Here is a 56814-nt window from a genome sequence, read left to right on the forward strand (position 1 = left end):
CCAACCCGCCGCCCCGGGGAAAGTATCCCCGCCGCTCCACCGTCAACCTCGCCCGGACTCCGAACGAGGCGAAGGCGGGGAGAGCGACCCTGGAGAGGTGGTCGATGGTAGGAGACCACCTGACGTCGGTCCCCCCCCGGACGGTCAGGGTCGCGGGCCCGTCGGCCCTGGCCAGGGCTGGGAGGAGGCAGTGGATGAGAAGGGAGACGCTTCCGGCGGTGCCGATCTCAAAGTCGTAGACCCCACCCCGGACCCTGCCGGGCGAGAAGAGAACCTCCCGGGAGCCGGGCCTCACCCCCTCCGTCCTGGCGTCCGAGATCTTGGCCAGGGCGGATATCGCCGTCGAGTGCTGGGGGGAGAGCCCCGGATTGGGCCTCATCTCCCGGATCCTCGTGATCCGGACCGGTTCGCCGGTGACCGCCGAGAGGGCCACCGCCGTTCTGACGATCTGGCCCCCCCCCTCCCCGGAGGAGCCGTTGATATCGATCATCCGACCGCGGATCTGAACTCCTCTTCGAACTCCTCAACCATCCCGGCGATCCTGGAGGCGACCTCGTTCAGGAGGAGGACGGGGTCGACGTCCCTGGTCCTAAGCCGGAAGATGGGGTTTGTCATCATCGGAAACTTGGCGTCGTAGGTGGCGATGAGGACGCGGTCGTCCTCCAGAAGCTCCGTCCTGAGGAGGTTCAGGAGGGTGTGGCTCTCCCCAAAGAACTCCAGATGGAGCTCGTCATCGGTCTTCTTCAGGACCTTTACGTTCATCTGATCACCCCCGTCCCGAAATCGGTGCTGAGCTTCCTCGACTCCACCTGCTCGCATTCGGGGCAGACGAGCCGCTTCCCGTCGAGCTTCAGGGGGGAGGCGCACCTTCCGCAGTACGCCTTGACGACCCCCAGGTCCTCGTCGACGATGGAGAGGCCGATGGTGGGGGTGGCGTCGATGATCTTCGCCTTGACGATGTCCCGGAGGCCCAGGACCTGGCGGATCTCCTTGACGTAAGAGCTCTTGACCCTGGATATGTGGAGGAGGGCCTCGGTGTTGAATATCGGCCTCGCCTCGCACCCCCGCTTGAAGGCGAGGCGGAGGATCGCTAGGCTGTCTTTGAGGTCGGTGATCTGGCCCACCACCACGTCCCCGTTCTTCAGCTTCACCGGGGCGTTGGCCAGGGGATGGACCTTCGCGGACCTCCTCCCGGCGTCGACCTCCAGAACCCCCGTGCTCGAGGAGAGGAGGTGCCCCCCTCGGAGGTAGGTCCCTTCGCCGGGAGAAAACTCCTCTGAAGCCCCGACGACGTCGCCGGGGATGACGATATTCGATGGCATCTTTCTGTTCACCTGCAAGATATCCGATACAGCTCTACTTCAATGACCTTGACCCCTCGGGTGTGGAATTTATAGGTCCTTCTCAGGGGAAAGGGGATCTTCTGGACCTCTTCGACCTTACAGGGTTCTACGAACCGTCTAATGAACCCTTCGCTCCCAGCATTGTGGATCGAGTATACGACCTCGGCCGTCTCCACCGCCTTGCGGAGGAAGGCCCGGTCCCCCAGGCTCCCCCTCTGGGCCCCGAAGGGGGGGTTCATGACGACGGTGGAGACGCCCTTGAGGGCGACCGTCGCCACGTCCCCCCTGACGAACTGGACGTCGGCCCCCAGGCGGAGGGCGTTCTCCCTCGCGATCCTGAGGGGCGAGGGGTCCAGCTCGACCCCGACGGCTCTCCCGCCGAGGAGGGCGGCGCCTATCGCCAGGACCCCGGTTCCGCACCCCAGGTCGCAGACGGTCCCCTCCAGGTCCCCCCGGAGGAGGGCGGAGTAGAGGAGTTCCGAGGCGACGGTTGAGGGGGTCTGGTACTGCTCCAGGCTGGTTTCAGGGGAGCTGAACCCCTCCAGCCCCTCCAGGATCATCTCCAGCTTTCTTTTCTTCATGGTCTCTCGGGAGGTCAGGCGGAAGAGAGCCAAAACCCCAAAAAGGGCGGGCCTTCGTCTCCCCTCTCTCGGCTCCGGCCCTATATCAAGTAGTGGGTCAGGTCCAGGAGGATGAAGAGGAAGAGGGCGGCGGCGAGGAGCCTGAGCCCTCTCAGAGCCAGGCCCCTGAGGAGGGGCCTGTAAGACCACCTCTGGAGCCTCGGCGTCTTCACCTCTCCCCGGCGGAAGGCGAGGTCTCCGAGGTCTCGGCCGACTCCGATGGCGAATCTGGCGAGGAACCTTAGGGGATCTCTGCCATGGGCCCCAAAGGCGGGAAGGTCATTGCAGCCCCCTTTAGTCAGCGACTCCTCGGCTGATGGGTGAGCAACGGGGATCGGCGGGGCGGCACCCTGCCCCTCCCCTCCATCTCTGGATCCCACATCCGATTCTCCGGGCGAAGGGGGGCGGTTTCTCGCAACTTCTGTCAGCCCCAGGGGTTCAGCTCCCCTCTCCTTCGAAGGCCCCCCCTTAAAGGAGAGGACCTCCTCGATGGGGCGGATCAGGGGAGGGGGTCGGGGACCGGACCCCTCTGGAGGCCGGATGGGATAGGATGGCTCGTCGCCGGCGGCCATCTTCCCATCGGCCTGAAGGAGGGTCCTCGGCTTCTGCCTGCCGAGGGGGGTCTCCTCGATCAGGTTCATCGACTCGTTCCAGGTCCTCACCGTATCGAGGAGGGACGCCTCCGTCAGAGCCGCCCGGGTGAGGACCCGGCCCATGAGGAGGAGGGTTCGCTGATAATCCTCCAGGAGGAGGCCCTGTCCGTCCCTTCCGCTCCCTGCGGCCTCCTCAAGCCTCGATGCCATCATCCGGGCCTCCCGGATCTGGAAGGGGCTTATCATCCCGAGGTCGGGGGCGGCGAGCTCAAAGGCGCTCTCCGCCCGCTTGAGGTACGCCATCGTCTCCGAGAGGTCCGCCGGAGGCTCGCCCTTGAGGATAGAGGCGATGAACCTCCCCAGGGTCTTGAAGGCGGGGAGGAGCTGCCCGCAAGCCTCCTTGCAGCCCCGCCCCGCCGAGCCGAGCTGAAGGATCGCCTGGGTGAAGTGCTCGGTGGAGTCGGAGGCGACGTCGGAGAGCTTCCAGGGCTCCTCTTTTATCAGGGTCAGCCGCCAAGTCTCCTTCATCCCCATCATGCTCCGCCGCAGAGCCTCGACGGCGGGCCTCTCGGAGGAGTCCTCTGCCCGGGAGAGGGCGGAGTTGAGGGCCGCCACCCCCTCCTCCGCGAGCTTCACCCCCATCTCCGGCTCCGTCTCCATCTCCAGGATGACGAAGGTGGAGGCTAGCCTCGCGATCCCCGCGTCCACCCCCAGGTCGGGGAGGGCCACCCCCGGGGTCCCGGCGAGCTCATCGAGGCACTCCGCCGCCCCGGCGTAGTATGATGACGCCTCGATGAAGAGCTCGGCCGCTTCCGGGCCATCCTCGTCGCCGCCGATGGTGTGGAGGGCCTGCTGGTGGAGGTCCCGACCACGGATCGCCCGGACGGCAGAGAGCCATGATACGGCGTTCGCCCGGACGGGCTGCATGTTCTTTCGGATGAGGTCCAGGCTCGTCTCCAGGTGGTCGGCGGCGAGGTCGAGGTCTCCCCGGTCGAGGTGGAGCCTCCCGAGGTTTGCGAGGACGACCCCGGCGTTGTGGCGCTGGCCGATCTCCTCGAAGATCTCCATGCTCCTGTTGTAGTAGCCGATGGCGACGTCTCTCTTCTCGATCTCGGCGTTGACCCGCCCCATCCGGTTGAGGATCCAGGCGACCTGCCTCTGATCCCCGAGCTGCTCGAAGTCGGCGAGGCTCTTCTCGTACTCCTGGAGGGCGAGGTCATACTCTCCCATCTCGGCGTGGATCCTGCCGATGCTCCCCGTCATCTGGGCGACGCCGGACTCGTCCTCGAGCTCCCTGAAGATCTCCAGGCTCTTGCGGCAGCTATCGAGGGCCTCGTCGTAGCTCTCGCTGCTCCGGTAGGCGGACCCCATGTTTCCGAGGACCTGGGCGAGGCTGCCGGAGTCCCCCTGGGACGAGAACCCCTCCGCCGCCTTCTCGTAGTAGTGGAGGGCGCGGCCGAGGTAGCCCTGGCGGGCGTGGACCTGGCCCAGGTTGTTGTAGAGGACGCTCCTGACGTGCTGATCCGTCGTCTGGGATAGGGCCTTGTTGTAGCACCGGGCGGCGATCCCCAGGTGGCCCGCCAGCCTGCAGATGTCTCCGAGCCTCTTTATGTCGTAGATGTCCGAGAGGCAGGTCAACAGCCTCGTGCAGATATTCTCGTCGATCTGCCCCTCCTCGAAGCTCTCCAGGAGGGCGGCCACCAGATCAGCACAATCTCCACTTATCGATTTTGGATCAATAGGGCGGGAGAACCCCCCCCTCATGTAGGACTCGAATATCTCCTGGAGGACGACGAGCTGATCCATCGGCTATCCATCGACTTTTATCTTTAAGTAGTTTCTGCGGGAATATTATACTCAGGATATATTGAGCCGCAACCCTCGGAGCGGATCGAAGCGATGGGGGTCCCGTTGAAACGAGGATCACTCTCGGGATCGGTTATCCTAGTCTCGGGGATATCCCCGGCGAAAAGGAGGGTTATGAAGATCGATCTGATACGCCGAGGCCTGGGGCGGCCCTCCCTCCCCCGAGGCGGAGGACCGGCCGTCGGAGAGCCGCCTTCCGCCTTGCCTTCGGGGAAGGGCGGATGGGGGATGGGCGGCAAAGGAAGGTGGCTGATATGAAAGGGGGAATAGGCGTGATAGAGCTCGATGAGATCAGGGAGGCTGCGCGGCTGCTGGAGGGGAGGGTGATCCGGACCCCTCTCGTCCGGTCGGATACCTTCTCGAGGATGGCGGGAGCAGAGGTGCACCTGAAGCTGGAGAGCCTCCAGGCCGGCGGCTCCTTCAAGGTGAGGGGGGCCGCCTACAAGCTCCTCAAGAGGCGGGAGGAGATCGGCCCCCTGGGGGTCGTAGCCGCCTCTGCCGGAAACCACGCCCAGGGGGTCGCTTTGGCGGCCAGGGCCGCAGCCATCCCGGCGACGATAGTGATGCCGGTCTGGGCCTCGATGGGAAAGCAGGAGGCGACGAAGAGCTACGGGGCGGAGGTGATCCTAGCCGGCGATAGCCTAGCCGAGAGCATATCGATAGCAAGAGAGATGGCAGAGGAGGGCCGGCCCTTCATCCACCCCTACGACGACCCGGATATAATCGCCGGCCAGGGGACCATTGGCCTCGAGATTCTGGAGGACCTCCCGGACCCGGATCTGATCGTCGTCCCCGTCGGCGGAGGGGGGCTCATCGGCGGCATCGCCTCGGCGATAAAGGCAGTAAGGCCCGAGACGGAGATCGTGGGGGTTCAGGCCGCCGCCTGTCCCTCGGCCCTCGAAGCCCTCCGGTCCGGCGAGAGGGTCACCGTCGAGGCGAAGAGGTCGATAGCCGACGGGATCTCGGTGAGGCAGGTCGGCGAGGCGAACTTCCCCCTGATCCGGGAGCTGCTCTCCGGAGTGGTCCTGGTGGAGGAGGGGGAGATCGCCTCGGCGGTCCTGGCCCTCCTGGAAAGGAAGAAGGTCCTGGCGGAGGGGGCGGGGGCTGCTCCCCTGGCCGCCCTCCTCGCCTCGAAGCTCGCCTTCCCGATGGGGTGTAAGGTCGTCCTGGTGATCAGCGGCGGAAACCTGGACCCTCCCCTCATGGAGAGGGTGGTCAGGCAGGGGCTCTTGAAGGAGGGGAGGATCATGAGGTTCTCGGCCTGCATCGAGGACGTTCCCGGCAGCCTCGCCCGCCTCCTCAGCCTGGTGGCGGAGAAGGGCGGAAACGTCCTGCACATCCATCACGCCAGGGGTGGAGAAGAGATCTCCTCATTCAAGACGAGGGTCGACCTGGAGGTGGAGACCCGGGGGCGCGGCATGATCGAGGAGATCAAGGTGGCGCTGGGAGAGGCAGGCTATGAGGTATTAGTCAGGGAGTGAATGGTTTCCTTCATATTGGGCCTCCGGGCGCCATCACTCCGATCCGATAGCTTCGACGGGGTCGAGGCCGGAGGCCCTGATCGCCGGGTAGAGCCCCGCGAGGAAGTTGAGGGCCAGGGCGAAGAGGATGGAGTAGAGGACCAGATCCGGCCCCAGGTCGAAGGAGAGGGGGACGCCGCCGAAGCCGGAGGGGCCGAAGGTGGCGATCAGATCTCCGGCCAAAAGGCCGAAGAGGGCCCCGAGGACGCCGCCGGGGAGGGCGAGGAGGAGGTTCTCCAGGAGGAATATCTTCAGGATCGAGGCCCTATCGGCGCCCATCGCCATCAGGATCCCGACCTCCCGGGTCCTACGGCTTATGATCATGATGGTGGTGTTGGCGATGACGAAGGCGGAGATGGCGAGGATCATGGAGTAGAAGATCAGGTTTATCCTCGACTGGGTCCCGACGAACCTCGCGATCTCCCGGCTGTACTCCTGCCAGGAGCTCGTCCTCCGGTGGAGGCTCCGCTCCAGGGCGGCGGCGGCGGCCGGCGCCTCCTCGAACTCCGATAGCCGGACCCCGATCTCGGAGACTACGTCCCCCTCCCCCACCAGGTCCTGGGCTGTCTTGAGGTGGAGGTAGACGAGGCTCTCGTCCTTCACCGTCCCCTTCTCCACCAGCCCCGCCACCTTCAGCCTCACCGTCCGGTCCTGGAGGACGAGGTCGAAGCTCTCCCCCGGCCGGATCTCCAGCTTCTCGGCGAGCTTCACCCCCAGGAAGGCCGACCTCCGCTTGAAGTTCAGCTCGGAGAAGTTCCCGGAGAGGGCTGAGGCCTGGACCCCCATCAGGAGGTCCTCGGGGCCGGGATCTACGCCGACGAACTCGACCCCCTCGACGTTATCCCTGTGGCGGGCAGCCCCCTGGCCGACGAGCCTCGCGGAGACGGCGACGACCCCAGGGTGCTCCCAGACCCGCTCCGAGAGGGTCCTGTAGAGGCGGAGGTGGTCCTCTCCCCTTCCCGGCTGGACGTAAAGGTGAGGGTTCTTCTCGATGGTGTTCGCCACGATCTGGGTCCTCACCCCCTCGGTGAGGCCGATGGACATGATGATCACCCCTACGGCGACCCCCACCGACAGGAGGGTGAAGGCCGTCCCCCTCCGGTTGGAGAGGATGTGGCGGACCGCCACGGCGGCCTCAAACCTGAGGGCCAGGCAGCGGCAAGCGAACGCCTCCTCGACGAAGGTCGGCCTCCAGAGCCCCCGCCCCTTCATCCCCGATTCGGAGCCCTTGAGGGCCTCGACGGGGTCGAGGCTCGCGGCCCGGAGGGCGGGGTAGGCCCCGGCGAGGAGGCTGAGGCCTAGGGCGAAAAGGACGTAGGTGGGAAAGTCCTTCGGGTCGATCACCAGGGGGATGGAGCTGAGCTCTCTCCCTCCCGCCGTCACCTCGAACCTGAAGCTTCCGAGGGCGAGGATCCCCAGGAGCCCCAGGCCGGAGCCGATGATGCCGCCGAGGAGGCCGAGGATCCCGCTCTCGTAGATGAAGATCCTGAGGATCCTCCCCCGGTCCGCCCCCAGGGCCAGGAGCATCCCCATCTCCCGGACCTTCTCCAGGACGAGCATGTTCATGATGGCGGCGATCCCGAAGGCGGCGATGATCATGACGAAGAAGATGGAGAGGGACCTCCAGAAGCCGCCGACGTTGATCGACCGGAGGATCTCGGGGTTGTTCTCCTGCCAGCTGGCGGCGTTGTAGCCGAGGAGGTCGATGGCGGCCGCCACCTCCTCAGCTTCGCGGATATCGTCGAGGCGGAGCTCGACCGAGGTGACGACGTCCCCCTCCCCGAGGAACTCCCGGGCGGTCCTGAGGGAGACGTAGGCGATCCTCTCGTCCAGGGGGGTTCCGGTATCGAAGATCCCGACCAGCTCCAGGTCCGTCGTCCTGGCCCGGGGGAAGCTCACCACCATCCGGTCCCCGACCTTCAGCCCCAGCTCGTCAGCGAGCTTGAAGCCCATCACCACCTTCTTCCCGTCCAGGATCTCGGAGAACTCCCCCGCGACGATCGAGGAGCTGATCTTGTAGATGGCGTCTTCTTCGGCGGGATCGATCCCCCGGAGGAGGGCGTTTCTCCTCTTCTCCTTGAAGGAGACCGTTGCCTGGGTCGAGAGGGCCGCCGAGGCGGAGCTCACCCCCTCGATGGCGGAGGCCCTCGCCAGGAGCCCCCGGTAGAGGTGGATGTACTTCTCCCCCTCCGCCGGAGAGATCCGGACGTGGGGGAGCTTCTCCTCGACGATCCCGGTGAGGAGCTCCTGGGAGCCGTTCCCCAGGGAGGTGAAGAGGAGGGAGATCGAGACGGCCAGGGCGACAGCCGTCACCGATAGAATCGTCTGGCGCCGGCGGGATACGACGTGCCTCACGGCGACGAATAGCTCAAAGCTGGGGGAGAGAGGTGACAAGCAAGAGACCATATCTGCTCTGCGGGTTTAAAGCCGTTCTCGCCCCTGGGGAGGGGGTAGAATGCTGGACGAGGGCCTGGGGGCCGACGGAGGGGGCAGGCGAATGAGGTAAGATGCCTTCTTGCGGTGGAGAAGACGAAGAGGACGCGAACGAAGAAGACGGCCAGGAGGTCGAGGACGGAGAGAGGAACATTTGAACTGCGGAATATTTAACTCCTGCGACGACACCCCGGCAACAGCACCACAATTATCACCGATGGCGTAGATATCAGCAGGCGGGATCTTGAGATGCATCACGAGAAACTGACATATAAGGGCGGGGAGGCGGACGGCTACGTCGTTCCCCTCGGCCCCGCAAACCTCGTCTTTGTGGTGGGGGCGAGGGGGATGATCGGCTGCGGCGCCTTCGACGTCGCCGCCCTGGAGAGGTTTCGCTACCCTGCGGCGAAGGTGAAGCCGACCCGGGGCCCCTCCATCGCCGACCTCGAGGACCTCCTGGCCGGGGAGGTGAAGGACGCGAACGCCGCCGCCGCCAGCCTAGGGGTCGCCGTCGGGATGAGCGGGAAGGAGGCCCTAGACCTCCTCTGACCCCCTCCTCGATAAGGCCAGGGGCTGGATCTCCTAGGGCCGTCTCCGCGTCCATGGCCGCCGGAGCTGGCAATGGCAATGGCAATGGCTTCGATAACGTCCTTAAGCTGCTCCTTTTTGTCTCTCACAGCGGCACAGCCTCCCAAAGGACGCGCTCTTTGATACGCGGCTTGATGCCGCGTTCGCTTACCACATCTACCTTGCACCCAAGCAGCTCCTGCAAATCCAGCCAGAGCCCGGCTTGGTCCAGAAGGCTGCGCCCAGCCTATACCTCCACCAGAAGGTCGATGTCGCTCATCTCATCATCCTCCCCTCTGGCAACAGAGCCGAAGACGCGCACGTTGCGTGCACCGTCTTTTGCGGCGATGCGCAAGATCTCCTCCAGATCGGCCAGGACCGACGTCAACCAGAAGATCGATGTCGCTCTCCTCCCCTGCCTCACCACGGCTCCCGGAGCCGAAGATCCTGACATTGGTTGCTCCGTGCCTGGCTGCAATCTCGAGAAGCTCATCCCTCTTGGATTTTAACAGGCGCTCGATCTCCCCGATCTTCTTGTCGACCTTTGCGCCGCGAGCTTCGTCCGTTTTGTAGACCCCGGCACAATATGAGAAGTCGAAGGCATATATATCCCTCTGAAGTTACGGCCAGAAAACCACCATTTCGTCGTTTTCCCTCCCACGGCCTAACTTCACTTTGGAGCGATCGCCCGGGCGGCGCGGCCCTGGGGCGCTGCCAACCCCCCACGGGCGGCGCCGATGCGAGCCCGGCCGGAGGGCGCGCCTCGATCTCCTCACCTGATCAGCTTGCGGGCGAGGACGACGACGAAGAGGGCGAGGAAGAGATATCCGAGGACGCTCTCCATCATCACGGCGTATTTCCAGACGCCGACGGGCGAGAGGCCCACGGGTGTGCCTCCCGCAAAAGAGAGGGAGCTGAAGTACAGGCACTCCCAGAAAGAGGGCGCGGTCTCGGCATACGCCGAGGAGAAGAGCATGGTGCTGTTATTCAGGGATATCATGGTGATTTCATGAGGGGATGATTTCGTGATTCCGTCGAAGATGTGGTAGAGGAATGTTAGGCCGAAGATTGAACCGAAGATCCAGGCGAGCGGGAATCTCAGACGCACGCCGTATCCGCAAGATGCATAGGACACAAAATCATATAATTTAGACCAATTAGACCGCTTCTCCGTTGAAACATCGTTACTATTTCGTCTCCACTCTCTATAGTCATAATAACAATCATCGGCATTGTCAAATTGCTCCAGATTCTTGAAACTTCTAACCAATAATAGATATGTAGCCCCATCACAATCAATTTTGTCTTTTATCTGTCTCCATTCAACATTGAATCTTGAGAATATCGCCTCCTTTAAATAAACAGGTTTATTAAAAGTAGTTTTTGTATAATTTGCATCCCCTCCGAAATTTACGCCAACAAAATAAACACTTTTACAAAATATTGCATAATTAAATGTAGCATCTCGCTTAAAATAGGCACCATTAAAGGAAGGCTCGCTTTTAAACTCGGCTAAATCGAAACTAGCATTTTTCTCAAAATTTACAGCTTCAAAGCTTGGTCCTCTATAAAATACTGTACCACCGAAATTTGCGTTTCCAATAAAATGAGATTCTAGAAAGTTCGAATCTCTACAGAAAACGGAATTCACAAAGCTACCCACTTAATTAAAAGTGGTCCCTCTGAAATTTATTATTTTATTAAATATGGAATTATTGAAAATTACAAACCCTTGGATCTCTGAATATTTAATTTCTATTGAAGATTTAACTACTACTTTTTCTCTTTTTGCAATTTGGTTTAACCTATTATCGCAATCTATAGATTCTCCTCGCCCAATCTTTGGCAAGTTAATTTTAGTTAAATCAATATCTCCCTTAATCACCCTGTTCTCGATCTCGACGTCCTCGCCCTTCTCGATCATCCGCAGGATCTCTTTGGCCTGGACCACCCACCGTCCCTCTGAGTCCCTCTCCTCTATCGTTCCTACCACCCCAAGCTACCTTAAGTTCGCGCGCCAGTTATATCTCCATTTCTCCGGCCGCAGCCCTCGGGAGGAGCCCCGCCCGCCTTGCGCCGGCCGGGAGGGGCTAAAGGTGATATATATCTTGAATGAACCCCTAGCATAGTAAAAATCCCCCTGAAGGAGGGAGTCCGTTGAAGGATTATCTCACGCTAGACGATTTCCCCATCAAGAACCAGCGGATCCTGGTGAGGGTCGACCTGAACGCCCCCATGGACCCGAACGGAAAGATCCTCGACGACAAGAGGTTTCGAAGCCACATCCCGACCTTGCGCGACCTGGAGGAGGCCCGGGTCGTCCTGATGGCCCACCAGAGCCGGGCGGGAAAGAAGGACTTCACCACCCTGGAGGCCCACGCCAAAAGGCTCAGCCAGCTCCTCCGCCGCGAGGTCGGCTACGTCGACGACATCTTCGGCTCCCACGCCCGGGAGGCGATCAAGGCGATGAGGGCCGGGGACGTCCTCCTCCTGGAGAACACCCGCTTCTACTCCGAGGAGAACATCAGCCGATCTCCGGAGGAGCACTCGAAGAGCCACATGGTCCGGAAGCTGTCGCCGTTATTCGACCTCTTCGTAAACGACGCCTTCGCCGTCTCCCATCGGTCTCATCTATCCGTCGTCGGGTTCACAGAGTTTCTCCCCAGCGCCGCCGGGAGGCTGATGGAGAAGGAGATCGACTCCCTCGACAAGGGGGTCCGCGGGAACGAGCACCCCTCAATCTTCGTCCTCGGCGGCACCAAGGCCGACGACTCCATCAAGGTGATCCAGAACGTCTTCCAGAGGGGGGGGGTCGATCAGGTCCTGGTCAGCGGGGTCGTCGCCACCGTCTTCCAGATGGCGGCGGGGGTCAACGTCGGCAATAAAAACCGCGAGTTCGTGGCGGGGCTCGACTACGCCGACCAGGTCGCCATCGCCAAAGATCTCCTGGAGAAGAACCCCGGCAAGATCGTCGTACCCACTGACGTCGCCCTGGAGAGGGACGGCGAGAGGCTGGACGTCGCCATGGATAAGGTTCCGGAGGACCTTCTGATCGCCGACATTGGCCTGGAGACGATCGTCGACTTCTCCAAGAGGATCCGAGAGGCTAAGATCGTTGTCCTCAACGGCACCGCCGGGATCTTCGAGAACGAGAAGTTCGCCCTGGGGACGACGGAGATCCTGAAGGCCGCCACGGAGTCGGCCTTCTCCATCGCCGGGGGCGGGCACACCAGCGCCGCCATCGAGGAGCTGGGGCTCGAGTCCAAGTTCTCCCACGTCAGCACCGGCGGCGGAGCCTCCATAAGCTACCTCTCCGGCGACCTCCTCCCCGGGATCGAGGCGCTGAAGAGGGCAGCCCAGCGGTGGAGGAAGTGATCCGGGGCCCTGCCATATAGGGACGAAAACGGGGCGGAAGATGGCCGCCTCTGAAGAACCGGCTCCAAGAACAGCTCAAGGGGATGGATCGCCACCCCGGGGGGGGCGCCTCCCCTCCAGGGCCTCCAGGACTCTCCTCCTTCCCTCGGCGAGGATCTCCTTCGGCTTCCCCCCAGGCGCCTCCAGGGCGGCGGCCCCCCGATGGCCTCCCCCGCCACCCCCGGAGGCCTCCCCCAGATCCCCGAGGATCGCCGAGAGGTCGAGGCCGGCGAGGACGGCGCTCCTCCTTGCCCGGCCGCTGATCCTGCAGAGGTCGCCGTGGACCCCGCCGACGAGGGCGACGTCCGCCCCGATCTCGACGAGGGTCATCGCACTGGACCCCTCGAAGGCCCCCACCTCCGAGGAGACGACGATCCAGTCCTCCGTCCACTCGATCTCCGCCCGGGAGGCTGCCCGCAAGGCGGCGATCCTCCTGGAGGTGTCCGTGGGGACCCGGGAGAGGACCTCCAGGGCCTCGGAGTAATCGAGTTCTGCCCTCTCCAGGATCTCGGCCACCGTCCGGAAGGAGGAGGCTTGGGCGTGCTTGAACCTCCCCGTATCGGTGATGATCCCCACCAGGAGGGCCAGGGCCGCCTCCCGGCTCGGCACGATTCCGCTCCTCGCCAGAATCTCCCAGACGATCTCGGCGGTGGAGTCGGCGGGCCTCTGGAGGTGGAAGGCTGCCCCCTCCAGGAGGTCTCCCTCCCGGTGATGGTCTATGACGGCGTAATCCTTGAGGCGGATGCCGCCTACCTGAAGCCCTACAGCGGTGTCGACGACCACCACCAGGTCGTACTCCTCCACCGGCGGGTCGATCAGGATCTCGGCGCCTATAGCCTCCAGGAGGCTCGCCCCGGTCCTGCTCACCCCCTCCACCGCCCCCAGGTCCCCCCCGAAGGCCTCCTGGAGGGCGAAGGCTGCCCCCAAAGCATCGGGGTCGGCGTTCTTGTGGCAGAGGTAGAGGACCCTCAACCCCCCCCCTGATCCTCCTCCCGAACTCTTCCTCTTGAATCTCCATCCAGGGAGGCTCTCGGCACGATGGTAGAAAAAGCTGTTTCCGGCATCGTCGAGAGGGGGGACTGATGGGCGCCGTCAAAGCCCCCGCCTTCCGGGCCCGCGCCATCCCCACTCGAAAGCCTTTTCCCGTCGGGAAGATCTTATCGGATCTCATGACCGCTCCCGGCGCGAGGCGAGGGACTGGAGGGATTCGATGCAGATCTTCATCACCGGAGCTGGCGATGTCGGGTACCACCTGGCCCGCGAGCTATCTCAGGATTACGACGTCACAGTGATAGATCAGAAGAGCAGAGCCTGCGAGCGGCTGGAGGAGATCGACGTCCGAGTCCTCCAGGGGAACGCCGCCAACGCCCAGCTCCTGGTGGAGGCGGGGATCGAGGATGCGGACATCGTCGTCGCCGTCACCGGCAACGACGAGGTGAACATGATCACCTGCATTTCGGCAAGCCACCTGGGGGTCGAGAGGACGATAGCCAGGGTCAGCAACTCCGATTACATCGACCAGCCGATGAAGGACCGAAAGAATATCGGAATCGGCCTCATGATCTGTCCTGAGCTGGTGATGGCGGAGCGGATCGTAAAAGAGCTCTACTTTCCTTCCATGGTCGAGCGTCGGAGGCTCGCCGGGGGTAAGGCGGAGCTGATCGAGCTTGCCGTCGGCGAGGAAGTGCCCCTGGCAGGACCGATCTCAAAGATCGATCTCCCCGAGAACTGCAGGATCGCCGCCATCAAGAGAGGCGAGGAGATCCTCATCGCTCGGAAGGAGGAGTCGATCAGGGCGGGGGACCGGCTGATCCTCACCTGCGAGGCGAAGTCGGTGCCTAAGCTGAGGAAGATCATCCACGAGGATACCGCTTCTCACAAGGTGATGATCGTCGGTGGCGGCGTCGTCGGATTCTACCTCGCCAAGTGGCTGGAGAAGATGGACTTCGACCTGAAGCTGGTGGAGATCGACAACGATCGGTGCCAGGAGCTGGCGGAGGAGCTCCCCGACACCCTGATCCTCAACGGCGACGGGACCGACATATCCCTCATCAAGGCCGAGAACGTCGGGTCCATGGACGCCGTCTTCTCCGTCACAGGCTTCGACGAGAAGAACCTCCTCTGCTCCCTCTTGGCCAAACAGCTCGGCGCAGATAAGATCGTCGCGAGGGTGGACAGGTCCGACTACATCGACCTCTTCGAGATGGTGGGGGTGGACCACGCCATCAGCCCCGGGAGGGTGACCGTCGACGCCGTCCTGAAGCTGATCCGGGGTGGGGATGAGGCCATCTCTTCAGGCAAGGAGGAGGCAGAGATCTTGGAGCTCCGGGCCGAGAAGGAGGCGAAGATCCTGGGGAAGAACGCCGCGGAGAAGATGCCGAAAGGGGCGATCCTCGGAACGATCATGCGGGGGAGCCAGCCGATCATCCCCACCCTGGATACGGAGGTGAAGGAGGGGGACAGGATCTTCGTCCTGGCCCTCCCCAAGGCATCCCCGAAGGTGAAGGCCCTCTTCTCCGGCGAGCGGCGCGGATCTTGAGGAGGGAGATCCCCTAAGGCGCTCCTCCCTCTGCCATCCCTCTTCCTCTCCGAAGGTCGGCGATGAAGGCCTCCCGGAGGTTTCCATTTCTGAGGACGGCGGCGGGATGGAAGGTGACGAGGAACCGGCCCCTGATGACCCGGCCCCGGAGCTCTCCGATCCCCTCCACGTCTAGGACGGCCCTCGCCGCCGCATTCCCCATCAGGATGACGGTCCTGGGCTGGAGCAGTTCGATCTGGGCGTCGAGGTAGATCCGGCAGGCCTCCACCTCCTTCCTCTTCGGCCTCCTGTTCTCGGGGGGCCGGCACTTGACGACGTTGGTTATGAAGACCCGGGACCTTTCGATCCCCGCCTCCTCCAGGCAGCGGTCGAGGACCGACCCCGCCCTCCCGACGAAGGGTCTCCCTGTCCTGTCCTCCTCCCTCCCCGGCCCCTCCCCAACGAGGAGGATCTCGGCCCTCGCCGGCCCCTCCCCCGGGACGGCCTTCGTCCTTCCTTCGGCGAGGGGGCAGCGGCGGCACGATCCGATCTCCTCGGCGAGGGATCGGAGGGGATCTTCGACCGCCGGGGATCCGCCTGACCCAGTTCTCTCTTCGATGGTCATGCTGAACGAAACGTTCTTATTCATTTAAGCCAGAAACGCCTCTCCAAGGTGGTTAGAATGGTAGAATGGACCGGAAGCCTCAGAAAGTTCGACGACTTGTATTACACCATCGAGAGGATCGTCTACGGCAGGGGTCAGCTCTCCGGGTTCACCTCGGAAGATATCTACGAGAACCTCCGGGACAAGTCCTTCTTCAAGAGCCCCCAGGATCTCCACAAGTTCCTGATCGAGAACGACAAAAAGTACAAGGTCAGAGCCCTGGAGACCGGCGGCTGGGAGCGGTACTGGTAAGGGTCACTTCTCGCCGAAGTATATATTTTCGTCGTCGGTGCCCAGCTGAGAGAACTTCCCCGTAGCCAGGATCTTGTAGGTGTACTTGAGGGGGGCCACCCTCGTCCCCGGCCCCACCACCGACTCCTGGGGTAGGATCACGTTCTCTCCCACCACCGGGATCTTCCCGGTCCTGTTAAAGGGCTGGTCGGCGTCGAGGACGCATTTGGTCCCGATGGTGGAGTGCCTCCCGACGATCGCCCTGTTCAGGTACGATCCCCTCTTTATCGAGGAGAAGCTCATCACCATGCTCCCTTTTATCACCGACCCCCTCTCGATGAGGCTCGTATGCCCGATGTGGGAGTCCTCGATGACCACCCCCTTCTCGATGCTGCAGTTCCTACCAATGAAGACCTTCCCCCGGAGCTCGATATCCCCGGAGTCGAGGTATCTTCCTATCCTCTTCAGGGTCTTGGGGTTGATCCACTGGCCGGGGCGGTACTCGTTCCTGAAGGCGTAGTGCTCTACCTTTCCGCCGAGAAAGTCCATAGCTGCCGAAAGGAGCCGTTCTGGGGTGCCGATGTCGATCCAGTATCCCTTCACCGGATAGCCGAAGACCGGATATCCGTGCTCTGTCAGGTAGGGTATGAGGTCACCACCGATGTCCCGGGCCGAGTCCCCCATATCGGCGAGGACCTTCCGGATCTCTGGGGAGAAGATGTAAAAGGCGGTGTTGATCATCCTGCTCGGTTCTTTTCCGGGGGCGGGCTTCTCGACGAAGCCCCTGATCCTCAGGTCGTCGTCGATCCTGGCGACGCCGTACTGGGATACCTCCTCTCCTCCATCCAGCTCCTTCAGGGCGACGGTGAGGATCGCCCCCTTTTCCCGGTGAAAATCGATGAAGTCCTTGAGGTTGATGTCGATGACGTTGTCGCCGGAGACCACCAGCATGTCCTCATCGATATCGAAGTAGTTCGCGCAGTATCTCAGGGAGTCGGCGCTGCCCTTATCTGCGTACTGGGGCTGGTAGGCGAACTCCTCGATATCGCTGATCCCCAGCCTCTTGAAGAACCCCTCCCCCGCCTTGAAGTAGTTGTTCAGGGGGAGGGTGTTCTCGGCTCCCTTGCTCCCCAAAACGAACCTCCTGCATCCCTGGATCGCCAGGACCCTGAAGAGGGTGGCGATGATGGCGGTGTCGCAGAGGTCCACCAGGGGCTTCGGCTGGTCGAGGGTGAGGGGATAGAGCCTGGTGCCCCCTCCCCCGACGGTGGCGATTACCGGTGGGAACATCTCGTTCTCATCTCCGGTCAGTAACCGCGCCTGATCTTGATTATTATCCGGGTTATCGCGAAGACTATCAGGAATATTATGACGTAGAATATTATCTCCTGGGTTTCCATGTCCATGCCTGGGATCTTGAAGTTTATATTTTTGATGGGAGGGGGTCCCGTTGAAAGAGGAGTGGGTTAGTTATAGAAAAAGGGGGTAAAGGAGGACCCTAGTTTCAGATGAGGGATGGATTTGATGACCGAAAGGAGAGAGGCTATTGAGAGGGCGAAGGCCCACTTCGAGGAGCTCCTCGTCGAGCAGATGGACCGGGTGGAGCGGATGAAGGCCGCCGAGGACTGGATCGACTACTCTATGATCAGACCCATCGTCATCGGCGTTGTGGGGGGAGACGGGATCGGACCCTACATCTGCGCCGAGGCGAAGAGGGTCCTGGAGCACATGCTCCAGGCCGAGGTCTCGGCCGGGAAGGTGGAGATCAGGGACGTCTCCGGCCTCACCATCGAGGAGAGGGCGAGGGCGATGAAGGCGATCCCCGCCGGGGTCCTCGACGAGCTGAAGAGGTGCCACGCCATCCTCAAGGGGCCCCTGACGACCCCCAAGAAGGGGGACCCCTGGCCAAACCTGGAGAGCGCAAACGTCGCGATGCGCCGGGAGCTGGACCTCTTCGCCAACGTCCGGCCCGTCAAGGTCCCTAGCCAGGGGATCGACTGGATCTTCTTCAGGGAGAACACCGAGGGGGCGTACATCCTCGGAAGCAAGGGCTTAAACGTCACCGACGAGATCGCCTTCGACTTCACGGTGACGACCACCCAGGGGGCGGAGAGGATAGTCCATCTCGCCTTCGATCACGCGAAGAAGAACGGGGTCAATCGGGTCACCGCCGTCACCAAGGCTAACGTCATCAAGACCAGCGACGGCAAGTTCCTGGAGGTGGCGAGGAAGGTGGCAAAGGACTACCCAGAAATCGACCTCGACGAGTGGTTCATCGATATCATGGCGGCAAAGCTCGTCGACCCGAAGCGGAGGACCCAGTTCCGGGTCGTCGTCCTTCCTAATCTGTACGGCGACATCATCACCGACGAGGCGGCGGAGTTCCAGGGCGGCGTCGGAACCGCCGGCTCCGCCAACATCGGGAAGAGGTACTCCATGTTCGAGGCGATCCACGGCTCTGCCCCGCGGATGGTGGAGGAGGGGAGGGCCCAGTACGCCGACCCCTCCAGCATGATGAGGGCTGCGGCGATGCTCCTCGGCCACATCGGCTTCGTCGAGAAGGCGAGGCGGCTGGAGATGGCCCTCGACCTCTGCGGCCAGTACGAGAGGAAGGTCGTCCTGACGGGCCGGGCCGACGGCGCCACTGGGGCCAAGTTCGCCGACTACGTCATGGAGACCCTCCAAGATCCTGAGCTGGAGGCGAGGTGGAGGAGCCATCAGTAGGAAAAGCTCTGCGCAAAAGATCGGGAGAGCCGCTGTCCCGGGCCCGGGGAGTCGGCCTCCCCTCCCTTTTCATCCGATGCCGGGCAGATCTTCTGCCTCTTCCTCTGATCTATCGAGATGGAGGAAACCAATTTCTATTATAAACGACATATAGCCCTCCGTGGAGAACCTGGCAGATGCTTTCCTGAGACTGGACCGGAAGGAGATCGCCCTCCTGAAGGCGGTTGAGCGGGGGATGCGCACCTCGGAGTGGGCGTCGATGGAGGATGTGGTGGCGAGAGCCCGCCTCTCCCCCAAGGCCGCCGCCTCGGGGCTCGCGAGGCTGGTGGGAAAGAAGCTCGTATCGAGGACCACCGAGCCCTATGAGGGGTATCAGATCGGCTTTGTCGCCTACGACCTCGTCGCCCTCTCCGACCTCGTCGCCCGGGACGTCGTCCTCTCCTTGGGCGACCTCCTCGGGGTCGGGAAGGAGTCGGTCGTCTTCGAGGCCCTCGGCCGGATCCCCCCCGGGGCGGATGAGCAGGCAGCCCCTCCGGAGGGGGAGGAGACGGAGCTCGTCCCCCTGGCGGTCAAGTTCCACCGCCAGGGGAGGACGAGCTTCAAGCACGTCCGCAGGGCGAGGGAGCACCTCGCCGACCATCCCCGGTGCGCCTGGATCCACGCCGCGAGGCTCGGGGCGGCGAGGGAGTGGAGGACCCTCAAGGCCCTCCATCCGGAGGTGAGGGTCCCCAGGCCCGTCGCCCTCAGCCACCACGCCCTGGTGATGGAGCACGCGGGGGGGACGGAGCTTTACAGGGTGGTGCTGGAGGAGCCGGAGCCCTTTTTAGAGCTGATCCTGGAGGAGGTGGCCTCTGCCTGGAGGAGGGGTTTCGTCCACGCCGATCTCAGCGCCTACAACGTGCTCGTCGGGGAGGAGGGAGAGGTCGTCATCATCGACTGGCCCCAGGCCGTCTCCAGGAGGGACCCTCGGGCCCGGGAGCTCCTCGAGAGGGACGTCAAGAACCTCCTCGACCACTTCGCCCGGAAGTACCGCCTCGACCTCTCCCTCGAAGCTGCCCTCTCCTCCGCGGCCGCCGATCTCGGGCCTGGGGAGGAGGGGGGAAAGGAGGCGGGAGATGAAGAGGTCGACGTCTCCACCACCAATGGAGCGGCGGAGGGGTGATGCCATCCCGGGATCGATCTTCGGCGTCGACATAGCCAGCGGCTCGCCCGTGAGCAAGCAGCCTCCCAGCTACGCCCTCTTCATCCTCTCGGCAGAGGGAGAGGAGCGCCACCCCATGATCAGCAGGCAGAAGCTGATCAGGATGATCCGGCAGAGGTCCCCGGAGATGGTCGCCGTCGACAACGTCCACGAGCTCGCCGCCGACAGGGCCGACCTAGTCCGGCTCCTGACGCAGATGCCCTCGGGGACGAGGCTCGTCCAGGTGACGGGGGGGGAGAGGGCCGAGCCCCTCGCCCGCCTCGCCCGAAGGCACGGGATCGCCTTCGATCGGCTCGACCCCATGGACGAGGCCGAGGCCTGCGCCCGCCTCGCCTCCCGGGGCGTCGGGAGCGTCGTCTCCGCCTTCGAGGAGCAGACCTGGATCAAGGTCAGCCGCCGGAGGTCTCCCGGCCGGGGCGGCTGGTCCCAGAAGAGGTACACCCGGAAGATCCATGGCTCCGTCAAGGCCCTCTCCCGGGAGGTGGAGGAGAGGCTCCGGGAGGAGGGGCATCAGTTCACCGCCCGGTCGGTGGAGGGGATCGGCGGCTACATCAGGAGCGAGTTCGTCGTCGAGGCGGACAGGAGCCTCGTCCACCTCCACTCCGGCTATCGGGGCGACGCCCAGATCAGGGTGGAGGGGGTGGAGCGGCCGAGGCTCAAGTTCGAGCCGCTCCGAAAGAGGCGGGGGTACATCATCGCCGGGATCGATCCCGGCACCACCACCGCCATCGCCGCCCTCGATCTTGAGGGGGAGCTGGTGGACCTCACCAGCTCTAGGACGATGGCCACCCCGGAGGTGATCGAGTGGCTCTCTATCCGCGGAAAGACCCTGGTAGTGGCGACGGACGTCTCCCCGACGCCGGGGGCTGTCGAGAAGGTGAAGAGGGCCTTCTCCGCCGTCCTCTTTTCTCCCGGAGGCGATATCAGCGCCGAGGAGAAGATCGCCCTCGCCCGGGAGTACGGCTACAGAAACGACCACGAGCGCGACGCCCTGGCGGCGGCGGCCAGCGCCTTCAAGAGGTACAGAAATAAGTTCCAGCAGGTGGAGAGGAAGTGCCCCCCGGATCTCGACCCCGAGGAGGTGAAGGCTCTGGTGGTGCGGGGCCTCTCGATAGATCAGGCGATCTCCAGGATGGCGTTGTCGCCGGCGGAGGAGAGGCCCGCGCCTCCCCAGGCCCCGCAGGAGGCTCCATCCTCAGAAGATGCCGATCTCTCCATGCAGGTGGCGGAGAACCGACGTCAGCAAGAGCAGATCCGGAGGCTGAAGGAGTTTGTCGAGGAGCTGAAGGGCGAGCTCGCGGAGGAGAGGGCGGCCCGCCGCCGTCTCGAGGCTAAGATCGAGAGGCTGATGGATAGGTCCCGCCGGGAGATCAAAAGGGACCAGGAGATCAGGATCCGGGAGAAGGAGATCGAGAGGCTCCGGGGCCTCCTCCGGCAGGAGAGGAAGACGAACCGCCGGCTGAAGGCGAGGCTCAGGAGGGAGAAGAGGGCCGAGGAGCTGGAGGAGGAGGCGGTGGGAAGGCCCACCAAGGAGGTCGCCTCCTTCTCCAGGGAGGCGATCCTGGAGGCGGCAGAGCGGCTTCACATCGGGAAGGGGGACGTCATACTCCTCCTCGACGCCAGCGGCGGGGGTCCCAACACCGCAGACCTCCTCATCGAGCTGGGGGTGGAGGCGGTGGTCGTCGAGACGGAGATGGAGCCGTCGGTGGAGGGGCATCTGATGGACGGAGGGGTCCCCGTCCTATCCAGCCGGGAGGTGCCGGTGCGGAGGGTCTCCGGGATCGCCCTCGTCGGCCCCGAGGATCTGGAGAGGGCGCGGGCTCAGTGGTCGGAGCGGAAGGCGGTCCGGGACGCCCGAAGGAAGACCGAGTGGCTGGAGGGGATGATCCAGGAGTACCGGGCGGAGCGGAGAAAGGATGAGCGGCAGAGGAGGAGGCCCTCTCCGGAGTGAGGAGCCGGGCCTTCCTTCAATCCGGACCCGCCCTCCTCCCTCTGGGGCGAGGGGAGCGTTTTTAAGGATAAGCCGCCCTCACTGCCCCCAACCATGCTCGCCGACGATATACTGAGGTTGAAGAGGGAGCGGAACGCCGTCATCCTCGCCCACAACTACCAGCCCGGAGAGGTCCAGGAGGTCGCAGACCTCCGGGGCGACTCCCTGGAGCTCTCCCGGGCTGCGGCGAGGGAGGAGGCTGAGGTGATAATCTTCTGCGGCGTCGACTTCATGGCCGAGACCGCGGCTATCCTCTCCCCCGAGAAGAGGGTGGTGATGCCGGCGGCGGGAGCGAGCTGCCCCATGGCCTCCATGATCACGGCCCGGGATCTCCGGGGCTTCAAGGAAGAGAACCCCGGGGCCGCCGTCGTCTGCTACGTCAACTCCTCCGCCGAGGTGAAGGCGGAGAGCGACATCTGCTGCACCTCCGCCAACGGGGTCGAGGTGGTCGCCTCCCTCGCGGAGGAGACGGTCCTCTTCGTCCCCGACAGGAACCTGGGGAGGTACGTCGCCCGCTTCACCGAAAAGAAGATCATAACCTGGAACGGGTACTGCTACGTCCACGACAGGTACACCCCGGAGGACGTCTCCAGGGCTTGCGCCCTCCACCCCGAGGCCGAGGTTCTCGTCCACCCCGAGTGCAGGCCCGAGGTTATCGACCTCGCCGACGGCGTCTACAGCACCTCGGGGATGGCGAGGCGCGCTAAGGAGAGTCCGTCCCGAGAGTTCATCATCGGGACTGAGGTGGGGATGAACTACAGGCTGAAGGAGGAGAACCCGGGGAAGGAGTTTTACCCCTTGAGCGAAAAGGCGGTCTGCCTCGACATGAAGAAGACGACCCTGGAGCGGGTCCGATCCGCCCTGGAGACCCTGGAGCCGAGGGTCACCGTCCCCGAGGAAGTGGCGGGCCGGGCGAGGGTCGCCATCGAGAGGATGCTCTCGATCTGATATCCCCTCCCGGACCAATACTTTTATAGGCAGAGGCCATTACCAGGACAATCGCTTCCCCTTCGCCAGGACCCCAGACCGAAGGGAGTTTTGAGATGAAGGTGGGAGCAAGGCCTGGTGATCAAAATCAGCCTGAATATCAATGCTCGTCAGCTCCGGTATCCCCTCATCGCGGGCAGCGTCCTGCTGCTTTTAGCCGCCGTGTACAGCGATGCTAACCAGTTGACCATAGAGCCGTTGATAGAGCTCTTGGGGGTGGTCCTGATCCTCATCACCGCCGCCATATGGAGAAGGTGATCTAGCGAGAGTTGGATCCGTCTGCCTGAAACCATCCCCATCCAATTTTCCATTTCGACCTTAGAAGGCCGATCCGCCACCAAAAGGCTCAGGCGGTCTTCTTCTCGAAAGCGGGCTTCCCCGCCCCCTCTCCTCTCTTCGCCGGTCTAGCCGGCCTTCCCTCCTCCCCGCCGCCGCCCTCCTCCTGGAGGTCCTCGAGGGCGTCGGGAAGCTCAGCCCCGCAGATCGCGATCCCTCCCTTCAATCCCATCCCCCGCTAATCCGCCCGCTCCCGGGCCGCCCGCGGAATCCTCCCACCTCCGGAGGTCTCTTGCCAGGCCAGCCGCGATCTCCGCCGCCTCCTCCATCCGCTGGCGGGTGGCGCGCCCCCGGGGGCGGACCTCCGACCCGAGCCAGTCGGCGAGGTCGTCGAAGAAGGCGGTGAGCCTCCCGGTGGCAACGGCCTCGGCGAGGGCGAGGGGGTCGAGGACGCATTCGGCCGCGACCTCTCCGCCGACGAGCCAGCGGGCCCTGGCCCCCAGGGCGTCGCCGAAGGGCCCGCCGTAGGTGAGGGTGAGGTGCCAGGAGGCGCCCGCCGATGACCCGCAAGGCGGGTCGATCCTGAAGGGCAGGGGGTCTTCGCGGTCGAATCGGTCGCAGACCATCCCGTCGGGCCCGGCCCGGACGACCTCGACGAGGAGGAGCTCTCCGATCCGGTCAGCCCTTCTCCTGATCTCCTCCTCCAGGGCCAGGATCGCCGGGAGGGATCCGGCAGTTCTATCTCTGTCTTCTCTTGTCGGGGTCTCTCTCGCATCGCAGATCATTAGGCCACCTCTCGGATCTCTTCTCGGGCTTGTTTGGGATGGGGTGGATAAAGGCTTGCCCATCGGCTTGAGCATCAGTTCCCGTCTTCATGAGGGTGGGTCAGCTCGGTATGGGCCAGATCGGGATGGCGATTTATATCATAACGGGAGATTCCAAATGGTCGTCGTCATGTCGGAGGATAGGAGCCGGGATGAAATCTGGGATCTCATCGTCGTCGGAGCGGGCCCCGCAGGCCTCTTCTGCGCCGCCAGCGCCTCCGGCGGGAATCTGAAGGTCCTCGTCCTGGAGAAGAAAAGCTCCCCCGGCCGAAAGCTCCTCATCTCTGGCTCGGGCCGATGCAACCTGACCCACGATGGCGAGGCGAGAGCCTTCCTCGACCATTACGGTGATGCGGGCCGCTTCCTCCGGCCGGCCCTCCTCGGCTTCACCAACCGTGACCTCGTCGCCTTCTTTGAGGAAAGGGGCCTTTCGATGACAACGCTGGAGGGGGGCAAGGTCTTCCCCGAGACCCAGAGGAGCCGGGACGTCCTGACCGTCCTCCTGGCAGAATGCGAGGCCCGGAAGGTGGAGATATCGGGCGGCAAGACCGTGACCTCCATCGAGAAGTCGGAAGAGGGGTTTCTCGTCGCCTGCGGCAATGATATCCATCGGTCCCGCTTCCTGGTCATCGCCACCGGGGGCCGGTCGTACCCCGCCACCGGCTCGGCCGGCGACGGCTACTCCTTCGCCGGGGCCCTCGGCCATTCCATCGCCGAGGTCGGCCCCGCCCTCGCCCCCGTCCGGATCAGGGATTATCCCTTCGCCGACCTCGCGGGGATCTCCCTCCCCGGCGCCAGGGTCTCAATATTCCGGGGGCGGAAGGCGAAGGAGGGGGTGGGGGACGTTCTCTTCACCCACGATGGGCTCTCGGGGCCGGGGATCCTCGACCTCTCCAGGGACATCCGGGCCGGGGACCTCCTGAGGGTATCGTTGGCAGGGCTCAGGAAGAAGGAGGAGATGGAGAGGTGGCTTCTCGCAAGGTCCGAGGAGGAGGGCGGCCGAAACCTGAGGTCGGTCCTGGCGGAGCTCGCGGTCCCCGCGAGGCTCGTCTCGAGGGTCCTCGAACTCCTGGAGATCCCCCAGGACCTCAAATGCGCCTCGATGACGAGGCGGATGAGGATCGACCTTGCCGACCGTCTCTCCGGCTTTCCTCTGATCGTCGATGAGGTCGGAGGCTACGATTCGGCGATGGCGACCAGGGGCGGCGTCGCCCTCTCGGAGGTGGACTCGAAGACGATGGAGTCGAAGCTGGTCTCGGGGCTCTATTTCGTCGGCGAGGTCCTGGACGTGGACGGCGATACCGGCGGCTACAACCTCCAGGCCGCCTTCTCCACCGGGTTATTGGCGGCTAAGAGCATTAGAAGGCGGCTTGCCGAAATCGAGGACGGAAGGTGAACCGGGGGCGTGGTCTATGTCGGAGAACGAGATCATCGACCTGAGACGGCATGGAAGGCCGCCCTACACCGTCGCCCTCCTCCACGGCGGTCCGGGGGCCCGGGGAGAGATGGCGCCGGTGGCGCGCGTCCTCTCTTCCAGCCGGGGCGTCCTGGAGCCGCTCCAGAGGGCGACCTCGGTCCGGGGGCAGGTGGAGGAGCTCCGAAGGGATCTGGAGGCGGCGGGGGACCCGCCGATGGCCCTCATCGGCTTCTCCTGGGGCGGATGGCTCGGCTTCATCCTGGCGGCTGAGCATCCCGACCTCGTCGGAAAGCTGATCCTCGTCGGGTGCGCCCCCTTCGAGGAGAGGCGCGCATCCGCCGTCCACCTCACCAGGATGAGCCGCCTCGGGGTCGAGGAGAGGAGGGAGGCCTCTTCTATCCTCCGCCTCCTGGAGGGGCCTGAGGTGGCCGGGGCGGAGGAGATGGACGCGGCCCTCCGGAGGCTGGGGGCGATCTTCTCGAAGGCCGATTCTTACGACCCCATATTACCCGAATCCGTCGACGTGGACCTCCAGCCGGAGGCGTTTCAGGCGGTCTGGAGGGAGGCGGCGGAGCTGAGGAAGAGCGGCCGGCTCCTGGAGCTCGGAAGAAGGATCGAATGCCCGGTGGTGGCGATCCAGGGGGAGCATGACCCCCATCCGGCCGAAGGGGTCCGCCTCCCCCTCTCATCGGTTCTCAAGAGCTTCCGCTTCTTCCTCCTGCAGGAGAGCGGCCATAAGCCGTGGATCGAGAGGAGGTCCAGAGACAAATTCTACCAGATCCTGGATCATGAGCTGAGATGACGGCCTCTCCTCAAGGCTAAAGACCCTCCCTCTAGATAGGCATCATGGAAGCTTCTCAAAGACCGATCGCCACCTTTTTCTCTATAAAAAAAAGATGTATCTCTCATGCCGCGAGTGATCCATTTCGAGATCCCCGTCGACGATCCGGAGCGGGCCGTCAACTTCTACTCCGAGGTCTTCGGCTGGAGGCTGGAGCGCTGGGAGCCCTTCGACTACTGGCTCGCCTACACCGGGGAGGGGCCCGGGATCGACGGCGCCCTCAAGCCCCGGGAGAGCCCCGGCGAGGGGACGATGAACACCATCGAGGTTCCAGACCTGGAGGTGGCGATGGCGAAGGTCGCTATAGAAGGGGGCGAGGTGATCTCCGAGATCATGACGGTGCCGGGGGTCGGCCGCTTCGCCCGCTGCCGGGACCCGGAGGGGAACGTCTTCGGGATCATGGAGATGGACGAGGCGCCCGAGTGAGGCCGCCCTCCCCAGACCCCGCCCCTCCGGGGGGTTTTCCGGCCCGGGGATCTCTCCAACCCCACATAATACCGCATCCCCTCCGCCTCCCGGGAGGGGGCGCGGTCGGCGGTTCGATGGCGGCCTCATCGGGGCCTGATGGAGGCGTCCGACGATGGCGAATCCGCCAAAAAGCTCAGTACTTCTCGAGGAACCACTTCTTGTCGAACTCTTTGATCTCTCGAACCGTCGTCTCCGGCTTCCAGACCACCACCATGGCGATGTCTCTCTCAATATCGATCATGTTGTAGAGCTCCACCTTGACGAAGGCGGGAACGGTGTAGGCGGTGAGGGCGACCTTCTTCGCATCCTCGATGAACTCGTCGTAATTCTCCTTTCGGATTATGTAGGTGCTGTCAAAGCTGTCCTCCAATTTCTTCACCTCCAGAGGATCATCCGTCCGAATCTACTAAAACTTTTTGATCAGATCTTCTCAGATCTGTGCTCCTCGACCGTGAGCCGCCCTTCCCGGCCCCTCAGGCCGCCTCGTCCTCCTCCTTCCTCCAGGGAGGAGAAACCATGCACAGGAAGATGAGACGTCCGCCCCCGACGTTCTCTATATGCTGAATCGACCCCGGCGGTATGTATACCGCCTGGTCGGGTCCCACATCGCGCGATTCGCCGTCGATGTGAATTCTGCCCCGACCTTCCAGGATGAAGTAGACCTCCGAGGAGCTCTTCAGCTGGTGGGGGGTGGAGGCTTCGCCGGGGCCGAGCCGGGCGTGAGCTAGGCTGTAGCCCATGGATATCTCCTCCTCCCTGTCCGGGTGGAGGAGCTCGCAGATATCGGTCCCGTCCCCCGCGACGAACCGCCGGCATCTTCTCAGGTCCTTGACGAGCATCTTCTCACCAGAACGGCCTTCGGAAGGGACGATCAGAAGAGATCGGGGCTCACCTCGGCGAGGAACCGGTCCCAGAGGCCGGGGCGCCTCCGGATGAACTCGGCGAGGATCTCCTTCGCCTCCGCCAGGTTCAGATCCACTACATCGATCCCGTGGGCCTCCATGAAGGCCCTCGCCTCGGGGGCGCTCTCCGCCTCTCCGGCCACAACCCTCTTTATCCCGAACTGGACGGCGGCCCCTGCGCAGAGGTAGCAGGGCATCATCGTCGAGTAGAGGGTCGTGCCGGCGTAGCCCCCCGTTCGCCTCGCATTTCGGAGACAGTCGATCTCGGCGTGGATAAGCTGATCCTCCTCCTGGACCCGCCGGTTCCGGCCTCGGCCGATGATCCTCCCCTCCTCCACCAGGACGGCGCCGATGGGAACTCCCCCCTCGACGAGCCCCGCCCTCGCCTCCTCCATCGCCGCCCCCATGAACTCGAGGTCTCTCTTCATCACGCCCTCCGTCTCATCCTCCCTCTCGCCGCCCCTCCGCCTCAACCCCCATCCACCTCTCCTCTGGGGCTGGATCGGCCCCGGACCTCCTCCCCTTCCTCGACCTCTGCCCCCATCCTGACCAGGTCCGCGAGGAGCCTCCCCGGGTCGACGATGTGGCCCATCATCGATAAGCCCGCCTTTCTCGCCGTCCCGTCGAGGATCTGGAGGAGGAGGGAGACGACGGGCATCGCCGTGAAGCCGTAGACGTCGTCGTGGCCTGCCCTCAGGCGGACGAGGACCTCTTCGCCGCCCCTCTCCCCCTCCGCCTCCAGGACGACGGCGACCGCCTCCCCCGGCGGTGTGAACCTCTTCGACCCCCAGACCAGAAGCCAGGCAAGCCTATCTCTACCCAGGCCCGATTTGACCTTGCCGAGGAGGTAGGCGAGGGGGGTCACCACCCCGTCGACGAACCAGTTTATCCCGGCTACGTAGGCCCCCAGCTCCTCGACCCCCAGCATCTCTGGAAGGCCCCTCATCTCCGCCAGGGTCGTCGGATAGCAGGTCTTCACCCCCAGGGGCGGGCCGAAGTCGACCTTCCGGACCTCCCGGGCCCCCGCCCCCCTCCACCGGCCGTCCCTAAAGACCTCGGCGGAGTATTCGCCCAGAGCCTCGACGAGCTCCAGGGCGGCACCGCCGGGGTCGAAGTCGGTCCTCATGGCAACAGAGGCGGCGGCCTTTCTGTATCTGGTGAAGCGGCCTTCGGCAGCCCGAGCGAAGACCGAAGGGAGCCCGGGAAGAAATCCCGCCTGGGTGACGAAGGCGAGGCCAGCCCCCTCGATCTCGGGGCGGAGCCCCTCGAGGACCGCCACCCCGGCCTGGGGGTAGTGGATGTCGATCCAGTCCGCCCCCGCGGCTAAGGCGGCCCTCGCCGTCGTCTCGATGAAGGGGACGGTCGTCGCCGCGTCGATGACCAGGTCTGCGCCCTGGAAGGCCTCCCTCAGGCTCGGGGGGTCGGGAGGCGTCGGCTTGGGCATAGGATGCTCGGTCCCCGGAGAACTCTCGGTTCAGAGCCTCCGCCAGGCCGCTGGCCCTCTCCTTCCGCCTTCCTGCGACGATCAGGTCGGCGGGGGTCATCTTCAGGATCAACCTCGATATGGCGGACCCGGCGCCGCCGTAACCTCCAAGGACCAGGATGGAATCTATTGTCAAGGATCGACCTCCTCTTCCGGGCTTTCGTCCGTTGATGGCAGGTGTAATCGGGGATGGGGGCGATGACCCCCCACGTATTTTCGCCCTCCTGGAGTAAAGGGATTTCGGATCTTCCGTCAGGATCCGTCCTCGCCTCTTCCTCGCCTGAGCCTATCGTTTCCCACCCAATAGATCCGCCCCTGGAGGATGGCCGTCGGAGCTTCCGCCCTTGGTTTCTAGATGGGGTTAAGCTTAATAGATGCCGATCGATAATATAGGCTGATGATAGACCTATTCCTGAAGGGCAGAAGAAACCCCCACTTCTCCGGCCGGAGCTCGACCTTGAAAGATCTCCAGGACCGCCTCAAAGATGGCCCCGTCCTCCTCCTCGGCCCCGACGGCATCGGCAAGAGCGCCATCGCCGAAGAGTACGGCCGGATCCACTTCAGCGAATATGACCACAGGCTCTGGGTCAGGGCCTGGGACGGCGCGGTCCTCGCCTCCGACTACGCCTCCCTCGCCGAGCCCCTCGGGATCCCCTCCGAGGAGGATGGGGACGTATCGGACCTGGCGGGGTCCGTCCGGGCCCATTTTGAGGAGAGGGGGAGGTGGCTCCTCGTCTTCGACGGAGCCCCCTTCCCTGAGGCCCTGGACGGATTTCTCCCGGAGGGTGGGGGCGACGTCGTCGTCACATCCCGGAGCTCCGGATGGCCGGGGTGGTCGGCCCTGGAGGTCGGGCCCCTCGACCTCCAGGAGGCGGCCGGGTTTCTCCTTCAGAGGACGGAGAGGGAGGACGCCTCCGGAGCGGCGGCCCTGGCCCGGGAGCTGGACCGCCATCCTCTCTCCCTGGAGCTGGCGGCGGCCTACATCCGCTGGACGGGAGCTTCGATCTCCAGGTACCTGGATGATCTGAGAGGCCGCCTGGCCGAACCCCCCGCCAGAAAGCTCCCCGGCATTCCCGAACCCCTGGCCGCCGTCCTGGAGATCTCGGTAGAGCAGGTCGGAGCCGTCTCCCAGGAGGGGCTGGATCTCCTCACCCTATCGGCCTTCCTCGCCCCCGAGGATCTCCCCGTCGACCTTCTCGAAAAGACCGCCGCCCTCTTGCCCGAGTCGGTGGAGCTGGGGATCGCGGCCCTGGAACGGCGGGGCCTGGTGAGGCGGGGCGAAGGGCTCCTATCGGTCCATCCTCTGGTCCAGGCCTTCGCCTACAGCCGCCTTGACGAGGAGGAGAGGAAGGCCTGGGCCGCCGAGACGGTGCGGTCCGTCGCGGGCGCCTTCGGCTCTTATATCGAGGACCTGGCCACCTGGCCGGAATGCCGCCGTCTCCTCCCCTCCGCCCTCTTCTCCACCCGGAGGGTCGAGGAGGTGGGAGGCGGCTCCGAGGAGGCCTCCCTCCTCCTGAGCCAGGTCGGCCTCTACCTCCACCGGAGGGGGGACCTCCGGGGGTCGAAGGGGGTCCTAGAGACGCTTATCGTCATCGATGAGAGGCTCCACGGCCCCGACCATCCGGAGTTGGCCACAGACCTCAACAACCTGGGGTCGGTCCTCCGGGCCCTCGGCGACCTTTTGGGGGCGAGGAGGTCCTTTGAGAGGGCTATCGCCATCGAGGAGTCTCAGCCGACGCCGGACAGGCTGAAGATAGCCATCAGGGAGAACAACCTGGGGACGGTCCTCCGGGCCCTCGGGGACCTTCCGGCCGCCGTCGCCGCCTTCGAGAGGGCCCTCGCCATCGACCGGGAGGCCTACGGGCCAAACCACTTCAAGACCGCCATCCGCCTGAACAACCTGGGGGAGGTCCTCCAGGAGATGGGCGACCTGGAGGGGGCCCGGGATAGCTACCAGCGGGCCTATCGGGTCTTCAGCCAGATCCTGGGCCCCGGCCACCACTACACCCGGCGGGCGGAGGAGAACCTCGTCTCCCTCCGAGAGGAAGGCTCAGGCTGAAGAAGAAAAAGGGGTCGAGGATCGTGGACTTACGGTGCCTCAGGCCCCTTTCGCCTGGCGCTCAGAGCCGATCGGGTATCTTCCAGTCCGTGGGATCGAACTCGTTGTCTTTGAAGTCCTTCACCACGGCGTGGCCTGAAGTCACCAGCATGGCGTTGAAGTTGATGAGCTCGCCCGTCTCGGGGTCCTCGACGTAGGCGAGGCAGATCCATCGGCCGTATCTATCTCTTCCTCGGAGGTCGTCGACGTCTAGGTGGACCGTCTCGCCGGTGAGGATCGTCTCGGCGAAGAACTTGGAGGCCTTCCCCGCCGGGGTGTCCATCTCGGGGGCGTCGACGTCGGCGAGCCTCACCCGGCCGAAGCCCTCGACGTCGAAGGTATCTCCGTCTACGACCTTCGTCACGAGCCCCGAGGCCTCCGGCGAAGGGCCCTCCGAACCTCCCCCTGGGGGAAAGAGGTCCCCTAGGGGGCTATTGTCCAGACAGCCCCCTCCTGCGAGGAGGGCCGAGATGACGATGGCCATCGGCAACATATATGGGATCTTCATCCGGGGCTCCTAATTGGTGGCGACGGTCCGACGAGCTCGGGTCGGTGGCTGCTCATGGGAATAAAAGAGATGGCCGGCTACCGGCCTACTCTCCCAGCTCCTCTATGATCTCCTCCACCTCTTCCCTCCCCTCTTCGTACTTCTCCTCCTCATCGGGGGCTAGCTCCTGCAGGAGCCTAAGAAACTCTCCGGCGTGGACCCGCTCCTCGTCGGCGATATCGACGAGGACGGCTTTAGCCAGCTCATCGTCCGTAGACTCAGCAAGCTGCATGTAGAGCTGGACCGCCTCGTACTCGGCGGCGATCATGTACCTGATCGCCCGGATCAGCTCCTCGGGGGTGAGCTTTCGGTCGCAGGCGAGGCCTGAAAAGGGGTTGGCAAACTCTGGCATCTCCTATCTCCTCCTGAAGACGTTTTTTTCAGCAAGTTTAACCCTATCGCGGCCAAGCGATAAGAGTTTCGGTCCTCCCGGATTTACTGAGCCTGCGGCTCATCCTCCTCCCGCCCTTCGGGCCGCCGCCACCGCCAGGTAGATGAAGGGGGTGTCCAGGGCGGCGATGAGGAGCTTTATGGCGTACTGCCCCACCATCATCTGGATCAGGACCGAGTTTGGAAGGATGCCGTAGAAGGCGAGGGTGATGAAGATGAGGGTGTCGATCGCCTGGGAGGCGGCCGTTGAGGCGTTGTTCCTGAGCCAGAGCCTCTTCCCCCCGGTCTTCTCCTTCCAGAAGTGGTAGGCCCAGACGTCGTGATGCTGGCTTACCAGGTACGCCACCATGGAGGCGGCCACGACCCTGGGGGCGAAGCCGTAGACGGCGTCGAAGGAGGAGGCGAGGCCCGGGTCCATCAGCGGCGATGCCGACCACCGGAGGGCGATGAGGACGGAGACGAGCATCACCACGTTGGCGGCGAGACCCGCCCAGACCGCAAGCCTCGCCTTCTCCTTCCCGAAGAGCTCGCTCAGGATGTCGGTCAAAAGGAAGGTGGAGGCGTAGACGAGGACCGCCGCCGGAGCGATGAAGGGGCCGAAGGAGATGGTCTTGACGGCGAGAAGGTTGGCGAGGACCGTCAGGGAGGCGAAGACTCCGACGGCGATCTCAGGTCCCCGGCGGGCTGCGAGGATCGCCGAGGCGGTGACGATGGCGAGGGTCGCCGCCGCCCAGAAGATCGGGACGAGGTCCATCTCGCCCCTCAGCCCTCGGTGCCGGCGAGGGCGAAGTAGGCGAGGAGCGCCTCCAGCTGGATCCGCTCGTTCGCCCCCTCCGTCATCCTGAAGTCGATCTCGCCGATCCTGTCCATCAGCCTCACCAGGGTCGGTCCGGAGAGCTCGTGGGAGTCGAGGAGGCTGAGGGTCTGCCGGTGGATCTGGATTATGACGTCCTCTCCGGAGAGCCCCTGGACGAGGAGGAGGTCGTCGAGGAGGCTCCGGGCCTGGGTGAAGTTGCCGGCGAGGGCGGTCTTCATCAGGTCCCGGATCTGCTCGGGGCGGGCGGTGGCGGTGATCTGGTAGATCGTCTCCTCCGTCACCGACTCCTCCATCAGGGAGGCGGCCTGGAGGGCGTTGATCGCCTTCCTCATGTCACCCCTGGCGACGTAGACTATCGCCCTCATCCCCTCCGGGGTCACCTTCACCCCCTCCGCCTCGGCGATCGTCTTCATCCTCTCGGAGACCGCCTCCTCGGAGAGGGACCTGAACCGGTAGACGGCGCACCGCGACTGGATCGGCTCGATGATCTTGGAGGAGTAGTTGCAGGATAAGACGAACCTGCAGATGGAGCTGTACCTCTCCATCGTCCGCCGGAGGGCGGACTGGGCGTCGTTCGTCAGGGCGTCCGCCTCGTCGAGGAAGATCACCTTGAACTCGGCGTTGCCGAGGGGGGCGATCCGGGCGAAGTCCTTCACCTTGTGGCGGACGACGTCGATCCCCCGCTCGTCGCTGGCGTTCAGCTCGATGAAGTTTCCCCGCCACTCCTCTCCGAAGAGCTCCCTCACCATGCTGATGGCGGCGGCGGTCTTGCCGACGCCGGGGGGGCCTGAGAAGAGGAGGTGGGGGACGTTTCGGCTCCTGACGTAGGACTTGAGCCTCTTGACGATCTCCTCCTGGCCCACCACGTCGTCCAGGCTCATCGGCCTGTACTTCTCGATCCAGATCTCCTCTTTTATCCTGAACCCCTCCTTCCTGACGACCTGGCCCCTATCTCTATATCTAATTTCCCACCTGCGGCCGGGGTGCGATCGGTGCCGAGCCCGATCTTGCCGATGGGGGGAGGGCGGGCCGGGGCCGCCGTATACATTCAAAAATTTATATATACGAAATCCGCCGTAGTATAGAGAGAGGTGGATCTGATGGCGGATTTGATGATGGCATCTATGACCCTGATCGTCGCCCTCCTGGCGGCGGCGGCCCTGGCGGCCCCGGCGGCGGGGATCGCCGATCCGGCCTGCGTCTACTGTGAGGCCCTCGGCTACAATTGTAGCAACGGAAACTGCACCTTCCCCGACGGATCCTCCGTCCCGGCCTGGGAGTTCTACCGCGGGAAGGCGGGCCAGAAGTATTCGTTCTGCGAGCTTCAAGGATATCGGATCGAGAGCCGGACCGAGGATATGGGCGGCTGGACCAGCGAGTACGCCGTCTGCGTCTTCGATGACTGCTCCGAGTGCGGCGAGGAGGAGCACTTCGCCGGCACTTGCGGCCCTTCCAACTGCAGCTCCTGGACCATGGCCGAAGGGTGCCGGCCGCCCTTTGAACTCAACGGCCTGCTCTCGATGGCAGCCCGGATCAACAACTCCGTCGGCCGGGCCGCGGAGGACGTCCTCGGCTGGGACGTGGTTCGCCGGGGGGAGGATGGGATCTGCCGCAGCTACTACCTGGCCCAGGAGCCTCTGATCGGGATGACCGAGCCGGCGGAGGTGGACTGTCCCTCAGGCCTCAGACCCTTCGACAGGTACATGGTCGGCTATGAGGAGGCGATCGCCAGCATGAGGTCGATGCGTTGCGGCACCGCCTTCGTGAACCTCACCCTCAGCTGGCCGGCGGCCCCGGAGTTCGGGGAGCCGGTCTGGCGGATCACCACCGACATCGGAAACGAGATCGTCGTCGGCGCAAACTGCGGCCTCGGCGGATGCAGGCCGGCCGAGCAGAGGACCCCTTGAGGAGAGAATGTTCGGGAGAGGGGGAGGGGCTGGAGGAGACAGAGGCCGAAAATCTTCCCGTCCTCTGCTCCTTCTGATCTTCTCATATTGACCGGCTCGAATAGGTGGACCTATTTAAACACTTAGAAGAAAGTAAAAAGCAGGTCTTCCGTCCTGCAGTTTCGGATCTTGCCGGGAAGAGTGAGCTATCGGCCTAGTCATATCTCCTCCCCCAGGTGGATCCGGATGTGCTTCTCCTCCATGTACTCGTATAAGGCGCACCGGGACCGCTCCCTTCCCAAGCCGCTCTCCTTCCAGCCGCCGAAGGGGGCCCCCGGGACTATGGGGCTTGTGGTGTTGACCCCGACGGACCCCGCCTCCAGCCTTTCGGCGAAAAAGAGCCCCCTCTTCATATCCCCGGTGAAGACGTAGGCGGCAAGGCCGTACCGGGAGGCGTTGGCGAGCCTCAGCGCCTCCTCGTCGGTCGAAAAGCTCATCATCGGCGCCACGGGGCCGAAGGTCTCCTCCCTCATCATCCTCATGGAGGGGTCCATCCGGTCGAGGACGGTGGGAAGGAAGAAGAAGCCGCGGCGGAACTTTTCCCCCTCCGGCCTCCTCCCTCCCCAGAGGACCCTCGCCCCCCGCTCCAGGGCGTCGGCTATGTGGTCCTCCGTCTTCTTTCGCTGCGCCTCGCTGAAGATGGGCCCGAGGTCGACATTGGGGTCGAGGCCGTCTCCGATCCGGAGCCTCTCCGTCCGCTCGACGACCTTCCCGGCGAACTCCTCGGCGACCGCCTCCTGGACGTAGATCCGATTGACGCTGATGCAGATCTGCCCCATGTTCGAGAAGGCCCTCTGGACGCAGGCCGCCGCCGCCCCATCCAGGTCGGCGTCGTCGCAGACGATGGCGGGGGCGTGCCCCCCCAGCTCGAGGGAGAGCCGCTTGACGGTCTTTGCCGCCTTCGCCATGATCTCTTTTCCCGTATCCGTCTCCCCGGTGAAGGATACCTTCCGGGGGATGGGGCTCTCCACCAGGGCCCCGCCCACCTCCTGCCCCGAGCCGTGGACGAGGTTGATGACCCCCGCCGGGAGCCCCGCTCCGGCGACGGCCATGACGAACCTGGTGGCGGCGAGGGGAGCCTGGCTGGAGGGCTTGGCGACGACGGTGCAGCCGGCGGCCAAGGCGGGGGCTACCTTCCAGGCGAGGAGGTCCACCGGATAGTTCCAGGGGGAGATGACGGCGGCGACCCCCAGGGGCTGCCTTATGACGAGGCTCCGGCTTCTCCCCGAGGACGGGACGACCTCCCCGGTGATCCTCTCCCCCTCCTCGGCGTAGTACTCCAGGGCCTCCGCCGATCCGGCGACCTCCCGCCTCGCGTACGCCAGGGGCTTTCCCTGCTCCATCGTCAGCAGAAGGGCGATCTCCTCGATCTCCTCCCGGACGGCCTCCGCCCCCCGGCGGAGGAGCCCACCCCGAACCCTCGGCTCTCTTTCCGCCCAGGCGGGAAAGGCCCTCGCCGCCGCCTCCAGGGCGAGCCTGGCCTCCGAACGACCGCCGAGGGCGACCTCGGCCACCGCCTCCCCCGTGGCGGGGTTAGTTATCAGAGCCCCCCTCCCGGTGGCGGAGTCCACCTCCTCTCCGTCGATCAGCATCTTGAACCGTTCCATCAGATCCAACTCCAGTTTGCGATCTCAGCTTCAAGACCTCGATTCAGACCTCTAATATGCCCCTCTCCAGAGATAAAGGGGGAGGATCTCTCCCCTTCAGGCGGTCCTCCTCGTCCCCATCGACCGACACCGTAAAATTCTCCCCATTCAGATCCCCACCGAGGCGAACCGAGTTGATAAGAGATAGATCCATCCTGGTGACGGGGGGCGCCGGCTTCATCGGAAGCCACCTCGTCGATCGGCTGATCGATTATAACAGGGTCACCGTCCTCGACAACTTCAGCTCTGGGAAGGCGGAGCATATCGAGGACCATTTAAAAAACCCCAACTTCACCCTGGTGGAGGGGGACCTCCTCGACCGGAAGGCCGTCGAGGCGGCCCTGAAGGGCTGCGATCTCGTCTTTCACCTGGCCGCAAACCCCGACGTCAAGGTCGGGGCCGAAGACTCCAAAACCCACCTCCACCAGAACGTCATCGCCACCTACAACCTCCTCGAATCGATGAGGCTTCGGGGCGTCGCCGAGATCGCCTTCACCTCCACCTCCACCGTCTACGGCGAGGCTGGGATCGTCCCGACCCCGGAGGGGTACGGCCCCCTCCTCCCCATATCCCTCTACGGGGCGTCGAAGCTCGCCTGCGAGGCCCTCATCTCCGCCTTCTGCGGCACCTTCGATATGCGCTCCTGGATCTTCAGGTTCGCCAACATCGTCGGGGACCGGGGGACCCACGGCGTCATCGTCGACTTCATAAATAAGCTGACGGCGAGCCCGGCGGAGCTTCTGATCCTCGGCTCCGGAAGGCAGAGGAAGTCGTACCTCCTCGTCGACGACTGCATCGAGGCGATGGTCTACGCCGTCGCCAGAGCCGGCGGAAGGGTGAACGTCTTCAACGTCGGATCCGCCGACTCGGTGGACGTCACCGAGATCGCCGACGTCGTCGTCGAGAAGATGAAACTCTCGGGGGTGCGGTACAGGTACACCGGCGGGATCGAGGGGCGCGGCTGGCGGGGGGACGTCAGGACGATGCTCCTATCCATTGAGGCTCTGGAGGAGCTCGGCTGGCGGCCGAAATACAGCTCCAGAGAGTCGATCGAGCGGGCGGCGGAGGCGCTCCTCCGCCCGAGATGAACACCCGGAGCCATCCCCGCCGGCCTGACCACGGGTTCGCCTCCGGGAGGATGGGGCAGGATAGGCGGGATTAAAGGCTACGGAGGCAGGCGGCAGGAGGGATCCGGGCGGGGGAGCGGAGCCGAAGATAGGCCGCATTGGGTAGGCGGACGGCGTAGCTCGAGATTCACAGCCGGCCCTAAGCCTTCAGGGGAGGACCCGGAGCCTGAGCTTAGAGAAGTCCTCCTTCACCTCCACCCTGATCCCCATCTTGGAGAAGATGTCCAACAGCTCCGTCTTGATGAACTTCTTCGGTATGTCGTAGCCGAGGAGGAGGGTGAAGTCCGTCTCCGAGGTCCTGCTCAGCTTGAAGAGGTTGCAGAGCTCAAGCCTCCTCAAGACCGCCTCAGCCTTGTGGTTCTTCTTCTTGAACTCTTCGGCGTGGGCCTCGGAGACCTGCTGGTGCATCTCCCAGAACCGCTCCCTCTCGGGGTGGGTCTCGATGAAGCTGAGAAAGAGGATCCAGTGGTCGATGTCGAGGATGATGTGCTCGCCGACGGATAGAAGGTCGGAGTAGGCGTAGATCTTCTCCTCGTCGACGGAGCTGAAGAGGGGCTTGTGCTTGCTGTAGAACTTGAGGGCCTCCCGCATCAGCTCGCTCTGGGATATCCCCAGATCTTCCCTCATCTCTCGGAAGAGCTTCGCGGTCTCGTCGTCGAGGGCTATCGTGACCCTCTCCGGGGCTTTTGCCATATCGAGCCTCCTTTCCCCCCGCATGTATTTACCTTTTTTCCGATCCGGCTCCTCCGACGGCGCGATATCCCGGAACCTGCCCTCGGGGCTACAGGGAGGGATCTCAGGGGAAGGGCGCGGCTGGAGGGGGGTCAGCCTGGACCTCGCTCCCAACTGAAGAGCTCCTCGTCCGACCTTTTGGAGATCTTCCGGGCGGCCTCCTCCAGGGAGGCGTACCTCTCCCTCCAGCTCTTTATCTCACCGACGACCTCGGCCCTTGCCCTGATAGTCACCCTCCTCCCGGAAGCGGAGAACTCCGCCTCGGCGATCCCGGGGGGCTCGACGGATATGTTGCCCCTCCCCAGGGTGCAGCCCGCCGAGACCTGGATCCCGTCCAGGAGGCAGGAGAGGGAGGGGACGGCCCCGGTCTTGACCGCCGCCTCCATCTCCCCCGGGGCCGAGTCGAGCTCCCTTCTGGCGAAGAGCCCCATCCTAACCCCCAGGACTAGGAAGGGGCCGAGGTGGCCGTGAAACTCGACCGCCCTCTCGATCGTCTCTTCGAGGATCGACCCCCCCGCCCCCGCGGCTCCATCCGCCGTCGAAGGCCTCACCGGGTCAGCCCCCGGCCTTCGGCTCCGAGAGCCAGGAGCCCTCCCCCTCCACCACCGCCTCTTTGCAGAGGATGGCTCCGACGTCCAGGACGGCGACGACCTCGGGCTTATACCCGTATTTTTCGGGGATCTTCTTCCGCCACCGGTCGGAGCGGAGGTACTCCTGGAGCTCCTCCTCGGTCCGGAAGATGTACAGAGCCCCCCACTCCCCCCTCTCCGGGTCCGACCACCAGACCTTGCTATAGAGGCCCGGCATCTCCCTGAAAGCCTCATAAGAGATGAGGAACTTCTCGCGCATCGCTTCGACGTTCTCGGGGTCCCTGGGCCTGAAGACGACCCATAGGGCTTTCTTTTCGCTGACCACAAAACTCCTCCACTAGCGTCTCCATCTTCTGCCTGATATCAATTTTGTCTTGATGGGATCTTCGGGCCACCGAAGTCGCTGGCCCAGGACCTCTAAGGCCTTTCACCATCGCCTGCAGCTCTTGATCCGTATTTGGCGACGAAGGCGATGGGGTAGTAAAGTTTGGCGCGGCCTCGCCTCTCCACCAGCCTTCTTGCTTTCGTCGGGCAGGTCGAAACGCAGAGGCCGCAGCCGTAGCATCTATCGGGATCGAAGACGACCCTGCCGTTGACGAGGCGGTTCGCCCCAAAGGAGCACCTCTCAACGCATCTGTTGCATCCTCTGCATCCGTCGGTGCTGAGGCTTATGATGTCGGGCCCGGGGCTGAGGACGCCCCCCAAGAGCTGGTGGGCCCTCTTGGGCAGGCAGACCTTCCCATCGCAGTTGCAGATCACCACCATCCAGCCCGTGGACTGGAGGCAGGCGTAGAAGGTGGGGATGCACCCCTCTTCCCGGAGACGGTCGAGCAACCCCTTCGCCTCGGCCGAGCTTATCACTCTGATGCCGCCCTCGTCCCCTTTCGCCCTCTCGTATACCTCGGTGCCGTAGAGGACGGTCAGCTCCTTTATGAGGGTCCCCTCCCTCCTCCCCAGGGCCTCCTGGCATACGCAGGGGCCGACGATGATCTTCGAATCGCCGGAGTTGGACAGGGCGTCCAGGAAATCCTTCGCCCTCTGGGTGCTCACCACCTCTCCCCGAGGGAGGAAGTCCAGCCTCTCCCGCATGAAGAGGAGGATCGGCCTGCCCCTTCCTCGGAAGAGATCAGATTCCATCATCCGGTCCAGGATTCTGAGGATCGTCGGCTCGGATCGGGCAAAGAGGGTATGAATAAAAAGCTGAAGCTTCCCCACATCCTCCAGTTTTCCATCCTCAGCTATGCGGTGAGCCATGATGAGATCTTCTCAGCTTTCGCGGAATGAATCTTCTTCGGTCAGATTTGTCAGATCTGCGAGATTAGTCAGATTTGTCAGATCGGCAGAGATATCTATTTATCCATATCATATAGAAAAATGATCATGCTCAGGGCGGGAGACCTCTTTCTGGCCGGGAGGCAGGGAGGGGTCGTGGGCGCTTTTCTGAAAGGCAGAAGAGGATGCATCGGGGTTTCCGTCTACCACATCATGAGGCTCGCCGGAACCAAAGACCTCACCATCGGAACGGCCAGGGCGAAGGTGGTCGCCGACTGCAAGCCCTTCGACCTCATCTACTTCAAAGCCTCAGGATGCGAGCCGACGGTCCTGGCGGAGCCGGAGCTCGGCCCCGCCCGCCTCGCGAACGCCCGCCGTTCGAGAGACTGCAGCATATCCGACGTCGGAGACCTCATCTCCATCGTCCTCGGCCACGCCGATCTCCCGGGGCCGGGGGAGAGCGGGACCCCCCTCTTTCAGGACGGGAAGGTGGTGGGGATCCTCTCCTCCATAAACCTCAACGCCGGCAAGGGTACAGCCATCTCGGCGAGGGCGATCGTGAGAGGGGCCGAGGGGCTGATCTGACGGAGGCCGCGGTCAACTCCTCCCAGGGACCCCGCCTCGGAGAAGCGTTTACGAGAGTTTCAATCTGCCCTAGGCCCCGGCGGTGGCGTTCTCCGGGACGTAGACGATCATCCCGTTCTCCAGGCGGTAGGCCGTCCCCATCCTCGTCCCCTGCCCCCCGGCGATCTTATCGGTCATGTTCAGGATCTGAATCTGGTCCATCTCCTTGATGATGATCTGCATGTTGGGGTCGCCGGGGTTTTTGACGATGGTGACGCTCGCCTCGGGGTTGAGGAGCTCCGGGATGTTGTAGGAGATGACCAGGGCGAGGAGAAGGGCGATGGCGAAGACCATGGCGGCGTCGAAGAGGTTGGCGACCCCGCTCAGGGGGTCGTCATCTTCGGCATCCTCCAGGACTCCGAGGCGGGGGCGGCCTCGCCTGCCGCCGCCTCCCATCCCTCCCGCCTCTCTCATCCCCCTGCCTCCCTCTCTCGGCTCCGGTCCCTTCTCTTTCTCTCCCCATGCAGGAGCTCCGCCGCGTATTCGAGGTCGCTCATGTCCTGGCGGTACCACCTGTTTTTGACCGTATAGACCCCGTAGCAGATCCCGCCGACGGCAAGGCCGATCACCGTCGTCGAGAAGGCGATGACGAGGCTATCGGCCATCTGCTGGATCTCCCCCCGGGAGAGGCTGATCAGGGCTGGCCCCATGGGGATGAGGGTCCCCATCAGCCCCAGCATCGGTCCCACCCGAACGCCGATCTTCACCGGCTCCAGGGCCTTCCCCATCCCCAGCTCCGCGTCCTGGAGGGCCTTCTCCAGCCTCGGGGCGGCGGGGTCGCCCCGGAGGGACCGGGCCTCCTCCCCCAGGGCCGCCAAGACCCGGGGGGTCCCCCGGTAGCCGGCCGTGAGGGAGGCGGCCTCCTCTTCCCGCCCCGAGAGCGCCATCTTCGAGGCCTCAGCGCAGATCCCCTCCAGCTCCTGGAGGTCTCTCCTCCGGGAGGTGTACTCGGATATGAGGGAGCCCAGGAGGGCGAGGGACCATCCGAAGAGGAGGAGGAGCGCCAGGATGACGGGGTAGAGGAGGGCGGTCGAGAAGACGAAGAGGAGGTTTACGACCTCTAAGTAGACGGTCACCGGAAGACCCCCATCCTCCTCCCGACGAAGCCGAGGCCGACCAGTCCGAGGATGAATAGGTAGGAGGGGATGAGGTCCGAGGCGGGGATGGGGATGGGGACGAAGGGGGTCGACGCGGCCTTGAGGTAGGCGGGGATGAGAAGGATCGATAGGAGGTAGAAGAGGCCGACGAAGATCATGGCGTTCCCCAGGGCCGAGGGGGCCCTCCCCGCCCTTCCGAAGGTGGCGGAGAGGATCGCGATGGAGATGAAGAAGATGAGGCCGACGACCGCCCCCACCTTCCAGCCGGGGACGTCCAGGAGGCCAGCGAGGGCGCTGCAGGAGAGGAAGGTGGCGGCAAGGCAGGCAGGGCACGGGACGGAGAGGACCCAGAAGGTCTTTCGGGAGAGGTCGCGGCCGCGGCGGTTCCACTCCCGGGCGGTGGAGACCCCCACCGCCACCAGAAGGAGGGAGATGCCCAGGTGCATCGCGACCCCCATGCCCATGATCGAGGTGATGGCGGCTTCAGGGACGAGGCCGACTGCGAGGCCCATCACCAGGGAGAGGGCCAGGTAAGACGCTCCGATGGAGAGGGTCTCCTTCCGGCTGAGGCTGGCGAGGCCGCACCCCAGGCTGACCTTCAGAGCGAATACAATGATCCCCATCAGAACACCAGAAGCGGCAAGCCACGGGTAATCCAAGACTTTCACCTACTACACTAGATTGGACTAAAGTCAAGTTTACAGGATATAACATTTGCGCAAGCCAGCCTGTCTGAGAGAAAGATAGCTTTGTTTCTCCGGGGAGGGGGGAGGTGAGGGGGCCCTCACCACCTCCTCAGAAACCCCGCCCCCACCGCCAGGAGGATGAAGAGGACGAGGATGATCCCCATCAGCGGGGCCGCCGATCGCGATGGGAGAGGGCTCTCCTCAGCCAACTCCTCCATGACTAAGCCGCTGACGTCATCCTGCACCGATCCGGCCGCCTCGCCCGCCGGGACCAGCTCTTCGAGGATCTCTGTCCCGACGCTCGGCGGGCGGGTGGCGTTCGCCGCCCCTGGAGCTTCGGCACGAGGATAGGGGTGCCTGCTGGAACCGCCGCCCTTGCTCGCGCTATCGCGGGTAGCCTCCGTCTGCTCAGTTCCGGTGAGGACCCCCTCCAGGTACTCTCGGAGGAGGATGTTTCCGCAGGTGTGGTGGCAGCAGGTGACGCCGAACTCGGTCTCCGACTCCTCGAACTCCTCGGCCAGCTTTTTTTTCATCTCCTCGGTGGGGTGCCAGTATCCTTTCCTCGAAGCCTCCAGCATCCTCGCCGTGACGACCTGGTATGCGTAGGGGTTCTTCTCGTCGAAGAACTCCCGGAGGCCCATATCGTACTTGTCCTTGACGTAAACGTCGTAGGCCTCGTTCCACATCGTCTCCGTTACCAGGTCGGGGACGGTGACGTCCCATCCCCAGAGGTGCTCGACGAACTTGTCCATCTCCCTTCCTCCGGAGTACCCCTCCCCTTTCATCCCCTCGATCCATTTGGGGTTGTAGTAGCGGGACCGGAGCTCCCTTGTAAAGAAGCTCTTGAGGGGCTCCGCCTTTCCGGCAGCCCCTCTGGCCCGAGCGTCGGTGACGTAGAGGTTGGGGGCAACGCCGGTGACGGTCCTGACGGCCATGGAGATCCCGCCCAGGTACTGGTAGACGTCGTCGTTGTCGATGAAGCCGTAGAGGTTCGAGTTGGTGTGGTGGGCCGCCGCCTCCACCTCGGCGAGGTTTCGGCGGTATACCTCGGTCTGGACTGCTGCGTAGTCCTTGCCGGAGGGGGTTCTGCTCCCCCAGACCCCATCGCCGTAGATGTAGGACATCCTGTCGATGAAGAGGTCGCCGAGCTTCGAATCGTTCTCCCAGGTGTCGCTTGCGGATACGGGGCTATCGAGGTTCGGGCCGTAGGTCCCGGCGGCCTCAAGGAAGATCCTGCTGGCGGCGAGGAATTCGGCATCCTCCTCGGAGTAGTTTCCCGTCGCCAGAAGCTCCGACCTGATCTCCTCGGAGTTCTCCCTCACGTAGTTGGGATAGTCGGTCGCCGAGTCGTTTGCTGCAAGGCGGATCGCCCGATCGATGAGCTGGAGCTTCTCGGGGAAGAGGTCCCGGTGGAGCCCCGAGGGGACGACCACCACGTCGATCCGGGGCCTTCCGAGCTCGGACGAGGGGGTCAGCCGGACGTCGGAGACGCCGCCGTAGGAGTCCCAGACCGGCTCCGCCCCCACCAGCCTCAGGATCTCCGCCTCGACGACGCCGTGGTCTGTCGTCGCCCAGGCCCAGAGGACGATGGCGAGCTTCCTCGGGTAGGTCCCGTTCTCCTCGGCCCGATAGACCTCGATCAGATCCTCGGCCAGCTCCGACCCCACCTCCCAGGCTGCCGGCGTCGGGACCATCCTCGGGCTTATGGAGTGGAAGTTCCTCCCCGTCGGTAGGACGTTGGGATCTCTTATCGGATCGTCGGCCGGAGACGGCGGGGTGTACTCCGACTCCGAGGCGTTTATGAATCGCGGAACCTCCTCGACGGAGGCGTCGAGCCCCTCGGAGCGGGAGAGGGCGAGGGCGAGGAGGGCGGTCAGGTTCTCCGATCGGTTGGCTGTTCCAGCGCCCGGGCGGTTGGAGAAGACCTCCCCCTGGGCGAGATCGGGGCTCGTTTTATCGTCGATGACCGCCGCCAGGAGGGCCAGAGAGGCGTTATCGAGCTCCCGCTCCTTGTCGAGCCTCGAGGGGTTCGGGTAATCGTCGTAGGAGATCATGAGGGCGACCTCTCGCTTGTAGTCGTCGCCGAGCATCGATTGGACCATCTCCAGACGGGCCCCCCCCTCCGGAGGGGTCGCAAAGGTATGGAGGCCGTAGGGCATGAACTCCTTCTTCAGGTCGTAGAGGTAGTGCTCGAGCTCTTCGACGAAACCGTCGAAGGCCTCCGGATCTCTGGAGAGCTCGCTCAGGTTTTTATCCAGGTCCTCGTCCAGGTGCAGCTCCTCGCACCGGGCGATGATCTCCTCTTTGTAGAGGGCCTTCACCGAGGCGTTCTCGACCTGGTGGTAGTTGAAGGCGGTCTCGGCGAGGTGGGTGAAGTTGCCGTAGAGGCCGGAGGCGACTATCGGCGGCGTCAGGTGGGTTATAATCACCGCGTCCCCCCTCCTCTTCGCCTGGGACCCCTCGGCGATGTTGTCGACGATGTAGGGGTAGATCACGGGAAGGTCCTGGATCAGGATTCCCGGCCAGCACTGGTCGCGGGAAATCCCGCTCTCTTTGCCGGGGGTCCACTCCTGGGTGCCGTGTTTTCCGAGGTGGACGATGAAGTCGGCGTCGAAGCCCCTCCTCAGCCAGAGGTAGAAGGCGATGTACTGATGGTGGGGCGGTATGTCCTTATTGTGGTAGAGGATGGTGCTGTTCTGAAGCCACCCCCTCGTCGGCTGGGGGGCCAGGATGACGTTTCCGAAGGAGAGCTTGGGGATGACGAAGTAGCTCCCGGACTCGTTCTCGTAGACCATGATCTCCCCGGGGGGCGGGCCCCAGATCTCCGTCACCTCCCGCTGCTTTGCGGGGTCGATCTCGGAGAACCACTCCAGGTAATCGTCTGCCGGGATGAGGGTCGCGTTCCCCGCTCTGACCATCTTCTCCAGCTCTTCCGGCGCCCAGGTCCCGACGTTCGTTCCCTGGTGGGCCATCAGGTCGACGAGGTCCTGCTCATCGGGGACGGTCCCCTCCACCCGGTAGCCGGAGCCGTTCAGCCCCTGGAGGATCACCCGGAGGCTCCGGGGTACGTTGATGTAGGTCGCCCCCAGGTTGTCCTTTCCTCCGCCGTGGTTGTAGTAGATGATCGCCGCCTTCTTCTCAGAGTTCGGCCTTCGGCCGAGCTCTGCCCAGGCGATGGCCCGATCTGCCAGCCAATCGATCTGGCTCTGGACGGGATCGAAGGTTCCCTTCTCGGTCCTTCCCGCTATCATCATCGGCTCGATGACCGCGTCCATCTCGGGCATGGCGATCTTGAAGTATAGCTCCGCTGGGAACAGGCCGGTTTCGTTCCTCCACTCCTCCGGGGTCTGGTACCAGAGCTTCATGGCATTGAGGACGGGGACGTTCAGCTCCTTGAGAGCCTCGATCCCCTCCTCGGGGTCTCCATAGTTCAGCCTGAAGGGCTTGGTGAGGAGAACGGCATCAACGATCGTCGATCCGTTCAGGATGAAGAAGTCCTGGATGGTGGTGGTGTTCTCAAATCCGATGTCGATGACGTTGGCCCCCCTCGCCTCCAGAGCCCTGACGATGGCGGTTCTCATCGACGAGGTCACGGGGTCGCTCGCCAGGTTCATCACCCCTATCGTCGGAGCCAACTCGTCGTAACGGTGGCCGGAATGGCTCCGGTACCACTGGAGGTAGGAGGAGGTCTGGAGGAAGAGGTCCGGCGAGTCCGGATGGCTGATGTAGGCCCTGGGGGTCGGAACGGGTGCCCTCACCGGCACCTCCAGGCCTAAAAAGGCCCTTGCCAGGTACGAATAGAGCCCCTTCATGTTCTCGACTCCGCCATAGTTCCAGTACTCTTCGACCTCGGGATGGTCCTGGAGGTCGACATCTCCGAGGAGGCCGTCGTACCCCTCCGAGTGGATCGAGATGACGGGAACTCCCGCCTCCTTCGGCGCCTCCAGCAGGGGCAATAGCTTTCTTGCGCCGTCGCTTCCCACCATCTCCAGGAATATCAGGTCGTAGCCCGATAGGTTCGAGGGGGCGGTCTCCACGAAGGCGAGGGTGACGTTCAGGACGGCGTCCTTCGCCGATTCCTCGATCCCCGCGTGGTTCTCTGCGGCGATGAAGAGGGCCTCCGGCCTCTCCGTGAGGATCCTCGCTGTTATGTTCACCCTTGGGGATTCGCCGGGCAGAGCGTGCCGATCGCCAAGGAAGAAGGTGATTTCATCCCCCTCTTTGAGGAGGAATTGATCTGGGCCGACGACCGGGACGGGGTCCTGGGGATAGTTGACCACGTACCTCCAGGTTCTGTTCGCCGTCGCATCTGCGCCTCCCATCGACACCACTACGGGGCCGCGGATCGCCCAGAGGGACAAGTCCACCAGAAGCTCAAACCCGCCAGCTTCGGAGGCTCTGATGAGGGCTCCAAGGGCCGACCTTTCCGCGATCGAGGCATTGCCGCTTCCGCCTGATATGGGGATCTCCCCGCCGGCTAGGAGGAGCTCGCCCTCCCAGATCAGATCGGAGGGCTCATCTTTCGCCTCTCCCTCGGAGGGGCCCTGGCTGAGGTCTCCCAGGGCGGGGACGATCGTCATGAGGATGAGCAAAATAAGGGGGGAGATCCTCATCCAGGACCCCCCCCACCCCTCCGACCTTCTGCCGCGTCGGTGAGCGGACAAGCTTTCATCCCTCCCATCCCGTCGTCATCTCCACCCTGAAGAAATCCTGGGGGCTTCTGCTCCTATCTCCGAGGTAGAAGAGTACCCTGTCCCCCTCCTCCAGGGGAAAGCGGTCCGGCCCTTCGGAGGGCATCGGCTCCTCGGGATAGTTCACCCAGTAGATCCAGAACTCTCCCGCCCTCGCCTCGATGCCGTCGATTGATCTCACCAGAAGGCCGTAGTCGTCGACGTAAGAGCCGTCGAAGGTGATCTCAAACCCTCCCACCTCGGAGGCCTTCATCAGCGCCCCCAGGGCCGTCCTCTCATCGACCGCGCGGACGCTCCCATCCTCCGCCGCAGCGTTGAATCTCCCGTCGCCGAGGAGGACCTCCCCCTCGAAGATGACCTTTGAGCCCTCCTCCCCGAAGGCGTAGAGGCAGCCGTCGTCCGAGCCGATGTAGAGGACGCCGTCGGAGAAGGACGGCGATGACATCAGATAGGCTCCGGTCTCGTACCTCCAGACCTCCGAGCCGTCCGATCGATTGAGGGCGTAGACGACGCCTCGGTGAGATCCGAGATAGACCCGGTCTCCCGCGACGAGGGGCGAGGACCTGACGGAGCTATCGACCTCGGCGCTCCAGACGAGGGACCCGTCCGAGGCGTTGAGGCACGCGAGACGGCCATCGTCGGTCCCTATGTAGACCCGGCCGGAGGAGATGGCCGGAGACGACGTGGTTCCCTTGAGGGGCGCGACCCAGACCTCTTCGCCGGTGGAGGCGTCCAAAGCGCGGAGATCCTCCCTCGTGGCGAAGTAGGCTCTGCCCCCTCCGATCCCTGGCGTCGTGGTTATGGGTCCGTTCGTCGGAGCCCTCCAGAGGATCTCAAAAGAGGAGGTGTCGATACAATATAGGGCGGGGTCCCCTCCCGCAAAGTAGACCCTCCCCTCCTCGGCGGCAGGGGACGTATAGGGATCGATCTTGCCGGTTGAAATGTTCCAGAGCTCATCACCTTCGAGGTCCAGGACGTGGAGGGTCCCATCGGAGAAGGTGGAGACAAATACCAACTCCCCGATCACCAGGGGCGACGAAGCTACCCCCCACCACTGAGGGTCCCTCTCGACCGTCCGATTCCAGACGGTCTCGCCGGTTTCAGCGTCCAGACAGTATAGATCTCCGTACCAGGAGCCGGCGAAGACGAGGCCGCGGGAGACGGCGGGGGTCGAAGCTCCCCCCTTCCCACCCAGGGGATTCCGCCAGAGGACCGACCCGTCCCTGGCGTCGAGGCAGCCGAGGGCCTGCTCTCCCTGGTAGGACATGTCAGGCCAGGACGAGACGTAGACCCTCTCCCCAGATATTGAAGCGCTCCCTCCAACGTAGCCCTTGGCCGTCACCTTCTCCCTCCAGAGGAGCACGGGGGCGGCGGGGCCGTCCCCGCTGACGTTCCCGGTCCTCTGGGCGTCGCCGCGGAAGGTCAGATGGTCCCCGAAGGCCGGCGAGATCGCTGAGGCGAGGATGAGGCCCATCATCAGGGCCAGGGCGAGCCGTCGGATCACTGGAGATCCTCCTCTTCTCCCGCCCCGCCGAAGGCGTAGACCCTTCCCTTCCCTACGGTGAAGACCATCCTGTCGGCGACGGCCGGCGAGGACCCGCCGCCGGGATGGCTCCAGACCACTTTGCCGGTGGCGGCGTCGAGGGCGACGGTTCCGCCGAAGTCGTCGAAGTCGGGCCGTCCGACGAAGACGAGGCCGTCGGCATAGGCCATGGAGCACCTCCAGTCACCGATCTTCTCCGCCTCGTCCGTCTCCCAGACCAGCTCGCCGGTGGCAGCTTCGAAGGCGTAGGTCTTGGAGCTGCTGAATCCCTCCACCCCTCCGCAGACGTAGACCTTCCCTTCGGCCAGAGTGGGGGTCGAGTCCGTCGGCGAGATCTCCCTCCTCCAGAGGAGCGAACCATCCGATAAGGAGAGGGCGAGGAGGTCGCCGTTCCCGTTGAAGTTGTAGGTGGTCATGTAGACGGTGCCGTCGTGGACAGCCGCAGATCCGCAGGGAGAGTTCTCCGTCTGGATAGACCAGATCTCGGAGCCTTCTTCAAGGTCGGCGCAGTAGATCTTGCCTCCAAGCCCCCACTCCCAGGCCCCGAAGACGACTCTGCCGTCGGCTATGGCAGGGGTGGACTGGGCAGCTCCCTCCACGGTGAAGTTCCAGATCTCTCTTTCGGAGGCCTCCTCGAGGCAGCGATAGTGGTGGCCGTCCCAGTCGCTGGCGATGACCTTCCCGTCTTCCACGGCCGGGCTTCCGTCCACAGCGCCCCTTCCTGAAGGCGGGGCGAAGCTCCAGATCTCCTCGCCGGTGGTGGCGTTTAGACACTTGGTCTCCATCCCCGAGAAGTAGAGCCTGCCGTCGGAGTAGACGGGGGTGAACCAGGAGCAACAGACGTCCCCGTTCCTCTCGAAGGGCGCGGCCCAGATGGTCTCCCCCGTTCCCTGGTCCAGGGCGACGATCTCGTCTACGCAGTTGACGAAGACCAGGCCCTCGGCGACGCTGACGGAAGATCCGGCCTGGGCGCCGATCTCCCTCGTCCAGAGGGTGTGGTTTGTCCTCGGCGCAGAAGATGAAGATGCACCTCGATGCTGGGGGTCGAGGTGGAACTGGTGCCAAGCGGCACCATCGCTTCCCTCCGGATCGAGATCGATCGATTCATCGCTGAGGGCGGGCCCGGTCAAGGCCGAAAAGATCAGGATTATTACGACGGATTCCAAGACGAGATTAAATTTCATGAGGTAGATCCTCCTGTGGGTTCTATCTTTATGGTCGAATTTTCCGAAGGGTCGGCCTGGGGATCGGAGAGGCAGTAGAGGATTCCCTTCTCGGTCCCGAAGTAGACCCGCCCCTCCGAGACCGCGGCTCCGGCGAGGATGTATCCGTCATCCTGCGGGTCGAACCTCCAGAGGAGCCGAGGCTCGGAGCCGCCGTCCTCGATGCAGTAGATTGAGCCGTTGACCCTGGCGGCGGTGAAGACGATCCGGGGAGATTCTCCGGCCGCAGAGATCACCGGCGAGGACTTCACCCCCGCCTCGACGGGGTAAGACCAGATCAGATCGCCGGTGGAGTCGTCGAGGCAGGTCAGAGCCCCGGGATACCCGTGCTCGCCGACGCCGAGGTAAACCCTGCCGTCGTAGACGGCCGGAGTTGAGGTGCTGAAACCGACGGAGGAGCTCCAGCCGAGGTTCTCGAAGGTCCCATCCTCCTCGTCGAAGCCGACCTTCCAGGCGTAGCCCCTCTTGGCCGAGAACTCAGATGTCGTATAGACAGAGCCGTCTTTGTAAGAGACCGAAGCCCGGATGCGGCCGGGATCTGACGCCGCAAACCCGATCCTCGATCCGTCGGAGAGGTTCAGGATGTCAGAAAGGTCGCCGGTCTTCCTATCGACGCAGAGAAGGAGGCCGTCATTTGAGCCATATACGAGATAATCCCCGGCGACGGCGGCGCCGCACCCCATGTAGCCGGTGGTATCTCGCGAGAGGTTCCAGACCTCTTCTCCGTCCTCGTCGAGGCAGAAGTAGCGCTTCTCGCCCCGGCCGCGGCCGCTCCCCTCGCCGAGGTAGATCAGCCCATCGAAGCAAGTTATGGGGACCTCAAACCTCCTGTCGGTGAGGTGACGGGTCCAGACCTCTTCGCCTGTCTGAGCGTCGAAGGAGGCGAGGTCGCCGGAGTCCGTCGCCGCGAGGATCCTGCCTCCGGCGAGGGCAGGGGTGGAGGTCTGAAATACCCAGCCTTCCGTCTGAGCCTCCCACCGGAGGTCGCCGGTCTCACCGTCGAGGGACGAGAGGGTTCCGTCTCCGGCGAGGACGTATACAGAGCCGTCTGCTACGATGGGAGGGATGTCAACCCGGATGAGGTCGCAAGACCAGAGGATCCGCGGATCCTCCGGGACGGCGCTTTCAGCGAGCCCGGAGTTTATCGCATCCCCCTGGAACTGGGGCCAATCTACAGCCTCCGAGAGGAGGAGGGATGATATCAGAACTGATAGATAGAGGGCTGCTGTAACGACTTTTTTCATCTCGACTCGACCACCACGAAAGTTCAAAGGCTGATCCTCAAATCAATTTATTCTCACTTTAGGTAAGTAAACTTGATTTTAAGCCTTTCGATCGGTAGGAAAGGATCTGGGGAGAGATCTGAGAGATGGAGGGCCGGAGGACCGGGCTGCCGGCCCCAGGTCGGAGGTGCTGTGGCCGATCAGCGGGCACCCAAATTTTGGCGAGATCCCTCACCCCGAGGTCGGCGGCACGGTGGTCCAAACTCCAGCATACCCTTTCCTGGAAGCTTCTCGAACCTGTCAGAACCGGCTCGGCCTTTGATGATAGGCCAGCCTCTATCTCCTCCGCCCCGGCTTTGGCCTAGATCTCTCCCCCTCCCGCGGCCAAATTCAGCTGGCATATCTCCTCGCAGGTGAGGTTGTTTGAGTAGTCCATATACTGGAAGCCCCAGTCGGGCGGAGTCCAGATTGGTTGGGGAAGCTCGCCCTCAAACTCGGCGATCTCTATGACGGAGCTGGCGTATACCCGCGGCGTCCTGGAGCCGTCGACGGACCGCGCCTCCACCAGGGCCTGGTTGAAGAACCTCCCGCCCCGGAGGGCCTCGGCGCCGTAGACGATCGTCTCTGCCTCATACGGGCCGAGGTCTATCAGGGTCCAGGTGACGGCGTTGCCGTCGACGGAGGAGGGCTTTGGCGATGAGTCGAGGAACCTCATCGAATCCGGGAGGATGTCGGTGACCGCGGCCACCTTGGAATCCTCGCCGAGGTTCTGGATGGTGACGGTGTAGGTGACGACCCTCGGATCGTTCTCGTCCACCTCGCCAAGCTTCGTCGCTGTCACCGATGCATCGCCGTCCCAGCTCAGCCAGTCGGTCTCGATGGCGTCGAAGGCGGCGGCCGTGAGGACGTTGCCGTTGTACCCCGCCGAGGCCTCGAGCCTATTGACGATCTCATCGCCCCGGCAGTTGGAGACATCAAGCCAGAGGGTGATGCGGAGGACGCCGCCGAGCCCCAAGTTCAGGAAGGTCCACTCGGCGCTCTCGTTGGAGAGGCCAGTCGTCCGCTCCGAGGCGTTGACGAACCTGGCCCCCGGCGGGAAGAGGTCTCTAATCGCCAGGGGTCCGAGGGCCCGATTGCCGTCGTTTTTGAGGGTTATGTTGTACCGGGCAAAGATGGCGTCATCCGAATAGAAGATCTCCCCAGACTTCTCGGCCGAGAGGTGGGGTTCATCATACTCGAAGTCCCCGGCGAAGACCACCCTCCTCGCGATGGAGTAGTCGCCGGAGTAGAGGTCGTCGATATCCATCTCGACCTTTCGCCTCCCCAACGCAGTGCCGTTGCCCGTCTCGTTCTCTGAGTCCTTCTCCAACTCGTTGACCCTGGTGTCGATGGAGATGGCCCTGAACCGGCCCATCCCGGAGAACTCAGCCTCCGTGGCCACGTCCCCCAGCCCCCTCGCCACCGTCTCCTTATCGAGGCGGTCGAGGCTTGAGAACTCCTCTCCGATGAAGGTGGTTCTGTTCTCGCTCTCGTTCTTCGACCAGATTCCCTCCTTCCATTTGGCAGAGCTGTTGAAGAATAGACTCCCTCCGAGGTCCAGGCTCGTCGGCTGATGGGCGAGGTTGATATCCTTTGCCATGTAGTCGGTCGCCGCCTCGAGGATCTCGTCGGAGTCGTAGGCGCCGGAGCCGGACTCGTAGGACCTCTGCTGGTCACCGATCCTTTTATCCGCCGAGACCGACCCCGTTCCTGAGGCCGACTTCTCGTACTTGATGCTGGAGCCGTTGACCACCTGGTATACCTTGAAGCTCCCCGAGTAGGTCTCCTCGGACTCGAAGTCGGCGGGGCCGCCCTCGGCGGTCGGCTTCTGGAATATCCTGAAGCTTCCCATCCCTTCGAACTCCGACTCGGACTTCATCGATGTGCCCGTCTCGTCGAGCTTGAAGCGGGAGTCCCGGTCGATGGCCGTGGCGTACCGATAGGTCTCGCCCATGGTAGTGCCAGTGATCCGGTTATTTCCGCAAGCCGTCTCGGTCCATCTCGAGGAGTAGGTGAGGGAGCGGTTGTTGTAGAGGCCGATGCCGGTCGGGGCATAAGTCGCCGAGACGGCCTTCTCCATCTCGATGGACTTATCCTCGGTCTTCACCACCACCAGATCCTCGCTCTCGTAGCTCCCGCTCCCGTGCTCCCGGGTCGAGAGCTCGGTTCCCGGGTCGGTAACCTCGACATTCGCGCTGGCGGAAGCCTGGAGGGCGACGTCCGTGGTGTTGATCGCGGTGACGACGGCGACGTTATTGAGGTTGTGGTTCGGAGAGGTCGTCGAGTAATCGTTGGCGGCGTTGACGAACCCCTCGCCCCTCACGCTCTGCTCCATCTCGAACTTGAAATCCTGGATCTCGGGGACGAGCACCTCCAGGGTGATATCTTCAAAGTCACCTGGTTTGATCTCATCGAAGGTCCAGACGATATCACTGAAACGATCCCCCTCCTCGTATCCATCGATGGGCGCGGGATCTGCGGTGATGAACTCCACATCCCGGCTGAAGGCGTCTTTGACCGTCACTTCCTTCAGGCTTTCAACGGCGTAAATGTTGTAGACCTCTATCTTGTACTTGACCTTCTTTCCCCGCTCCACAGATTCTTTGTCGGCGGTTTTGGTCACTATGAGGGGATCGGCTATGCCCACAAAGACCCTGCTGCAGCCGAAAGCACCAATCTGGTCATCGTTTTCGTCGAGGGCCGCGACTTCAACGCAGTTTTCAAGAATGGCCGAAGGGGGCTTATCATTGACCTTCACCCTTAGATTTATCACCTCGCATCCGCCCGGTGGTATTTCATCTGGCAGGTTCCATTCCAGATGATCTCCGTCCGCCGAATTGGGCCAGGGATCTGCATACTCGAAGGAAGACTCCTCCGGAAGGTCGTCGGCGATTTGAACGTCCGTCAACGCATAGGGACAGTCGTTGCAGATCGTTATGGTGTAGTTGAGGATCTCGCCAGGGTTCGCCGAGTTGTTTTCGGCCTTCTTTGTCACAATCAGGTCGCTCTCGATCTCGCCGGTGGCGGTGATGATGTGATAGCCGCCCGGTGTCAGGTAGTACGTTCCGATGTAATCCGGCTTACTCGCCTTGACTTTGTACTCGCCCTTCCATGTTAGCGTGATGTTCGAAGTATTTCCGTCGGCCCCGGTGGTGTATGTCTTAGATCCGACGGTGACGGTGGCCCCTTTCTGGGGTACCGTCACCAGGTTCCAAGAGGCGTCGTACTCTTCAGATACGACCTTGATCTTGAATGGATCGCCGACTACTACCTCATCAGGAGGATGAAGACTGACGTCCATCGAATTTGTCATCCTGAGCGAGTTTACCGTGTATGGGGCGCTGACGCAGATCCAGTCCCCATCGGTCAGGAAATACTGGTCGAGGCCGACGCTTGGGGAAACTCCGTCGACGTAATAGACGGGCATCCCCCTACCGTCAAGATCGGTGACCGCGGGGCTTCCCATCCCCCAGGGATCGCCGATAGTGTAAGGGACGCCGGTCACCTCGAGAGCCCCCAGAGCCGTCGGGTTATCTATATCGTACCCATTCTTCTCAAAGCCGACGGAGCTCGCGAATACCTCTCCGCTGAAGATGGGATTTCCGTTCCCCAGGACGTGGATCGTTACCGTCTCTCCTTCGGCCTCCAGGCAGGTTATGATCTGATAGCCGCCGGGGGTCAGGTAGTAAGTTCCAACGTATCCAGGCTTATCGGCCCGGACCCTGTACTCGCCGGCCGTGGTGAACATTATCTCTGGCGTGTATCCGTCGGCACCGGTGGTGTAGGTCTCGGACCCGATGGTGACGGTGGCGCCTTGCTGGTGGACTGTGACCAGGTTCCAAGAGGCATCGTACTCTTCGGTCTCCACCTTAATCTTGAAGCGTTCTCCGACGACGACTTCGGTGGGAGCCGCCATCTCAAGGGGATATACGTCGTAGGGAGCTGCGATGGTGATCCAGTCCCCATCGCTGAGGAGATACTGGTCGAGCCCGACGGGGGCCTGCCCTCCATTCACGTAAAAGGAGGGGGCCCCAAACCCAGCGACGTCGGAGACGAAGAGCCCCCAGGCCCATTCTGATAAGGAATAAGGTACGCTCGTCAGATCCAGGGCGCCCATCGCCGTCGGGTTCTCGATCTCGTATCCGTCCTTCTCAAACCCGACGGCGGTGACTTCCACCTCGCCGCTGAAGAGGGGAGCGCCATTTCCGAGGACGTGGATGGTGACGGTCACAGGCTCGCTGCTTCGGCAGTTTATGATCTGGTACCCGCAGTTGAGGTAGATGGTATCGATGTATCCGTCCTTCTTGGCCTCGACCCTGTACTCTCCGGGCTCTTTGAAGGTGATCTCCGGGGTCTTCCCATCCTTATCGGTGGTGTAATCGGCGGAGGAGGTGTCGGACTTTACTGTGACAGTCGCTCCTTCCACCGGAGCTGATACGATGAGTCCTCTATCATCCAGATCCTCAGAGGCGACCTCTATGGTGAACGCCGTCCCTTCCAAGACATCTTCCGGCGCGGTGATTCGGAGGGGAAGAACGGTGATCGGAGCGCTTATGACGACGCACTCGTCCCCGGTCACGTCATGCTCGCCGATGGGGTCGTCTTCCCTCGCCCCGTCGACGAAGTAGATCGGGGCCCCATAACCCTCCAGGTCCGAGACGGCCGGCCTTCCCGATCCGTCGAGGTCGGCGAGGGAATAGATCAGCCCCGTCGCCTCGAGCGCCCCCAGGACGGTGGGGTTAGAGACCTCAAAGCCGTCCTTGGTGAAGCCCTCGCCCCCGATGGCGAGGTCCCGGCTGAAGAGGGGATAGCCGTCCCCGAGGACGGTGACGGTGGCGGTGGCGCCCTCCCCCACCTCGCCGGCCGCGGCGGCTATGGGGAGGCTTTCGCCCATCAGGGCGATGATGGAGTAGGAGGTCGCCTCGGCGAGGAACCCGGCCCCACCCTGGGAATCGGGCTTCCACCAGAAGACCCCGCTCTTCTGCTGGCAGCTCAGGAGGTGGGAGACGGGAGTCTCTCTTTCCTTCCCCCATTCGGCGGGGTTGACTCCGGCAGCGTTCGAGGCCATCATCGCCCAATAGTCGCTGATGGCGTTGGAGTCGGGGCTCATCCCCGAAGAGGGAAAGCCGCCGTCATCGTTCTGCTCGCGTCTGATGTACCCGAGGGCGTCCTGGATCCTCTGACCTGCGGGGTCCTCGCCCGCCGCCAGGAGGGCGGAAGCTCCGATCCCGGTGGTGTCGAGGTCGGGAGCCCCGCCGCCCCACCCCCAGCCTCCTGAGGAGTGCTGTTTGCTCTTGATGTAGGAGGCGAAGGCCTGGGCCTCCGCTGACCCGGCCTCGCCCGCCGCGGCCAGCCCGAGGAGGATGTAAGACTCGGAGAAGAGGTTCTCCCGGCCGTAAGGCGGCTTCGCCTTATCTTTAAGCCTCTCGACGTAGTCTATTCCCGCTACGTTCCGGGGGTCGCCTCCGCAGGCTTCGACCCCCATGACGTACCTGCCGATGCTCCCGCCGGATGCGTTCGCCTCGGGCAGGTTTGCGACGAGGTAGTCGAGGGGTGTCTTGCCGCCCTCCTTGGCGCGGCCCAGGTCGCCAGTGAGGGCGAGGGCCATGGCAGCATTGGCTGTAGGCATTAAGCTGCTCCT

General features: G+C 63.6%; 53 protein-coding genes and 1 pseudogene (2 of these 54 cut by a window edge). 18 read left to right on the forward strand and 36 right to left on the reverse strand.

The window, feature by feature from the left end; all coding sequences use genetic code 11:
* The 5 genes from rtcA to MHAR_RS06755 form a co-directional block, all read right to left on the reverse strand.
* Nucleotides 1–490, reverse strand: partial view of an RNA 3'-terminal phosphate cyclase gene (gene rtcA / locus MHAR_RS06735; RefSeq protein WP_014586861.1) — the 5' end (the start) only. It extends 506 nt beyond the left edge of the window; the window shows 490 of its 996 coding nt (coding positions 1–490); its start codon is at nt 488–490; its stop codon lies beyond the left edge, outside the window.
* Entirely contained in the window at nt 487–762 is a 276-nt protein-coding gene (locus MHAR_RS06740; RefSeq protein WP_014586862.1) for a DNA-directed RNA polymerase subunit L, read from the reverse strand. Before MHAR_RS06740 ends, rtcA begins: the two co-directional genes overlap by 4 nt.
* Nucleotides 759–1322, reverse strand: coding sequence for an exosome complex RNA-binding protein Csl4 (locus tag MHAR_RS06745; RefSeq protein ID WP_048144895.1), 564 nt, complete (start codon nt 1320–1322; stop codon nt 759–761). Before MHAR_RS06745 ends, MHAR_RS06740 begins: the two co-directional genes overlap by 4 nt.
* Nucleotides 1323–1330: 8 nt before the next feature.
* A complete protein-coding gene (locus MHAR_RS06750; protein WP_014586864.1) occupies nt 1331–1924 on the reverse strand; it encodes an METTL5 family protein in 594 nt (197 codons plus the stop codon).
* A gap of 80 nt (nt 1925–2004) precedes the next feature.
* On the reverse strand, nt 2005–4362 hold the full coding sequence (locus tag MHAR_RS06755; RefSeq protein ID WP_014586865.1) for a tetratricopeptide repeat protein: 2358 nt from the start codon (nt 4360–4362) through the stop codon (nt 2005–2007).
* A gap of 174 nt (nt 4363–4536) precedes the next feature.
* On the opposite strand from MHAR_RS06755, the gene MHAR_RS13690 reads away from it, so the two are divergent.
* Nucleotides 4537–4680: a hypothetical protein gene (locus MHAR_RS13690; protein ID WP_187287783.1), complete on the forward strand. Its 144-nt coding sequence runs from the start codon at nt 4537–4539 to the stop codon at nt 4678–4680.
* A gap of 14 nt (nt 4681–4694) precedes the next feature.
* Nucleotides 4695–5903 (forward strand): threonine ammonia-lyase, encoded by a 1209-nt coding sequence (gene ilvA / locus MHAR_RS06760; protein ID WP_048144896.1) that lies wholly within the window; start codon nt 4695–4697, stop codon nt 5901–5903.
* Between the two features lie 33 nt (nt 5904–5936).
* Here ilvA and MHAR_RS12480 read toward each other — a convergent pair whose 3' ends face one another.
* Complete coding sequence (locus MHAR_RS12480) at nt 5937–8348, reverse strand: FtsX-like permease family protein (protein ID WP_081472293.1); 2412 nt, start codon at nt 8346–8348, stop codon at nt 5937–5939.
* A gap of 276 nt (nt 8349–8624) precedes the next feature.
* On the opposite strand from MHAR_RS12480, the gene MHAR_RS06775 reads away from it, so the two are divergent.
* Nucleotides 8625–8924, forward strand: coding sequence for a YunC family protein (locus tag MHAR_RS06775; protein ID WP_014586868.1), 300 nt, complete (start codon nt 8625–8627; stop codon nt 8922–8924).
* Nucleotides 8925–9048: 124 nt separating this feature from the next.
* Here the strand turns inward: MHAR_RS06775 and MHAR_RS14205 are convergent.
* The 4 genes and pseudogenes from MHAR_RS14205 to MHAR_RS06790 form a co-directional block, all read right to left on the reverse strand.
* Nucleotides 9049–9330: pseudogene (locus MHAR_RS14205) on the reverse strand (nucleotidyltransferase family protein).
* Nucleotides 9227–9550: a nucleotidyltransferase family protein gene (locus MHAR_RS14210; RefSeq protein WP_394296395.1), complete on the reverse strand. Its 324-nt coding sequence runs from the start codon at nt 9548–9550 to the stop codon at nt 9227–9229. The pseudogene MHAR_RS14205 and the gene MHAR_RS14210 overlap by 104 nt, the downstream one beginning before the upstream one ends.
* A gap of 164 nt (nt 9551–9714) precedes the next feature.
* Complete coding sequence (locus tag MHAR_RS13380) at nt 9715–10605, reverse strand: pentapeptide repeat-containing protein (RefSeq protein WP_143763327.1); 891 nt, start codon at nt 10603–10605, stop codon at nt 9715–9717.
* Nucleotides 10606–10935 carry a hypothetical protein gene (locus MHAR_RS06790; protein ID WP_048144467.1) on the reverse strand — a complete coding sequence of 110 codons (330 nt, stop codon included), beginning with the start codon at nt 10933–10935 and terminating at the stop codon, nt 10606–10608.
* Between the two features lie 164 nt (nt 10936–11099).
* Here MHAR_RS06790 and MHAR_RS06795 point away from each other — a divergent pair, with 164 nt between their 5' ends.
* Nucleotides 11100–12317, forward strand: a complete 1218-nt coding sequence (locus tag MHAR_RS06795; RefSeq protein ID WP_014586871.1) for a phosphoglycerate kinase — start codon at nt 11100–11102, stop codon at nt 12315–12317.
* Nucleotides 12318–12392: 75 nt separating this feature from the next.
* Here the strand turns inward: MHAR_RS06795 and MHAR_RS06800 are convergent, their stop codons facing one another.
* Nucleotides 12393–13328, reverse strand: a complete 936-nt coding sequence (locus MHAR_RS06800) for a DHH family phosphoesterase (RefSeq protein ID WP_014586872.1) — start codon at nt 13326–13328, stop codon at nt 12393–12395.
* A gap of 238 nt (nt 13329–13566) precedes the next feature.
* On the opposite strand from MHAR_RS06800, the gene trkA reads away from it, so the two are divergent.
* On the forward strand, nt 13567–14895 hold the full coding sequence (gene trkA / locus MHAR_RS06805; protein ID WP_014586873.1) for a Trk system potassium transporter TrkA: 1329 nt from the start codon (nt 13567–13569) through the stop codon (nt 14893–14895).
* A gap of 13 nt (nt 14896–14908) precedes the next feature.
* Here the strand turns inward: trkA and MHAR_RS06810 are convergent, their stop codons facing one another.
* Nucleotides 14909–15523 (reverse strand): uracil-DNA glycosylase, encoded by a 615-nt coding sequence (locus tag MHAR_RS06810; protein ID WP_014586874.1) that lies wholly within the window; start codon nt 15521–15523, stop codon nt 14909–14911.
* Between the two features lie 33 nt (nt 15524–15556).
* On the opposite strand from MHAR_RS06810, the gene MHAR_RS06815 reads away from it, so the two are divergent.
* Complete coding sequence (locus MHAR_RS06815) at nt 15557–15790, forward strand: hypothetical protein (protein WP_014586875.1); 234 nt, start codon at nt 15557–15559, stop codon at nt 15788–15790.
* Between the two features lie 3 nt (nt 15791–15793).
* Here MHAR_RS06815 and MHAR_RS06820 read toward each other — a convergent pair whose 3' ends face one another.
* A complete protein-coding gene (locus MHAR_RS06820) occupies nt 15794–17059 on the reverse strand; it encodes a sugar phosphate nucleotidyltransferase (protein WP_014586876.1) in 1266 nt (421 codons plus the stop codon).
* Between the two features lie 234 nt (nt 17060–17293).
* On the opposite strand from MHAR_RS06820, the gene MHAR_RS06825 reads away from it, so the two are divergent.
* From MHAR_RS06825 to MHAR_RS06845, 5 genes are all read left to right on the forward strand, one after another.
* On the forward strand, nt 17294–18493 hold the full coding sequence (locus MHAR_RS06825) for an isocitrate/isopropylmalate family dehydrogenase (RefSeq protein ID WP_014586877.1): 1200 nt from the start codon (nt 17294–17296) through the stop codon (nt 18491–18493).
* A 160-nt stretch (nt 18494–18653) separates the two neighbouring features.
* Nucleotides 18654–19655: an RIO1 family regulatory kinase/ATPase domain-containing protein gene (locus tag MHAR_RS06830; protein ID WP_014586878.1), complete on the forward strand. Its 1002-nt coding sequence runs from the start codon at nt 18654–18656 to the stop codon at nt 19653–19655.
* A complete protein-coding gene (locus MHAR_RS06835) occupies nt 19609–21645 on the forward strand; it encodes a DUF460 domain-containing protein (RefSeq protein ID WP_228369515.1) in 2037 nt (678 codons plus the stop codon). The genes MHAR_RS06830 and MHAR_RS06835 overlap by 47 nt, the downstream gene beginning before the upstream one ends.
* A 93-nt stretch (nt 21646–21738) precedes the next feature.
* Nucleotides 21739–22632 (forward strand): quinolinate synthase NadA, encoded by an 894-nt coding sequence (gene nadA, locus MHAR_RS06840; RefSeq protein WP_014586880.1) that lies wholly within the window; start codon nt 21739–21741, stop codon nt 22630–22632.
* A gap of 117 nt (nt 22633–22749) precedes the next feature.
* Complete coding sequence (locus tag MHAR_RS06845) at nt 22750–22929, forward strand: hypothetical protein (protein WP_014586881.1); 180 nt, start codon at nt 22750–22752, stop codon at nt 22927–22929.
* Nucleotides 22930–23017: 88 nt separating this feature from the next.
* On the opposite strand, the gene MHAR_RS13695 is transcribed toward MHAR_RS06845, so the two are convergent.
* Nucleotides 23018–23173 (reverse strand): hypothetical protein, encoded by a 156-nt coding sequence (locus tag MHAR_RS13695; RefSeq protein WP_187287784.1) that lies wholly within the window; start codon nt 23171–23173, stop codon nt 23018–23020.
* A complete protein-coding gene (locus MHAR_RS06850) occupies nt 23142–23732 on the reverse strand; it encodes a hypothetical protein (RefSeq protein WP_014586882.1) in 591 nt (196 codons plus the stop codon). The genes MHAR_RS13695 and MHAR_RS06850 overlap by 32 nt, the downstream gene beginning before the upstream one ends.
* Before the next feature lie 157 nt (nt 23733–23889).
* Here MHAR_RS06850 and MHAR_RS06855 point away from each other — a divergent pair, with 157 nt between their 5' ends.
* From MHAR_RS06855 to MHAR_RS06865, 3 genes are all read left to right on the forward strand, one after another.
* Complete coding sequence (locus tag MHAR_RS06855; RefSeq protein WP_014586883.1) at nt 23890–25167, forward strand: BaiN/RdsA family NAD(P)/FAD-dependent oxidoreductase; 1278 nt, start codon at nt 23890–23892, stop codon at nt 25165–25167.
* A gap of 16 nt (nt 25168–25183) precedes the next feature.
* Entirely contained in the window at nt 25184–25990 is an 807-nt protein-coding gene (locus MHAR_RS06860) for an alpha/beta fold hydrolase (RefSeq protein ID WP_014586884.1), read from the forward strand.
* 105 nt (nt 25991–26095) lie between these two features.
* The gene (locus tag MHAR_RS06865) at nt 26096–26455 is read left to right on the forward strand and encodes a VOC family protein (RefSeq protein ID WP_014586885.1); all 360 of its coding nucleotides are present in this window, start codon (nt 26096–26098) and stop codon (nt 26453–26455) included.
* A 175-nt stretch (nt 26456–26630) separates the two neighbouring features.
* Here MHAR_RS06865 and MHAR_RS06870 read toward each other — a convergent pair whose 3' ends face one another.
* From MHAR_RS06870 to MHAR_RS06885, 4 genes are all read right to left on the reverse strand, one after another.
* Nucleotides 26631–26876 (reverse strand): hypothetical protein, encoded by a 246-nt coding sequence (locus MHAR_RS06870; RefSeq protein WP_143763328.1) that lies wholly within the window; start codon nt 26874–26876, stop codon nt 26631–26633.
* Between the two features lie 94 nt (nt 26877–26970).
* On the reverse strand, nt 26971–27336 hold the full coding sequence (locus MHAR_RS06875) for a cupin domain-containing protein (RefSeq protein ID WP_014586887.1): 366 nt from the start codon (nt 27334–27336) through the stop codon (nt 26971–26973).
* A 32-nt stretch (nt 27337–27368) separates the two neighbouring features.
* Nucleotides 27369–27827, reverse strand: a complete 459-nt coding sequence (locus tag MHAR_RS06880) for a nucleoside deaminase (RefSeq protein WP_048144900.1) — start codon at nt 27825–27827, stop codon at nt 27369–27371.
* Nucleotides 27828–27868: 41 nt separating this feature from the next.
* Nucleotides 27869–28843: a saccharopine dehydrogenase gene (locus MHAR_RS06885; protein ID WP_014586889.1), complete on the reverse strand. Its 975-nt coding sequence runs from the start codon at nt 28841–28843 to the stop codon at nt 27869–27871.
* A 436-nt stretch (nt 28844–29279) separates the two neighbouring features.
* On the opposite strand from MHAR_RS06885, the gene fxsT reads away from it, so the two are divergent.
* Nucleotides 29280–30941 carry an FxSxx-COOH system tetratricopeptide repeat protein gene (fxsT, locus tag MHAR_RS06890; RefSeq protein WP_014586890.1) on the forward strand — a complete coding sequence of 554 codons (1662 nt, stop codon included), beginning with the start codon at nt 29280–29282 and terminating at the stop codon, nt 30939–30941.
* Nucleotides 30942–31002: 61 nt separating this feature from the next.
* On the opposite strand, the gene MHAR_RS06895 is transcribed toward fxsT, so the two are convergent.
* The 4 genes from MHAR_RS06895 to MHAR_RS06910 form a co-directional block, all read right to left on the reverse strand.
* Nucleotides 31003–31473, reverse strand: a complete 471-nt coding sequence (locus MHAR_RS06895) for a thermonuclease family protein (RefSeq protein ID WP_187287785.1) — start codon at nt 31471–31473, stop codon at nt 31003–31005.
* Nucleotides 31474–31573: 100 nt separating this feature from the next.
* On the reverse strand, nt 31574–31879 hold the full coding sequence (locus MHAR_RS06900; protein ID WP_014586892.1) for a ferritin family protein: 306 nt from the start codon (nt 31877–31879) through the stop codon (nt 31574–31576).
* 99 nt (nt 31880–31978) lie between these two features.
* Nucleotides 31979–32671 (reverse strand): queuosine precursor transporter, encoded by a 693-nt coding sequence (locus tag MHAR_RS06905; RefSeq protein ID WP_014586893.1) that lies wholly within the window; start codon nt 32669–32671, stop codon nt 31979–31981.
* An 8-nt stretch (nt 32672–32679) separates the two neighbouring features.
* Nucleotides 32680–33651 (reverse strand): replication factor C small subunit, encoded by a 972-nt coding sequence (locus MHAR_RS06910; RefSeq protein ID WP_048144903.1) that lies wholly within the window; start codon nt 33649–33651, stop codon nt 32680–32682.
* Nucleotides 33652–33834: 183 nt separating this feature from the next.
* Here MHAR_RS06910 and MHAR_RS12485 point away from each other — a divergent pair, with 183 nt between their 5' ends.
* Nucleotides 33835–34641: a DUF333 domain-containing protein gene (locus tag MHAR_RS12485; protein WP_014586895.1), complete on the forward strand. Its 807-nt coding sequence runs from the start codon at nt 33835–33837 to the stop codon at nt 34639–34641.
* A gap of 197 nt (nt 34642–34838) precedes the next feature.
* Here MHAR_RS12485 and MHAR_RS06920 read toward each other — a convergent pair whose 3' ends face one another.
* A complete protein-coding gene (locus MHAR_RS06920) occupies nt 34839–36287 on the reverse strand; it encodes an NAD-dependent succinate-semialdehyde dehydrogenase (RefSeq protein WP_052301048.1) in 1449 nt (482 codons plus the stop codon).
* Nucleotides 36288–36460: 173 nt separating this feature from the next.
* Here MHAR_RS06920 and MHAR_RS06925 point away from each other — a divergent pair, with 173 nt between their 5' ends.
* The gene (locus MHAR_RS06925) at nt 36461–37414 is read left to right on the forward strand and encodes an NAD-dependent epimerase/dehydratase family protein (RefSeq protein ID WP_228369516.1); all 954 of its coding nucleotides are present in this window, start codon (nt 36461–36463) and stop codon (nt 37412–37414) included.
* Between the two features lie 186 nt (nt 37415–37600).
* On the opposite strand, the gene MHAR_RS06930 is transcribed toward MHAR_RS06925, so the two are convergent.
* From MHAR_RS06930 to MHAR_RS12490, 4 genes are all read right to left on the reverse strand, one after another.
* Nucleotides 37601–38146 (reverse strand): ribbon-helix-helix protein, CopG family, encoded by a 546-nt coding sequence (locus tag MHAR_RS06930; protein WP_143763330.1) that lies wholly within the window; start codon nt 38144–38146, stop codon nt 37601–37603.
* Nucleotides 38147–38277: 131 nt separating this feature from the next.
* Nucleotides 38278–38736, reverse strand: coding sequence for a formylmethanofuran dehydrogenase subunit E family protein (locus MHAR_RS06935; protein ID WP_014586899.1), 459 nt, complete (start codon nt 38734–38736; stop codon nt 38278–38280).
* 4 nt (nt 38737–38740) lie between these two features.
* On the reverse strand, nt 38741–39100 hold the full coding sequence (locus tag MHAR_RS06940) for a YdhR family protein (protein WP_014586900.1): 360 nt from the start codon (nt 39098–39100) through the stop codon (nt 38741–38743).
* A gap of 92 nt (nt 39101–39192) precedes the next feature.
* Nucleotides 39193–40029: an ATP-binding protein gene (locus MHAR_RS12490; protein WP_014586901.1), complete on the reverse strand. Its 837-nt coding sequence runs from the start codon at nt 40027–40029 to the stop codon at nt 39193–39195.
* A gap of 126 nt (nt 40030–40155) precedes the next feature.
* Here MHAR_RS12490 and MHAR_RS06950 point away from each other — a divergent pair, with 126 nt between their 5' ends.
* On the forward strand, nt 40156–40632 hold the full coding sequence (locus tag MHAR_RS06950; protein WP_048144907.1) for a hypothetical protein: 477 nt from the start codon (nt 40156–40158) through the stop codon (nt 40630–40632).
* A gap of 69 nt (nt 40633–40701) precedes the next feature.
* Here MHAR_RS06950 and MHAR_RS06955 read toward each other — a convergent pair whose 3' ends face one another.
* From MHAR_RS06955 to MHAR_RS06990, 8 genes are all read right to left on the reverse strand, one after another.
* Nucleotides 40702–41085: a DUF2149 domain-containing protein gene (locus MHAR_RS06955; protein WP_014586903.1), complete on the reverse strand. Its 384-nt coding sequence runs from the start codon at nt 41083–41085 to the stop codon at nt 40702–40704.
* On the reverse strand, nt 41082–41747 hold the full coding sequence (locus MHAR_RS06960; protein ID WP_014586904.1) for a MotA/TolQ/ExbB proton channel family protein: 666 nt from the start codon (nt 41745–41747) through the stop codon (nt 41082–41084). Before MHAR_RS06960 ends, MHAR_RS06955 begins: the two co-directional genes overlap by 4 nt.
* Nucleotides 41744–42436, reverse strand: a complete 693-nt coding sequence (locus tag MHAR_RS06965; RefSeq protein WP_228369517.1) for a DUF2162 domain-containing protein — start codon at nt 42434–42436, stop codon at nt 41744–41746. The genes MHAR_RS06960 and MHAR_RS06965 overlap by 4 nt, the downstream gene beginning before the upstream one ends.
* A gap of 116 nt (nt 42437–42552) precedes the next feature.
* On the reverse strand, nt 42553–47118 hold the full coding sequence (locus MHAR_RS06970) for a cobaltochelatase subunit CobN (protein WP_143763331.1): 4566 nt from the start codon (nt 47116–47118) through the stop codon (nt 42553–42555).
* Nucleotides 47119–47122: 4 nt separating this feature from the next.
* Nucleotides 47123–48649, reverse strand: a complete 1527-nt coding sequence (locus MHAR_RS06975; protein WP_014586907.1) for an outer membrane protein assembly factor BamB family protein — start codon at nt 48647–48649, stop codon at nt 47123–47125.
* Nucleotides 48646–49872 (reverse strand): PQQ-binding-like beta-propeller repeat protein, encoded by a 1227-nt coding sequence (locus tag MHAR_RS06980; protein ID WP_014586908.1) that lies wholly within the window; start codon nt 49870–49872, stop codon nt 48646–48648. Before MHAR_RS06980 ends, MHAR_RS06975 begins: the two co-directional genes overlap by 4 nt.
* The gene (locus tag MHAR_RS06985) at nt 49869–51155 is read right to left on the reverse strand and encodes an outer membrane protein assembly factor BamB family protein (RefSeq protein WP_014586909.1); all 1287 of its coding nucleotides are present in this window, start codon (nt 51153–51155) and stop codon (nt 49869–49871) included. Before MHAR_RS06985 ends, MHAR_RS06980 begins: the two co-directional genes overlap by 4 nt.
* A gap of 340 nt (nt 51156–51495) precedes the next feature.
* On the reverse strand, nt 51496–56814 hold the 3' portion of the coding sequence (locus tag MHAR_RS06990) for a prenyltransferase/squalene oxidase repeat-containing protein (protein ID WP_187287786.1). It continues 168 nt past the right edge of the window; 5319 of the gene's 5487 nt are visible here — the last part of the coding sequence; the start codon falls outside the window, past its right edge; the stop codon is at nt 51496–51498.

The organism is Methanothrix harundinacea 6Ac, assembly GCF_000235565.1.
Taxonomy (GTDB): Archaea; Halobacteriota; Methanosarcinia; order Methanotrichales; family Methanotrichaceae; genus Methanocrinis; species Methanocrinis harundinaceus.

Coding starts and splice junctions, on each gene's coding strand:
- MHAR_RS06885 (WP_014586889.1), bottom strand. CDS start 28,843: ATGCCCAAGCCGACGCCTCCCGACCCCCCGAGCCTGAGGGAGGCCTTC.
- MHAR_RS06815 (WP_014586875.1), top strand. CDS start 15,557: ATGGTAGAATGGACCGGAAGCCTCAGAAAGTTCGACGACTTGTATTAC.
- MHAR_RS06835 (WP_228369515.1), top strand. CDS start 19,609: ATGAAGAGGTCGACGTCTCCACCACCAATGGAGCGGCGGAGGGGTGAT.
- MHAR_RS06950 (WP_048144907.1), top strand. CDS start 40,156: ATGCTCAGGGCGGGAGACCTCTTTCTGGCCGGGAGGCAGGGAGGGGTC.
- MHAR_RS13690 (WP_187287783.1), top strand. CDS start 4,537: ATGAAGATCGATCTGATACGCCGAGGCCTGGGGCGGCCCTCCCTCCCC.
- fxsT (WP_014586890.1), top strand. CDS start 29,280: ATGATAGACCTATTCCTGAAGGGCAGAAGAAACCCCCACTTCTCCGGC.
- MHAR_RS06905 (WP_014586893.1), bottom strand. CDS start 32,671: ATGGACCTCGTCCCGATCTTCTGGGCGGCGGCGACCCTCGCCATCGTC.
- MHAR_RS06880 (WP_048144900.1), bottom strand. CDS start 27,827: ATGAAGAGAGACCTCGAGTTCATGGGGGCGGCGATGGAGGAGGCGAGG.
- MHAR_RS06955 (WP_014586903.1), bottom strand. CDS start 41,085: ATGAGAGAGGCGGGAGGGATGGGAGGCGGCGGCAGGCGAGGCCGCCCC.
- MHAR_RS06740 (WP_014586862.1), bottom strand. CDS start 762: ATGAACGTAAAGGTCCTGAAGAAGACCGATGACGAGCTCCATCTGGAG.
- MHAR_RS06865 (WP_014586885.1), top strand. CDS start 26,096: ATGCCGCGAGTGATCCATTTCGAGATCCCCGTCGACGATCCGGAGCGG.
- MHAR_RS06980 (WP_014586908.1), bottom strand. CDS start 49,872: ATGAAATTTAATCTCGTCTTGGAATCCGTCGTAATAATCCTGATCTTT.
- MHAR_RS06860 (WP_014586884.1), top strand. CDS start 25,184: ATGTCGGAGAACGAGATCATCGACCTGAGACGGCATGGAAGGCCGCCC.
- MHAR_RS06775 (WP_014586868.1), top strand. CDS start 8,625: ATGCATCACGAGAAACTGACATATAAGGGCGGGGAGGCGGACGGCTAC.
- trkA (WP_014586873.1), top strand. CDS start 13,567: ATGCAGATCTTCATCACCGGAGCTGGCGATGTCGGGTACCACCTGGCC.
- MHAR_RS06745 (WP_048144895.1), bottom strand. CDS start 1,322: ATGCCATCGAATATCGTCATCCCCGGCGACGTCGTCGGGGCTTCAGAG.
- MHAR_RS06825 (WP_014586877.1), top strand. CDS start 17,294: ATGACCGAAAGGAGAGAGGCTATTGAGAGGGCGAAGGCCCACTTCGAG.
- MHAR_RS06985 (WP_014586909.1), bottom strand. CDS start 51,155: ATGAAAAAAGTCGTTACAGCAGCCCTCTATCTATCAGTTCTGATATCA.
- MHAR_RS06810 (WP_014586874.1), bottom strand. CDS start 15,523: ATGAATAAGAACGTTTCGTTCAGCATGACCATCGAAGAGAGAACTGGG.
- MHAR_RS06930 (WP_143763330.1), bottom strand. CDS start 38,146: ATGGCAAAAGCCCCGGAGAGGGTCACGATAGCCCTCGACGACGAGACC.
- MHAR_RS06895 (WP_187287785.1), bottom strand. CDS start 31,473: ATGTTGCCGATGGCCATCGTCATCTCGGCCCTCCTCGCAGGAGGGGGC.
- MHAR_RS12480 (WP_081472293.1), bottom strand. CDS start 8,348: ATGGTCTCTTGCTTGTCACCTCTCTCCCCCAGCTTTGAGCTATTCGTC.
- MHAR_RS06850 (WP_014586882.1), bottom strand. CDS start 23,732: ATGATCTGCGATGCGAGAGAGACCCCGACAAGAGAAGACAGAGATAGA.
- MHAR_RS06900 (WP_014586892.1), bottom strand. CDS start 31,879: ATGCCAGAGTTTGCCAACCCCTTTTCAGGCCTCGCCTGCGACCGAAAG.
- MHAR_RS06750 (WP_014586864.1), bottom strand. CDS start 1,924: ATGAAGAAAAGAAAGCTGGAGATGATCCTGGAGGGGCTGGAGGGGTTC.
- MHAR_RS06875 (WP_014586887.1), bottom strand. CDS start 27,336: ATGCTCGTCAAGGACCTGAGAAGATGCCGGCGGTTCGTCGCGGGGGAC.
- MHAR_RS06755 (WP_014586865.1), bottom strand. CDS start 4,362: ATGGATCAGCTCGTCGTCCTCCAGGAGATATTCGAGTCCTACATGAGG.
- MHAR_RS12485 (WP_014586895.1), top strand. CDS start 33,835: ATGGCGGATTTGATGATGGCATCTATGACCCTGATCGTCGCCCTCCTG.
- MHAR_RS12490 (WP_014586901.1), bottom strand. CDS start 40,029: ATGGCTCACCGCATAGCTGAGGATGGAAAACTGGAGGATGTGGGGAAG.
- MHAR_RS06855 (WP_014586883.1), top strand. CDS start 23,890: ATGGTCGTCGTCATGTCGGAGGATAGGAGCCGGGATGAAATCTGGGAT.
- MHAR_RS06820 (WP_014586876.1), bottom strand. CDS start 17,059: ATGTTCCCACCGGTAATCGCCACCGTCGGGGGAGGGGGCACCAGGCTC.
- nadA (WP_014586880.1), top strand. CDS start 21,739: ATGCTCGCCGACGATATACTGAGGTTGAAGAGGGAGCGGAACGCCGTC.
- MHAR_RS06920 (WP_052301048.1), bottom strand. CDS start 36,287: ATGGAACGGTTCAAGATGCTGATCGACGGAGAGGAGGTGGACTCCGCC.